The sequence below is a fragment of the Nocardia flavorosea genome, from assembly GCF_015477805.1.
GTDB classification, from domain to species: domain Bacteria; phylum Actinomycetota; class Actinomycetes; order Mycobacteriales; family Mycobacteriaceae; genus Nocardia; species Nocardia flavorosea_A.
Genome location: NZ_JADLQL010000005.1, coordinates 227,155 through 284,825, shown reverse-complemented (window position 1 = coordinate 284,825; position 57,671 = coordinate 227,155). Strand labels below are relative to the sequence as shown.

General features: G+C 69.2%; 52 protein-coding genes and 1 pseudogene (2 of these 53 only partly in view). 22 read left to right on the top strand and 31 right to left on the bottom strand.

The genetic code is table 11. The annotated features are described in order from the left end of the window. The 4 genes from cobT to IU448_RS22875 form a co-directional block, all read right to left on the bottom strand. On the bottom strand, positions 1-983 hold the 5' portion of the coding sequence (cobT, locus tag IU448_RS22890) for a nicotinate-nucleotide--dimethylbenzimidazole phosphoribosyltransferase (RefSeq protein WP_195057717.1). The gene continues 127 nt to the left of window position 1, outside the view; the window shows 983 of its 1,110 coding nt (coding positions 1-983); its start codon is at positions 981-983; the stop codon falls past the left edge of the window. Between the two features lie 597 nt (positions 984-1,580). Beyond that, positions 1,581-2,222, bottom strand: coding sequence for a maleylpyruvate isomerase family mycothiol-dependent enzyme (locus IU448_RS22885; protein ID WP_195057944.1), 642 nt, complete (start codon positions 2,220-2,222; stop codon positions 1,581-1,583). A 140-nt stretch (positions 2,223-2,362) separates the two neighbouring features. After that, the gene (locus tag IU448_RS22880; protein ID WP_416383042.1) at positions 2,363-2,926 is read right to left on the bottom strand and encodes a bifunctional adenosylcobinamide kinase/adenosylcobinamide-phosphate guanylyltransferase; all 564 of its coding nucleotides are present in this window, start codon (positions 2,924-2,926) and stop codon (positions 2,363-2,365) included. Then, entirely contained in the window at positions 2,926-3,606 is a 681-nt protein-coding gene (locus tag IU448_RS22875; protein ID WP_195057715.1) for a DUF3043 domain-containing protein, read from the bottom strand. The genes IU448_RS22880 and IU448_RS22875 overlap by 1 nt, the downstream gene beginning before the upstream one ends. Before the next feature lie 249 nt (positions 3,607-3,855). Here IU448_RS22875 and IU448_RS22870 point away from each other — a divergent pair, with 249 nt between their 5' ends. Continuing rightward, entirely contained in the window at positions 3,856-4,212 is a 357-nt protein-coding gene (locus tag IU448_RS22870) for a HesB/IscA family protein (RefSeq protein ID WP_195057714.1), read from the top strand. Between the two features lie 477 nt (positions 4,213-4,689). Beyond that, a complete protein-coding gene (locus IU448_RS22865; protein WP_195057713.1) occupies positions 4,690-5,661 on the top strand; it encodes a carbohydrate kinase family protein in 972 nt (323 codons plus the stop codon). Between the two features lie 382 nt (positions 5,662-6,043). Here the strand turns inward: IU448_RS22865 and asnB are convergent, their stop codons facing one another. Further along, positions 6,044-7,987 carry an asparagine synthase (glutamine-hydrolyzing) gene (asnB, locus tag IU448_RS22860; RefSeq protein ID WP_195057712.1) on the bottom strand — a complete coding sequence of 648 codons (1,944 nt, stop codon included), beginning with the start codon at positions 7,985-7,987 and terminating at the stop codon, positions 6,044-6,046. A 442-nt stretch (positions 7,988-8,429) separates the two neighbouring features. Here asnB and IU448_RS22855 point away from each other — a divergent pair, with 442 nt between their 5' ends. Both IU448_RS22855 and IU448_RS22850 read left to right on the top strand, forming a co-directional pair. Then, complete coding sequence (locus tag IU448_RS22855; protein WP_416383041.1) at positions 8,430-9,416, top strand: cytochrome c oxidase subunit II; 987 nt, start codon at positions 8,430-8,432, stop codon at positions 9,414-9,416. Positions 9,417-9,429: 13 nt separating this feature from the next. Beyond that, complete coding sequence (locus tag IU448_RS22850; RefSeq protein WP_195057710.1) at positions 9,430-9,846, top strand: cytochrome c oxidase subunit 4; 417 nt, start codon at positions 9,430-9,432, stop codon at positions 9,844-9,846. Positions 9,847-10,049: 203 nt separating this feature from the next. Here the strand turns inward: IU448_RS22850 and IU448_RS22845 are convergent, their stop codons facing one another. Together IU448_RS22845 and IU448_RS22840 are read right to left on the bottom strand one after the other, a co-directional pair. After that, the gene (locus IU448_RS22845) at positions 10,050-11,327 is read right to left on the bottom strand and encodes an FAD-binding oxidoreductase (RefSeq protein ID WP_195057709.1); all 1,278 of its coding nucleotides are present in this window, start codon (positions 11,325-11,327) and stop codon (positions 10,050-10,052) included. Between the two features lie 274 nt (positions 11,328-11,601). Further along, positions 11,602-12,366 (bottom strand): sporulation protein, encoded by a 765-nt coding sequence (locus IU448_RS22840; RefSeq protein ID WP_195057708.1) that lies wholly within the window; start codon positions 12,364-12,366, stop codon positions 11,602-11,604. Positions 12,367-12,534: 168 nt separating this feature from the next. Between IU448_RS22840 and IU448_RS22835 the strand changes: the two genes are divergently transcribed. Together IU448_RS22835 and IU448_RS22830 are read left to right on the top strand one after the other, a co-directional pair. Continuing rightward, entirely contained in the window at positions 12,535-13,848 is a 1,314-nt protein-coding gene (locus IU448_RS22835; RefSeq protein WP_195057707.1) for a hypothetical protein, read from the top strand. Further along, positions 13,845-14,729, top strand: a complete 885-nt coding sequence (locus IU448_RS22830) for a hypothetical protein (RefSeq protein ID WP_195057706.1) — start codon at positions 13,845-13,847, stop codon at positions 14,727-14,729. The genes IU448_RS22835 and IU448_RS22830 overlap by 4 nt, the downstream gene beginning before the upstream one ends. Here IU448_RS22830 and IU448_RS22825 read toward each other — a convergent pair. From IU448_RS22825 to IU448_RS22780, 10 genes are all read right to left on the bottom strand, one after another. Next, the gene (locus IU448_RS22825; RefSeq protein ID WP_195057705.1) at positions 14,638-15,363 is read right to left on the bottom strand and encodes a phosphoribosylanthranilate isomerase; all 726 of its coding nucleotides are present in this window, start codon (positions 15,361-15,363) and stop codon (positions 14,638-14,640) included. The genes IU448_RS22830 and IU448_RS22825 overlap by 92 nt on opposite strands. A 21-nt stretch (positions 15,364-15,384) precedes the next feature. Next, entirely contained in the window at positions 15,385-16,110 is a 726-nt protein-coding gene (locus IU448_RS22820; protein WP_195057943.1) for a lysophospholipid acyltransferase family protein, read from the bottom strand. A 316-nt stretch (positions 16,111-16,426) separates the two neighbouring features. Then, positions 16,427-17,401: an ROK family protein gene (locus IU448_RS22815; protein WP_195057704.1), complete on the bottom strand. Its 975-nt coding sequence runs from the start codon at positions 17,399-17,401 to the stop codon at positions 16,427-16,429. Then, positions 17,398-17,895, bottom strand: coding sequence for a hypothetical protein (locus IU448_RS29135; RefSeq protein WP_228813932.1), 498 nt, complete (start codon positions 17,893-17,895; stop codon positions 17,398-17,400). The genes IU448_RS22815 and IU448_RS29135 overlap by 4 nt, the downstream gene beginning before the upstream one ends. Then, the gene (locus IU448_RS22805) at positions 17,892-19,226 is read right to left on the bottom strand and encodes an ArsA family ATPase (protein WP_195057703.1); all 1,335 of its coding nucleotides are present in this window, start codon (positions 19,224-19,226) and stop codon (positions 17,892-17,894) included. Before IU448_RS22805 ends, IU448_RS29135 begins: the two co-directional genes overlap by 4 nt. A gap of 80 nt (positions 19,227-19,306) precedes the next feature. Then, on the bottom strand, positions 19,307-19,744 hold the full coding sequence (locus IU448_RS22800) for an SRPBCC family protein (RefSeq protein WP_195057702.1): 438 nt from the start codon (positions 19,742-19,744) through the stop codon (positions 19,307-19,309). A 42-nt stretch (positions 19,745-19,786) separates the two neighbouring features. Next, complete coding sequence (locus IU448_RS22795; protein ID WP_195057701.1) at positions 19,787-20,164, bottom strand: polyketide cyclase / dehydrase and lipid transport; 378 nt, start codon at positions 20,162-20,164, stop codon at positions 19,787-19,789. Positions 20,165-20,190: 26 nt separating this feature from the next. After that, a complete protein-coding gene (locus IU448_RS22790; RefSeq protein ID WP_195057700.1) occupies positions 20,191-21,315 on the bottom strand; it encodes a glycosyltransferase family 4 protein in 1,125 nt (374 codons plus the stop codon). Between the two features lie 45 nt (positions 21,316-21,360). After that, positions 21,361-22,443, bottom strand: coding sequence for an NlpC/P60 family protein (locus IU448_RS22785; RefSeq protein WP_195057699.1), 1,083 nt, complete (start codon positions 22,441-22,443; stop codon positions 21,361-21,363). Between the two features lie 163 nt (positions 22,444-22,606). Then, a complete protein-coding gene (locus IU448_RS22780) occupies positions 22,607-23,185 on the bottom strand; it encodes a C40 family peptidase (RefSeq protein WP_195057698.1) in 579 nt (192 codons plus the stop codon). 555 nt (positions 23,186-23,740) lie between these two features. On the opposite strand from IU448_RS22780, the gene IU448_RS22775 reads away from it, so the two are divergent. Together IU448_RS22775 and IU448_RS22770 are read left to right on the top strand one after the other, a co-directional pair. Continuing rightward, a complete protein-coding gene (locus IU448_RS22775) occupies positions 23,741-25,516 on the top strand; it encodes a DEDD exonuclease domain-containing protein (protein WP_195057942.1) in 1,776 nt (591 codons plus the stop codon). Between the two features lie 48 nt (positions 25,517-25,564). Further along, the gene (locus tag IU448_RS22770) at positions 25,565-25,840 is read left to right on the top strand and encodes an Lrp/AsnC family transcriptional regulator (RefSeq protein ID WP_195057697.1); all 276 of its coding nucleotides are present in this window, start codon (positions 25,565-25,567) and stop codon (positions 25,838-25,840) included. Positions 25,841-26,041: 201 nt separating this feature from the next. Here the strand turns inward: IU448_RS22770 and trpD are convergent, their stop codons facing one another. Then, a complete protein-coding gene (gene trpD, locus IU448_RS22765; protein ID WP_195057696.1) occupies positions 26,042-27,100 on the bottom strand; it encodes an anthranilate phosphoribosyltransferase in 1,059 nt (352 codons plus the stop codon). A 536-nt stretch (positions 27,101-27,636) separates the two neighbouring features. Here trpD and IU448_RS22760 point away from each other — a divergent pair. The 4 genes from IU448_RS22760 (at position 27,637) to IU448_RS22745 (ending at position 32,041) form a co-directional block, all read left to right on the top strand. Next, the gene (locus IU448_RS22760) at positions 27,637-28,245 is read left to right on the top strand and encodes a cytochrome c oxidase subunit 3 (RefSeq protein ID WP_195057695.1); all 609 of its coding nucleotides are present in this window, start codon (positions 27,637-27,639) and stop codon (positions 28,243-28,245) included. Between the two features lie 44 nt (positions 28,246-28,289). Beyond that, on the top strand, positions 28,290-29,153 hold the full coding sequence (locus IU448_RS22755) for a c-type cytochrome (RefSeq protein WP_195057694.1): 864 nt from the start codon (positions 28,290-28,292) through the stop codon (positions 29,151-29,153). A gap of 102 nt (positions 29,154-29,255) precedes the next feature. After that, complete coding sequence (locus IU448_RS22750; protein ID WP_228814079.1) at positions 29,256-30,404, top strand: ubiquinol-cytochrome c reductase iron-sulfur subunit; 1,149 nt, start codon at positions 29,256-29,258, stop codon at positions 30,402-30,404. After that, positions 30,401-32,041: a cytochrome b gene (locus IU448_RS22745; RefSeq protein WP_195057692.1), complete on the top strand. Its 1,641-nt coding sequence runs from the start codon at positions 30,401-30,403 to the stop codon at positions 32,039-32,041. The genes IU448_RS22750 and IU448_RS22745 overlap by 4 nt, the downstream gene beginning before the upstream one ends. A gap of 64 nt (positions 32,042-32,105) precedes the next feature. On the opposite strand, the gene IU448_RS22740 is transcribed toward IU448_RS22745, so the two are convergent. Then, a complete protein-coding gene (locus tag IU448_RS22740; protein ID WP_195057691.1) occupies positions 32,106-32,600 on the bottom strand; it encodes a polyadenylate-specific 3'-exoribonuclease AS in 495 nt (164 codons plus the stop codon). A 126-nt stretch (positions 32,601-32,726) separates the two neighbouring features. Here IU448_RS22740 and IU448_RS22735 point away from each other — a divergent pair, with 126 nt between their 5' ends. Beyond that, complete coding sequence (locus IU448_RS22735; RefSeq protein ID WP_195057690.1) at positions 32,727-34,112, top strand: class II 3-deoxy-7-phosphoheptulonate synthase; 1,386 nt, start codon at positions 32,727-32,729, stop codon at positions 34,110-34,112. Between the two features lie 593 nt (positions 34,113-34,705). Here the strand turns inward: IU448_RS22735 and pknB are convergent. Further along, complete coding sequence (gene pknB, locus IU448_RS22730) at positions 34,706-36,640, bottom strand: Stk1 family PASTA domain-containing Ser/Thr kinase (RefSeq protein WP_280456605.1); 1,935 nt, start codon at positions 36,638-36,640, stop codon at positions 34,706-34,708. A 122-nt stretch (positions 36,641-36,762) separates the two neighbouring features. Here pknB and IU448_RS22725 point away from each other — a divergent pair, with 122 nt between their 5' ends. Further along, the gene (locus IU448_RS22725; RefSeq protein WP_195057689.1) at positions 36,763-37,131 is read left to right on the top strand and encodes an Rv2175c family DNA-binding protein; all 369 of its coding nucleotides are present in this window, start codon (positions 36,763-36,765) and stop codon (positions 37,129-37,131) included. 59 nt (positions 37,132-37,190) lie between these two features. On the opposite strand, the gene IU448_RS29130 is transcribed toward IU448_RS22725, so the two are convergent. The 5 genes and pseudogenes from IU448_RS29130 to IU448_RS22705 form a co-directional block, all read right to left on the bottom strand. Further along, on the bottom strand, positions 37,191-38,108 hold the full coding sequence (locus IU448_RS29130) for a squalene/phytoene synthase family protein (RefSeq protein ID WP_416383040.1): 918 nt from the start codon (positions 38,106-38,108) through the stop codon (positions 37,191-37,193). 144 nt (positions 38,109-38,252) lie between these two features. Next, positions 38,253-38,552 (bottom strand): annotated as a pseudogene (locus IU448_RS29125) (squalene/phytoene synthase family protein); the annotation flags it as partial. 143 nt (positions 38,553-38,695) lie between these two features. After that, positions 38,696-40,378, bottom strand: coding sequence for an alpha-(1->6)-mannopyranosyltransferase A (locus IU448_RS22715; RefSeq protein ID WP_195057688.1), 1,683 nt, complete (start codon positions 40,376-40,378; stop codon positions 38,696-38,698). 58 nt (positions 40,379-40,436) lie between these two features. After that, positions 40,437-42,023, bottom strand: coding sequence for a phytoene desaturase family protein (gene crtI / locus IU448_RS22710; protein WP_195057687.1), 1,587 nt, complete (start codon positions 42,021-42,023; stop codon positions 40,437-40,439). 184 nt (positions 42,024-42,207) lie between these two features. Further along, positions 42,208-43,338, bottom strand: coding sequence for a polyprenyl synthetase family protein (locus tag IU448_RS22705; protein WP_416383039.1), 1,131 nt, complete (start codon positions 43,336-43,338; stop codon positions 42,208-42,210). 280 nt (positions 43,339-43,618) lie between these two features. Between IU448_RS22705 and IU448_RS22700 the strand changes: the two genes are divergently transcribed. Beyond that, entirely contained in the window at positions 43,619-44,689 is a 1,071-nt protein-coding gene (locus IU448_RS22700) for a methylenetetrahydrofolate reductase (RefSeq protein WP_280459010.1), read from the top strand. A gap of 414 nt (positions 44,690-45,103) precedes the next feature. Here IU448_RS22700 and IU448_RS22695 read toward each other — a convergent pair whose 3' ends face one another. The 6 genes from IU448_RS22695 to IU448_RS22670 form a co-directional block, all read right to left on the bottom strand. Then, the gene (locus IU448_RS22695; RefSeq protein ID WP_195057686.1) at positions 45,104-45,463 is read right to left on the bottom strand and encodes a hypothetical protein; all 360 of its coding nucleotides are present in this window, start codon (positions 45,461-45,463) and stop codon (positions 45,104-45,106) included. A gap of 101 nt (positions 45,464-45,564) precedes the next feature. After that, positions 45,565-46,803, bottom strand: coding sequence for a glycosyltransferase (locus IU448_RS22690; protein ID WP_195057685.1), 1,239 nt, complete (start codon positions 46,801-46,803; stop codon positions 45,565-45,567). After that, a complete protein-coding gene (locus IU448_RS22685) occupies positions 46,800-47,576 on the bottom strand; it encodes an LppM family (lipo)protein (protein ID WP_195057684.1) in 777 nt (258 codons plus the stop codon). Before IU448_RS22685 ends, IU448_RS22690 begins: the two co-directional genes overlap by 4 nt. Before the next feature lie 16 nt (positions 47,577-47,592). Next, positions 47,593-48,435: a carotenoid biosynthesis protein gene (locus IU448_RS22680; RefSeq protein WP_195057683.1), complete on the bottom strand. Its 843-nt coding sequence runs from the start codon at positions 48,433-48,435 to the stop codon at positions 47,593-47,595. After that, positions 48,432-49,997 carry a phytoene desaturase family protein gene (locus IU448_RS22675; RefSeq protein ID WP_195057682.1) on the bottom strand — a complete coding sequence of 522 codons (1,566 nt, stop codon included), beginning with the start codon at positions 49,995-49,997 and terminating at the stop codon, positions 48,432-48,434. The genes IU448_RS22680 and IU448_RS22675 overlap by 4 nt, the downstream gene beginning before the upstream one ends. After that, positions 49,994-50,608 (bottom strand): GNAT family N-acetyltransferase, encoded by a 615-nt coding sequence (locus IU448_RS22670; RefSeq protein WP_195057681.1) that lies wholly within the window; start codon positions 50,606-50,608, stop codon positions 49,994-49,996. Before IU448_RS22670 ends, IU448_RS22675 begins: the two co-directional genes overlap by 4 nt. 198 nt (positions 50,609-50,806) lie before the next feature. Between IU448_RS22670 and IU448_RS22665 the strand changes: the two genes are divergently transcribed. The 7 genes from IU448_RS22665 to IU448_RS22635 all read left to right on the top strand — a co-directional run. Continuing rightward, on the top strand, positions 50,807-51,250 hold the full coding sequence (locus IU448_RS22665) for an SAV_6107 family HEPN domain-containing protein (RefSeq protein WP_228813930.1): 444 nt from the start codon (positions 50,807-50,809) through the stop codon (positions 51,248-51,250). Positions 51,251-51,443: 193 nt separating this feature from the next. Further along, positions 51,444-51,878, top strand: a complete 435-nt coding sequence (locus tag IU448_RS22660) for a DUF3040 domain-containing protein (protein WP_195057680.1) — start codon at positions 51,444-51,446, stop codon at positions 51,876-51,878. A 473-nt stretch (positions 51,879-52,351) separates the two neighbouring features. Further along, positions 52,352-52,783 (top strand): division/cell wall cluster transcriptional repressor MraZ, encoded by a 432-nt coding sequence (gene mraZ, locus IU448_RS22655; protein WP_033245100.1) that lies wholly within the window; start codon positions 52,352-52,354, stop codon positions 52,781-52,783. Between the two features lie 273 nt (positions 52,784-53,056). Further along, a complete protein-coding gene (gene rsmH / locus IU448_RS22650; protein WP_195057679.1) occupies positions 53,057-54,034 on the top strand; it encodes a 16S rRNA (cytosine(1402)-N(4))-methyltransferase RsmH in 978 nt (325 codons plus the stop codon). Positions 54,035-54,266: 232 nt separating this feature from the next. Then, positions 54,267-55,253, top strand: coding sequence for a hypothetical protein (locus IU448_RS22645; protein ID WP_195057678.1), 987 nt, complete (start codon positions 54,267-54,269; stop codon positions 55,251-55,253). Between the two features lie 50 nt (positions 55,254-55,303). Continuing rightward, positions 55,304-57,181 carry a peptidoglycan D,D-transpeptidase FtsI family protein gene (locus IU448_RS22640; RefSeq protein ID WP_416383037.1) on the top strand — a complete coding sequence of 626 codons (1,878 nt, stop codon included), beginning with the start codon at positions 55,304-55,306 and terminating at the stop codon, positions 57,179-57,181. A gap of 91 nt (positions 57,182-57,272) precedes the next feature. After that, positions 57,273-57,671 carry the start of a UDP-N-acetylmuramoyl-L-alanyl-D-glutamate--2,6-diaminopimelate ligase gene (locus IU448_RS22635; RefSeq protein WP_195057677.1) on the top strand. Its footprint extends 1,197 nt past the window's final position, so the window shows 399 of its 1,596 coding nt (coding positions 1-399); it begins with the start codon at positions 57,273-57,275; the stop codon falls past the right edge of the window.

Sequence of the window (57,671 nt, the reverse complement as noted above, 5' to 3'; positions counted from 1 at the left end):
GCCGCCCGCAGTACGGGCAGCGCGGTGAGTGCGCCGGACCCCTCACCGAGCCGCATCTCGAGGCCCAGGACCGGATCGAGTTTCAGTTTCGTCAGCGCGGCGGTATGCGCGGGTTCGGTGGAGCGGTGCGCGGCCAGCCACCAGTCCGAGGCGCCCGCCGCCAGATCCTCGGCCACCAGGGCCGCGGCGGTTACGATCACTCCGTCGAGCAGAACCGGTGTGCGCCGGGCCGCCGCCTGGGCGAGGAAACCGGTCATCGCGGCGATATCGGCGCCGCCGGCCACCCGCAGCAATTCGACCCCGTCCCGAGCGACCGGGCGGGCCCGCCACATGGCGTCCCGGACCGCCGCCACCTTGCGCATCCAGCCGTGATCGTCGACACCGGTGCCGCGGCCGACCGCCTTGACCGGCTCGGTGCCGGTGAGGGTCGCGATCAGCACGGTGGCCGGTGTGGTGTTGCCGATACCCATATCCCCGGCGATGAGCAGATCGGCGCCCGCGTCGATCTCCTCGTCCGCGACGGCCCGGCCCGCGGCGAGCGCGGCCGCGACCTCCGCGGTCGTCAGCGCATCGGCCCGGTCGATGGGGCCACTGGACCGGCGGACCTTGTGCGCGCTCACCGCCGGGTCGGTATCGGCGGCGACCGCGATATCCACCACCCGCACGGTGGCGTCGGCCACCCGGGCCAGTGCGTTGACCGCCGCCCCACCGGCCTGGAAATTGGCGACCATCTGCGCGGTCACCTCGGTCGGAAACGCCGAGACACCGTGCGCGGCCACACCGTGGTCGCCCGCGAACACCACCACCCGCGCCCGCTCGAACTGCTGCGGTGGGCACACTCCCTGGCACGCGGCGACCCAGTTGCCCAGCTCTTCCAGCCGTCCCAGCGACCCCGGCGGTTTGGTCAGCGACGCCTGCCGCTGCTCGGCCGCCGCGCGGGCGTCGGCATCCGGCGGAGCAACGGGGGCGAATCCCTCTGACACTGGTGGAGCCTTCCGGTCGGGTAGCTGTCACGCCGGGCCGCCGCGCCGGGACCCGGTGAGCGGTCCCCGGCCGCGATGGCCGGCCTTCCGACAATATTGCCCGCCCGCCCTGGGAACAGCGTCAGGCACCCGCTCGCGCAATTGTCTCGGCCGGTCTTCGGGCGTAGCGGTCGCGGACTCCGGCCGGCGGATTTCGCCTCTGCCGTTGTAGCGTCGTCGGCGGGACGGATGGCATCGAGTTCACCTCGTTGCTTCGCGCGATGACACGGTGCGCCCGCACACGGCTACTTCTGTGTTGCCGTCCCACCGGCTCGGGCTTCCCGGTTCGGTACGTCGTCGACCGCGGTGCGTCCGATAGACCGCGGTGCCGGACGGACCAGGAACCTCCGCGGTCCCGGGCCGGAAGGCGGACGTGGGAACTTCGCGACCTGCCGTAGGTCGCTGCGGCGCTGCCGACGCCGGTCGTCTGCTCGACGCCGGTCGCCTTGCGCACCTGGCACGGGAGGCACCGTCACGACGTCGTGCCGCACGACCGCGGCGCGCCGGAGCAGGACCCGCCGCATGGTTGCGCCATAACGGGTGAGCCCGGCCGGATGATCACCGGTGTCGGCCGGCGATCCGGGCCCGCAGCGTGGCCGCGCCCGGACCGGTGAGTTCGTCGCAGTAGCCGGCGCGGCCGGCCATCGCCATGACCAGCGCCAGTGTGCTGCCCCGGGCCTCCGGACCCGTGCCGATTTCGAAGGGGCCGTCGGTGGCGACGAGGTGCACGCCCGCGCGAACCGTGCGACCGGCCACGGTGAAATCGCGTCCGGCGAAGAACCGGGCCACCTCGGTGACCGCGGTGAGCTCCGGGACCCCGGACAGCCCGAGGGGGCGCCGGATGTCCTGACCGTGCACCACCACCTCGCCGAGCCATGCCGGGATATGGCCGGAAGGAGCGGTTGTACTCGTGACCACCGCCCGGAACCGGGCCAGCGTATCGGCCGGTCCGCTACCGCGATACTCCATCATCCGGCGCTGATTGTGCCGGTCGGGATCGAAACGCGCCCCGGCCATACTGCGTATCCACCGCCACCGGCCGGTACTCGCCGCGGCGGTGAGATGAGCGACGACCTCCTCGACGGTCCAGCGCCCGCACAGGGACGGGACTGCCCACTGATCAGGTGTCAGCTCGGCGAGTTCGTCGGCCAGTACGGCCCTTTCCCGATGGATTGCGGCCCAGACATCGGCACGCGGCATTTTCTGCACGCCGGATAGGGAAACATAGGCGTGTGACATATCGGCCCGGGCGGGACGACCCGGGCCGCCGCCCCGCGCGAGCGTGCGACACCGGATTTCGCCCCGAGGGCAGGCTGGTTCACCGCGTGCTCTGCCGGGGCTTATTTCAGGCGCATCGGGAGTCCGGCGACGACGAAATAGACGTCGTCGCAGGCTCGCGCCAGGCGTTGGTTGAGGGTGCCGATCTCGTCGCGGAAGAGACGGCCGGAGCGGGTCGCCGGGATGACGCCGAGCCCGACCTCCGGGGTGACCAGCACCAATCGACCCGGGTACTGCCCAACGGCCGAGACCAGTGCGTCCATCTCCGGGGTGATCGTGCCCCGGGGCGCGTCCCAGGCATCGTGGGCGTCGAGGCGGGCAGTGAGCCAGGTGCCGATATCGTCGACGAGGGTGGGGCCGGTGTGGGCGTCACGTAGTGCCGTGGCCGGGTCGGCACCGTCGAGAACTGTCCAGCCGGCGGGGCGGCGGGCGCGATGCGCGGCGATCCGGGCGGCGAAATCGGTGTCCGCTGGATCGGGGATCGCGGTCGCGATATAGCGGGTAGGAGCCGCTCCCACCAGGGATTCCGCGTACGCGGATTTCCCGGACCGGGCCCCGCCCAGCACCAGCGTGCGCCACCGGCCGCCGGACGGCGTCGCGGGATCGGGTTGCGGCACCGGCCGGATCAGATCGCGTCGCCGGGGCCGACACGCGGTTTCGGCGCGCGCATCTTGCGCATCTGGGAGGCGCGCACGAACGCGTACCAACCCAGCCGGAACCCGGTATCGGTGTTCTTGGGGAAACGCTCCCGGACCCGCCGGTTCACGATCCGGCTGAGCAGGAACCCCTCGGCGATCATGAACACCATCATCACGAGCATTGCCAGGGTGACGATGGACTGCCACTCCGGGGCGGCGAACATGGACAGGATCAGCAGCAGCGCCATCGGCATGAACAGCCCGACCAGATTGCGGCGGGCATCGACGATATCGCGGACGAAGGCGCGCACCGGGCCCTGGTCGCGTGGGAGGAGGTACTTGTCCTCGCCGGCGAGCATCCGGGCGCGGCGATCCTGCGCGGCGGCGCGGCGATCGGCGGCGGCGGCCTTGCGGTCCGCTTTGGTGCCGCGCGACTCCTTACGGCGGGCGCGGGCTTCCTTCGCGGTCATCGGTGGCGGCGCGACGGGCCCGCGGCGGCGGCCCTCGGCTTCGCGCCGGCTCGGCGTGGGCCGGCCCTTACCCGCGGTGGGGGCGGCTTTCGCCGGTACCGCATCGGCCTCGGTGGTATTCGCGGTGGCGGTCGCGGCCCGCGAACTGTCGGCGGGCACGTCGGTACCGCTGGACTCACCGCGTCGGAACAACTTCACGGTAACCAGGCTAATCGGTCCGCTGACCGGCCCGGAAGCCGGGCGGTTGCCGGGTGGGAACGGTCACCACCGCGGCCCGGCGTGACGACTCGCACGTGCGGCATGTCCGGTTAGGTTTCCCGGACGGGAACGGTGCTGTGGCACGCGCGGCCGGAGATGGCAAGATGGGGAATAGCAGCCCGTCCGAGGGTGTTGACCCCTGAACCGTGCGCTGTTCACGGACCGACCACGCTGTCCATAGGAGAGTTCATGACTGTGCAGAACGAGACCGCCACCGAAACCCACGGTGTGAAGCTGACCGATGCGGCCGCGGGTAAGGCCAAGGCGCTGCTCGATCAGGAGGGCCGCGACGATCTCGCGCTGCGGATCGCGGTGCAGCCGGGCGGCTGTGCCGGGCTGCGCTACCAGCTCTTCTTCGACGACCGGACCCTCGACGGCGATCTGACCGCCGATTTCGGCGGCGTCACCCTGACCGTCGACCGGATGAGCGCTCCCTATGTGCAGGGTGCCGCCATCGATTTCGTCGACACGATCGAGAAGCAGGGTTTCACCATCGACAACCCGAACGCCACCGGCTCCTGCGCCTGCGGCGACTCCTTCAACTGAGTTCTGCGCCGCCTGCGCGGCGCGGGATTTCGGGCCCGCTTCTGTTCCATTCGTTCAGCCCGCGATACTCACGGCTACGGCGCATCGTCTCGCGGCCTGAACGCATGGAGGGGCCGGAACCGTTCAAGGCCTCCGGCGGATGCCCGCTGGGCACGTTCGGGAAACGCACTGACTCCGTGCGCTGTCCCTACCTGGCTCCCTTCCGACGTGGATCTGCCGGTCAGCGGCGCATCCTTGCCGGTCATTGCTGTATCCGGCGGTAGCAGATGGCATTCTCTGCCGACCGTGCGGCTACTTTCTCGTCCCGAACTCGTCAACCCCGGTTACCGGCCGAAATCGGCTGCTGCCCGCCGGCGAGCCGAGATAAACACTGTTTACGACACATAGTCGTAGGCCCATCCAGTTGATACGGTGATCCGGCGGGGGCAAGGCCCCGTTCACCATCTGTTCGCGCTGATTCCGAAGGGGCCTACCTACGTGTCCATAGCTGTATCCGCGTCCGTCGCGACCGACCATCTCATGCGGTTCCCCGGCCGCTTCGCCGACGCACTGCTGCCCGATCAGCTCGAGCATGTCTCGCTGAGTTTCCTCGTCGACGATCTGGTGGTCCGGCGCGGCGGGGTCGGCGGCAATATCGCCTACGCGATGGGCCTGCTCGGCCGTACCCCGCTGCTGATCGGCTCGGTGGGCCGCGATTTCGACGACTATCGGGCGTGGCTGGAGGGCAGCGGCGTCGACTGTTCGGCGGTCCGGGTTTCCGAAACCGCGCATACCGCGCGTTTCGTATGCACCACCGACGAGGATATGGCCCAGATCGCCTCCTTCTATCCCGGGGCGATGAGTGAGGCCGGCGATATCTCGCTGACCGCGCTCGCCGAACAGCGCACCCTCGATCTGGTGCTGATCGGCGCGAACGATCCCGAGGCCATGCTGCGGCATACCGCCGAATGCCGGGAACTGCACATTCCGTTCGCCGCCGACCCGTCCCAGCAGCTCGCCCGACTCGACGGCGACCAGGCCGTGCAGCTCATCGAGGGCTGCAGCTATCTGTTCACCAACGAATACGAGTGGGGCCTGCTCAAACAGAAGACCGGCCTCACCGAGGACGAAATCGCCACCCGGGCCGGGGTGCGGGTCACCACACTCGGCAAGGACGGCGTGCTGGTGGTCGACACCGACGGCACCGAGGTGCGGGTCGAGGCGGTACCGGAAACCGCCAAGGTGGATCCCACCGGCGTCGGCGATGCGTTCCGCGCGGGTTTCCTCACCGGCCACACCTCCGGCCTGAGCCTGCAGCGCTCGGCCCAGCTCGGTTCGCTGATCGCCGTGCTGGTCCTGGAAACCGTCGGAACCCAGGAATGGACACTGGATCCCGAAGCCGCCCTCAAACGGCTCGGCGAAGCGTACGGCGCCGAGGCCGCCGCGGAAATCGAACCGCTGCTGCGCTGAGCCGAACTGCCGCCGCGCCAGGTCCTGCGAGAGTCCGGAGGGCCGGCGGCGCCGATATCCCGCCCGGCCCAAGCACGGGTGCACGGCAGCTGATCCATCGGCCCGTTCGGCAGTGCGGTAAATCCGCTGCCGTACCCGGGGCAGTTTCGAGCGTGCCGGACCGGGGTGTCTGCGGAGGTGTCTGCGCTTGTGAGGTCTGTTCGACCGGCACCTGACGGCCGGGAAGCCGGTGCCGAAGGCGTGGCGGGGTACCGGACGTTTGCTTTCCCCGGCGGCTGTGCACGCGCTGATGCTCAGGTCCCGGTACTGCGAGGGCCCCGCTCGTTCATCGAGCGGGGCCCGTCGGCTGCCGGCCGGGTGGCGTGTCGAGGCGGGCCGTTCGCTAGACCTGCACCGGATAGACCGGTTCGGCGATCTCCGGTTTGATGCGGTCCTCGACGAAGATCCCGTGCCAGATCATGAACACCAGCAGCGTCCACAACCGGCGGCTGTGATCGCCGTCCCCGGCGCGATGCGCGTCGAGCATCGCCGTGACGGCGGCCTTGTCGAGCAGGTGGTCGGTCTGCGATTCGATGATCTGCTGCCGGGCCCAGTCGTAGAGTTCGGTACCGCGCAGCCAATGCCGCAGGGGCACCGGGAATCCGAGTTTCGCCCGGTGCAGCACATGGCCGGGGACGATGCCCTCGAGCGCCTGTCGCAGCGCGTACTTCGTGGTCTCCTTGGTGATCTTCTGCTCCAGCGGGACCTGTTCGGCCACCCGGAACACTTCGGTGTCCAGGAATGGCACCCGCAGTTCCAGTGAGTTCGCCATGGTCATCTTGTCGGCCTTCACCAGAATGTCGCCGCGCAACCAGGTGAACAGGTCGAGGTGCTGCATCCTGGTCACCGGATCCAGGCCCGCCGACCGGGCGTAGATCGGGGCGGTGACGTCCTGATGGGTCCATTCCGGGCGGAACTCGCGCAACACCGAGCGCAGCTGGGCATCGCTGAAACTGCGGGCGTTACCGTAATAGCGCTGTTCCAGGGTGAGCGACCCACGATGCAGCAGGCTCTTACCGCGCGTGCCCTCCGGGATCAGATCGGAGACCTTACCGGCCAGCCGGCGCAGTCCGCCCGGCAGTTTGTCGAACGCGGCCAGCGACAGCGGCTCCCGGTAGATGGTGTAGCCGCCGAACAGTTCGTCGGCCCCTTCGCCGGAAAGCACCACCTTGACGTGCTTACGGGCCTCCTTGGCCACGAAGTACAGCGGTACCAGCGCCGGATCGGCCACCGGGTCGTCGAGATACCAGACGATCTCCGGGATCGCGGCCGCGAACTCGGCGGGGGAGACCACCTTGACGATATGCCGGGCCCCGATTGCGGCGGCGCTCTCCGCGGCCACATCGACCTCGGAATACCCCTCGCGCTCGAAACCGGTGGTGAAGGTGATGAGCTTCGGGTTGTGCCGCATGGCCAGCGCCGCAATGGCGGTGGAATCGATACCACCGGACAGGAACGAACCCACGGTGACATCGGCGCGCATATGTTTGGCGACCGAATCCTCGAGCGCGGCCGCGATCTCGCGATACCGGGCGGCCTCGCTGCCCGCGGCGAACGGGCGCACCCCGAACTCCGGCACGAAATAACGCGTAGTCACCGGCCGCTCGCCCGGCCGCACGACCGCGTAACTACCCGATTCCAGCCGCCGGATACCGGCGTGCAGGGTTTCCGGTTCCGGGACGTATTGCAGCACGGTGTAGTGCTCGAGTGCGCGATGGTCGAGCGATTCGTCGAGCCCGAGATCGGGCAACAGTTCCAGCAGGCTCTTCTTCTCGCTGCCGAACGCCGTACCACCGGGCCCGGTCGCCAGGAACAGCGGTTTGATACCGAACGGGTCGCGGGCGAGGAACAGTTCCCGGCTGCGGGTATCCCAGATCGCGAAGGCGAACATTCCACGCAACCGGCGCACCGCCGCGGGGCCCCAGTAGTGGAATGCCGCCACGATGGCCTCGCCGTCGCCCTCGGTGGCGAACATAGGCCGTTCACCGAACTCGTCCGCGTGGTCGCGGGCCAGTTCCTCGCGCAACTCCAGATAGTTGTAGATCTCGCCGTTGAAGGTGAGCGCGTAGCGTTCGGGATCGTCGGCCGGCCCCCAGCGCAGCGGCTGGTGCGAATGTTCGATATCGATGATCGAGAGCCGGTTGAAGCCGAAGATCAGCTGGTCGTCGTGCCAGGTGCCGCGTTCGTCCGGTCCGCGGTGCCGTACACAGTGGAGGGCGTCGTACACCCGCTCCACTGTTTCCGGCGCTGCGGTATCGGATGTCAGAAATCCGAGCAGTCCACACACTGCGACGCTGACCTCGTTTCCTCTGGTCGGGGGTCCGCGCCGGGGGATGCGGGCGCGGCGGGCGAAATCTAGTGTCCGAGTATGCCGCACGCCCGGTTCTTCCGTGCGATACGCCTGGCCTTCGGCGGCTAAGCTGGCGCGCGGAGTGTCGAAGCCGACCCGACGGCGTACCGGGCGCGTGTTTGGTCTACGCTGCGTAGTACTCGGACTGTTCCGGGTGGTGTCGCGCGGTGCGCGGAGCCGCCCGGGAAGCCCGATGAGCTGTTTGTCTGTATCACCGGAGGCGCCATGCCCCCGTGGATGCGATGTCGGAATGTGTGGCGACCAGGAAGGCGTGAGCGTGGCGCACAAGGCGAGCGACGAGATCGGGGCACGGCCTGCCCGGCGGCGGGCTAGTGTCCTGCGGCGGGCCGGACTGGCGGTATCCCTCGGGATCACCGCGATGCTCGTCTCCGGCTGCTCGATCGACAATGTGTGGTTGCGGTTCGGCTGGCCCTCGGGTGTCACCCCGCAGGCGCACCGGATGCGGGAGCTGTGGACGTGGTCGGTCGTGGCCGCCCTGATCATGGGTGTGCTGGTCTGGGGTCTGACCTTCTGGACCATCATCTTCCACCGTAAGAAGAAGAACTCGCCGGAGTTCCCGCGGCAGACCGGTTACAACGTGCCGCTCGAACTCACCTATACGGCGATCCCCTTCGTCATCATCGCGGTGCTGTTCTACTTCACCGTCGTCGTGCAGAACTACGTGCACGAAAAGGTCGACAACCCCGATGTGGTGGTCGACGTGACCGCCTTCCAGTGGAACTGGAAGTTCGGTTACCGCGAGATCGACCTGAAGAACGGCTTCACCTACGACGGTGTCGACACCGTGCGGGAGAACGCCAACCAGGAGCAGTTGCAAGGGTACGCCGAGCGGACGAACGAGGACGGGCACGAGCAGCCCGGCCCGGTGCACGGCCGCCCGGAGAACGACATCCTGTCGTTCCTGCACTACAACAAGATCGAAACGGTCGGCACCAGCACCGAGGTGCCCGTCCTGGTGCTGCCCACCGGCAAGGTGATCGAGTTCCAGCTCGCCGCCGCGGACGTCATCCACGCATTCTGGGTTCCGGAGTTCCTGTTCAAACGGGATGTGATGCCGAACCCGAAGGAGAACAACTCCGACAACGTCTTCCAGATCAGCGAGATCGATCGTGAAGGCGCGTTCGTGGGACGCTGCGCGGAGATGTGCGGCACCTTCCACTCGATGATGAACTTCGAGGTGCGGGCGGTGACCCCGGAGAAGTTCGAGGCCTACATCAAGGCCCGGGAATCCGGTATGACCAATGCCGCGGCACTGGAATCCATCGGCGAATCGCCGGTGGCCACCTCCACCAAGCCGTTCAACACCGATCGCACGGTCAAAACCGATACCACCGAGAGCAAGTGAGGACTGATCTCCGATGAGGATCGAAGCACGATTGTTCGAACTGCTCACGGTGTTCTTCATCATCGTGGGTATCATCTACGGCTTCTTCACCGCGCAATCGCGCACCGGTATCGAATGGGCCGGCACCACGGCGATCGTCCTGACCGCCGGCCTGTCCCTGATCATCGGCACCTATTTCCGTTTCGTGGCCCGCCGCCTCGACCTGCGGCCCGAGGACTACGAGGACGCGGAAATCGTCGACGGCGCGGGCGACCTCGGTTTCTTCTCGCCCGGTAGCCCCTGGCCGATCCTGCTCGCCGGTGCCGCCTCGGTCACCGCCGTGGGTTTCGCCTTCTTCGAGCCCTGGCTGTTCGGCGGCGGTGTGCTCCTGATCCTGACCGCCGCCGGTGGTCTGGTCTTCGAGTACTACATGGGCCCCGAAAAGCACTGAGTTCGGGCGCTTCCGGCGCCGGAGTGAACAGAACAAACCCCGCTGTCCCAGTGGACAGCGGGGTTTTGTGCTGGAGGGACGGATCTGCGCCGTACGGGTTGTGGCACACCGAGACTTCTCCCGTAGCCTTGGTCTGTAGTTGTGACCGGCCGGACTTTCGGTGTCCGGCCGGTCGGCCCCTCCCGGGTGGCCTACCTGGTGAATCAATCCACCGATTCGTACCGAATACTGTTCTCCGACCGGCAGATCTCGTCGATTCCGGTGACGATATCGCGCAGTTGTTCGGAGGGCAGCGCGTGCGGGCGCAGCCGGCAGGTGAAGGTGATCAGGCCGTGGTCGGCGGCGGGTAGGCTGTGGGCGGCGGATTCGGCGCGCAGGTAGTCCGAGCGCACTCCGTAGGTCATGGCGGAGATGACGGTGAAACAACCCGTGCGTTCCCGGTGCCCGCTGAACAGATCGTGCAGGCGGTAGAAGACCGACGTGTAGTTCGACAGCGGGGCGAAAACCCCGACCCGGTAGGCGGGGCCACGTTCCGACGAACTGATCACCGTATCGGCCAGGTATTCGGCATCGCGCAGCGTCAGCACCTTGGGGGTGAACATCACCGCGCCCGCCGCCGCGTTGCGTACCGGCATACCGGCCTTACCGCTGCTGGCCGAGGCGATGGCGCCGAGCGATTTCCGGGCGCGGCTGCCGACCTCGCGGCGGGCGCGCAAGGAGCGGGTGGGGGCGGTGGGGTAGAGGCTGGACCACTGACCGAACCGGACCGTGCCCAGCTGTACCTGTCCGGCGCCTACGGGGCGCGTCACCTTGAGCGGCGCCGTATCCACCCAGCGGCCCACCTGCAGGACCGCGTCGCGGGGGCTGGTGACCTCGGTGTAGGCATAGTCGACGAAACTGTCGAAATCCAGGAAGCGATGCGAATCGGCGGACAACCAGGTGTTGTCCTTGTCGACCTCGACGGCGTCCAGGGTGAGTGCGGTGATGATGCCCGCCCGGCCGCCCGCGCCCAGGATGCGATGGAAACGTTCGGTGTGATGGGTGCGCCCGCAGGTGCCGATCCGGCCGTCGGTGTCCACGTATTCCAGATCCACGATCCGGTCGATGAACAGCCCGTACCGGTGTGAGGCGGTGCTCACGCCGCCGACCGAGGCGAAACCGCCGGCGGTGATATCGCGGTGGTCGCCGACGACCGGTAGCCCGAGCCCGTGCGCGGCCAGGCGGCGGTCGATATCGGAGAGGCGGGCGCCCGCCTGGACCCGTACCGTCCGGCGGCCGAGGTTGAGATCGACAATGGCGTTCATCCGGCGCAGCGATACCACGCTCTGCTGGTCCGGCAGAGCGAGGCCGTCGGTGGCGGGATCGCCGCCGTGCACGGTGAGCGGCCTGGCGTGATTCCGGGAATTCCGCACGGTACGAACGACATCCGCGGTGTCGCGAGGCAGGTACTCGGCAGGGGAAACGATGTGCGGCGTGCTCATGGCAGGAAGCTAACCACAGCCCGGCGGTCGCGGCGATATCGAATCACAGATCTGCACCCACCGGCCGGTTGAATGGACTGTGACCTGTGGGTTTGCCCGGCTCGCGAGCGGGGCGGGGAAGACCGCGGCCGGTGCCGGGCCGCTCGTGCGGTGTCCAGGGGGATTTCACTGCCGGACCGGCCGAGACGGGGGTGGGCTCGCGCGCTCGGGCCGGCGGTGGGTGCGCGTCCACCGCCGGCCCGGACACTGCGCCTGTCCCAGCGTGGCGAATCCGTCAGCGGGCCAGCAGATGCAACCGCTGCCCGATCACATCGACCCAGTTCACCTGTTCGAAGGTCGCGAAATCGACGCGGATCGCATCCATTACATCGCGGCCCGGTGCGAACATCATGGCCCGTTTATCGGCCTCCAGGACGACGTACATACCCTGTGGGTCGGCCAGGAAGGTCACCTCCAGTTGATTCAGGCCCGGAAAACGCCGGGAGGGCGCGAATTCGATCTCCTGGAAGAACGGCAGCCGGTGCGGGATCCGATCCACCCGGCCCGCCTCCACATCGGCGTGCCGAAGTCCGAAACCCCAGGATTCGACGGCCGCGAGGACAACATGCTGCGGCGGCAGTGCGCCCACTCCGATGGGATCGGTATCGGCGGCGTCGAATCCGCCGTCCACATCGACCCGAGTACGAACCGCGACCGCGGTTCCGGGCAGATGCCGGCCGTTGTAGAAGGTGATCGGCGTTTCCCAGGGCGTGAGCAGTTCGAACCGGCCCTCGAGCGGTTGCCCGGGCAGCAGTTCGAACGGGCCGAATACGGGTTGCTGCGCGAACGCTATATCGAGCAGTCGCTCCCCGTCGTCGTATTCGCGTTCGGCCCGGGTGATCAGCTCCACCGCGACCCCGTTGATCCGCACCGTACGGTCCCGGCAGCGCATCCGGATCACCCCCTGTACCGGCTGTCCCGGCTGCACACCCGGTGTGAAGAGTTCGGTCTCCACTTCGGCGGAATCGGTGCCGAGCGCGCCCAGCAGAGTCTTGAACATCCGATCGTCTCCCTTCGCCCCCCGCCCGCGAATCCGTTCCTCGCCCCGGGGTTGTCGGATCAACAGCGTAGATCGGATCGCCTGTTCGTGTCGGAGGGTGCCGGTAGGGTTGTCAGCGGCCTTGGGCTCCTGGGGATTCCGGCCTCGGTGGGGTGGGATGGAGGTTCCGTGTCGAATATCGAGCAACGCATCGAGTGGGCGGTCGAATGGCTGCACCGCAGCCAGGCCAGTGTCCGTAACGGGGGCGCCGGCTGGGGATGGTTGTCCGATGTCCTGCCCAATCCGCAGAACACGGCGGAGGTAGTGGTGGCGCTGACAGCGGCCGGCCGGCCGATACCGCGGCTCGCCGAGGTACGCACTCTGGTGCGCCGCGATGTCGTGGATACCGACAGCGGGGAATGGGTGTTCCGGTCGCCGATCGACCTGTCCTGGCGCTTACGGGCACTGGGGTGTCTGGGCATACCGCCCACCGATCCCGCGGTCGAGCAGTGCCTGCGGGAGCTGTACGCCGCCCGGGATACCGATACCCGCGGCTGGCGGTTGTCCGAAACGGTCGGCCCCATCTCACTGACGGCCACCACGGCCGCACTGCACGCGCTGGCCGGCCTGGCCGATGCCGACGAAACCGCCGCCGAGGCGCTGCTGCAGGGCACCTCGCTGGTGGTTTCGATGATGCTCGACGACGATCCCCGCGCGCAGCCGATCCACGCGTGCGCGCACGTCGCGCGGCTGCTGGCCCGGCCGGAGATCGCGGCCGTGGGCGGGAAACGGGTCGAGAAGGTCCGCGAACTCACGGTGCGGCGGATGCTGTACGCCCTGCGGGACGGTACGGCGGGCGCCGAGGAAGAATCCTTCCGCGAGGGCCTGATGGCCTCCACCTGGCGTCATCTCGGCCTGCACCTCGCCGTCGGCGCCGTGGTCACCGCGGACGACCGCGCGGTATTCGATCCGGGCGTACGCCGGGGCCTGGTGGAACTGCTGGAACTACAGGAAACACAGGAACGGTCCGCGGTCTGCGGCGGGTTCCGGACCTCCACCGGTGGGTTCATCACCTCGTTCGCGACGGTGCAGGGGCTGGAGGCGATGCTCGCGGTACGCCGGGTGGTCAACGAACGGGTCAATCCGGCGGTGATCTTCGACCTGATCTGCCGGGAACAGGGCGCGCACCCGCGCGACGCGCAGCAGGTGGCCGGGCACCGCGGGCGGGCCGTGCTGATGAACAGCTACGCCGGTGGGCTCACGCTGGCCGCCGCGGCGCCCGCCGGGCTCACGATTGCCTTACTGGCCGTCTTCTTCGCTGCCGATCTCGGCGTGGTCGCGAGCCGCGCACTGGTCGTCTGGGGCACTTTCTTCATCGCGCTCGGCACATATACCGGAATCGCGACCCGGTTGCCCTCGGTGCCGAAAGGGCGGACGGCGGCCGCGGTGTTCGCGGCCTACACCGCGGTCATCCTGCCGGTCGTCACCTTCCTGCTCTCGTGAGGGCCTCCTGGCGCGGGCCGGTGCTGCTCGGCGTTGCCACGAGCCTGTGGGGCGCATCGAGTGCGGGTATCGCCGCGGTGGGCGCCCCGGGTATCGCGGCAGCCCCGGTGGCCGCCGGTGGGGCCGTGGCGCTCCTGGGGTTCGCGGTGGCCCGGGGCGCCGATCCGTGGCGGGACCTCCGTGCCGCACCGGGATTGTTTCTGCGGCTGGGCGTGCTCGAGGTGGTGAACCTGATGGCGTATATCGCGGCGCTGCATATCGGGCCGTTACCGGTGGTGGTCGCGCTTCACCTCACCTCTCCGGTACTGCTGATAGTCGTCCGGATAGTCCGGGGCCGACGGGCGCTCACCGTGGTGCTGGTAGCGGAGCTGGCCGCGATCGGCGCGGCGATCTGGCTGGTCGCCGGGAACCGGCCGGCGGATACGGCCCTCGGGCCGGCCCTGGTGGGCTGCGCTCTCGCACTGGTCAGCGCGGGCTGTGTGGCCCGGCTGATCACCCTGGTGGTCCGGGAATCGGCCGGCCGGCCCAGCGGATCGGCGGCGGGGCTGCAGCTATTGGCCGCCGCGGTACTGGCCGCGCCGCTGCTCGGTGTGGCGATACTCGCCGACGCCGCGCCCACGGCCGGGCAGACGATGATGCTCGCCGTACTCGGGGCCCTTCTGCTCGGGCCCGGTTTCGCCTGTTACTGGGTGGCGTTGCGGTATCTCGACGAGGTCACCACGGGACTGATCGGGCTCAATGAGGCCGTGGTGGCGACCATCGCCGGTGCGGTGCTGGTGGGCTCCGAGATCACCGTGGCGACGCTGTTGGCCGGAGTCCTCGTACTCGGGGCCGTGGGACTGGAACTGGGTAGCCCGGTTCGTGCTCATGCGCCGTCTTGACGAATGCGGCGCAGGCAGCGAAGTCTTTGTCGCCGCTCTCGGTTTCCACACCGCTGTTCACATCCACCCCGAACGGGCGCACCGCCTCGATCGCCTCGTCTACATTGTCGGCGGTCAAACCGCCGGCGAGAATCACCGGCCGGCCGATCGACGCCAGTTCCCGCACGATCCGGGCGCTGACCGACCAATCGTGGGTACGGCCGGTGCCGCCGAGCCGGTCGGCGGTGCGGGAGTCGAGCAGGACGGCATCGCAGTCCGCGGCGACGTCCAAGGCGTGGGCCACCGCATCGAACCCGGTGACATGGACGGCGCGAACGATCGTCCGGCCGCGCGCGGCGGCGTGCACCGCCCGCAACGTGCCGGAATCGACCAGACCGTGCACCTGGATGGTGTCGGCACCGATCCGGTCGGCCAATTCGAGCATGGCGTGCGCATCCTCGAGATGGGTGACCAGGACTCGGTTCACGAACGACGGTGTGCACTCCGACAGCCAGGCCGCGGCCTCCGCTGTCAGCGCATCCTCGCTGAAGTGGGTGGTTCCGGAGATGAATCCGACCGCGTCCGCGCCGGCACTCACCGCCGTCTCCAGATCGGCCGCGGACCGGATTCCGCAAACCTTCGCGCGAACCGTCACTCGTTCATCGTACGCGGCGGGTCAGCTCGCGGCGGATTCCGGAATTCGTGGCGTATGCGAGGACGGACCGGAAGGTATGTTTTTCTTCAGGCTGGCGGCGTACACATCGACGTACTCCTGCCCCGACATCCGCATCAGCTCGTACATGACCTCATCGGTCACCGCACGCTCCACGAACCGATTACCGGACATACCCTCGTACCGGGAGAAATCGATCGGCTTCCCGAACTTCACCGTGACCTTGCGGCGCCGCCAGCGGAACGGTCCGGGCGGGCTCACCTCACCGGTGCCGATCACAGCCACCGGGATCACCGGAACACCGGTTTCCAGCGCGAGCCGGGCCATACCCGTCTTGCCTTTGTACAGCCGGCCGTCGGGCGAGCGGGTGCCCTCCGGATACAAGCCCACCAGGCGACCCTCGTCCAGCAGTTTGCGGGCGGCATTGAGCGCATCCTCGGCCGCGTCCGCGCCGCTGCGATCGATCGGATACTGGCCGGAGGCGCTGAAGAAGAACTTCTGCAGCCGTCCCTTGAGACCGGGAGTGTGGAAGTACTCGGCTTTCGCCAGATAGTTGATCCGGCGCGGGCTCGTCAACGGTGCGAACAACCAATCCGCGATGGACAGATGGTTTCCCGCCATGATGGCCGCACCGTCGGCCGGGATGTTCTCCACACCTTCCACCTCGGGCCGGTTGTAGAGATGGATGAACGGACCCAGCAGCACGAACTTGAGCAGCCAGTAGAACATGACGTCCTTACTCCGGGAATCGGGATGGAAATGTGAAGAGCCTCGGCTGCCGACTCTACCGCCGGTCACAGAACTCCTCCAAGCCCAGCCATGTTAATTCTCGGGCTGTGTAATCGGAGACGCTCCGCGTCTCGAGGGTGGGGCCCTATCAACCCGGTTCTTCACTCCCGCCGGTCGGTCGCTGCGCTCCCTCCCGCTGGTCGCTCCAGAACCGGGCGGGCCCCACCCTGGGGGAGGTGAACCATTGGAGGAATGAGATGGGGTGGGCAGGATGTGCTGGTGATTCTGTGTTCGAGGGTGGGGGTAATGGCGAGGGTCAGCGGCCGGTGACGAGGGCGGTGCGGGCCAGTTCTGCGGCGCCGATCATTCCGGCGGCCTCGCCCAGCTGGGTGGTGCGGATGCGGGCCAGGGGGCGGTGTCCGTGTCCGGTGACCGAGGCCGCGTATTCCTCGCGGGCCTCGTCGAGGAACAGGGGGGCCGAACTGCTGACTCCGCCGGCGACGACGACCAGGTCCGGGTCGAAGATATCGCCGACGAACGCCAGGCCCAGGCCGAGCCAGCGGGCGAAATCGGCCATCACACGCAGGGCCAGCGGGTCGCCGTCCTGGGCGGCGCCGGCCACCCGGCGGCCGGTGAGGGCGCCGGGGTCGGCGATCACCTCCTTCGCCAGCAGGGACGGCGTGGAATCGGTGGCCACCAGTTCGATCGCCGACTCGGCCAAAGCCGTTCCGCTGCAATACCGTTCCCAGCAACCCTGTTTACCGCAGCCGCAATCGCGGCCGCCGGGGACAACCTGCAGATGGCCGAGTTCCGGTGCGACACCGTGGGTACCGCGATACAGCACACCGTCGATCAGCAGCGCGGCACCGATCCCGGTACCGATGGCCACCAGCACGACATTGTGGCCGCCCGCCGCGGCGCCGAACCGGTATTCCGCCCACATCGCGGCATTGGCGTCGTGCTCCAGCAGCACCGGCAGCCCGAGGCGATCGGTGAGACGTTTCGCCACCGGTGCGTCGCGCCAGGGCAGATGCGGGGCGAACCGGACAGTGCTGCGATCCGCCGAGACGAACCCGGCCACGGCCAGGCCGACGGCGTCGATACCGTGCCGGTCACCGAGTTCGCGGACCGCGCGCACCAGCGCGCCTTCCAGCGCCGGAGCCGAATGCGGGGTCGGGCACTGCACCGTATCGAGCACCTCGCCGGTTCCGTCGACCACCGAGGCGCGGATATTCGTCCCGCCGATATCGACCCCCACGGTCAGCGGAGCACCCGAAGCGGAACCGTTCATGGCTTGACGGTTACGGGAATACCGACGTACCGGGACTTTCCGGTCGTGCGTGTGCCCGCCTCGGCCGCGTCCGGGTGCGTGTCCCGGTCGGCCGCACCGGGTTCGGTGGCCGGCGCGGGCCCGCCCGAACCCGCCGTATCGTCCGGGGCCCGGTCCCGGGTACCGGATCGGCCGTGTGCGGCACCGGAGCCGGCGCTGTGACCGTGCGGCATCACCGGATCGACCGGTTCCCCCGCCAGTGCTTCCCGCAGGATGGTGACGATCGCCGTACCGTGTGCCGCGACCGTCGCCAGTACTTCGTGCTGTTCCCCGCGCACCAGTGCGGCCGCGGCACACAGCGGGCACCAGGTGCAGTTTCCCCACTCCGGTTTGCCCTCCGCGGCGGCCTCGCGCAGTACCGGCTCCACCCGCTCGAGCACGGCCTCCGCGAGCAGGCGCAGTTCCTCGGCGAATTCGGCGATACCCTCCGGTTGCCGGTAATCGGTTCCGGTCATCGCGGCCACTCCTGCGGGTCGGGCCGGAAACGGATCACCAGGTATCCGTTGTCCAGTTCGGCGGTGCTGACGGTGCAGCGGCGCAGTACCGGCGCCAGGCGCAACCGCCGGCGCAGGCCGTCGGCTCCCACGATCAAATCGTCCTCCACTCGTCCCAGGCGCAACGTGGCCGGATCCGCTACCGGTAGCCGGATACGCAGCGCATATACCGAATGCACACCCGTGCCCGATTCCAGCCGGACGGCGGGAAGCGCAGTGCCGGCGTGCGGGGCGGCCACCGGCGAACCCGCATCGTCGCGCATCGGGGCGTCGGTGTCACGCCGAACAGGTCCGGCGTGGCCGGTATCGCTGCCGGGCCCGGTGCCGGCGGTACCGCCCCCGGACACCGGGTCGCCGGTGTCTTCGGCCGGGACGACGCAGGCCAGGCCGGCCAGCGGTCCGATACCTACCGGCTCGGCACCGGTATGACCGGCCACCAGCACCGGGATGTCCGGCATCGATGTTCGCAATCCGGCGATCACATCCCGCTGCTCGGCGTAGCGATGCGTATACCAGCGCACCGCCGGATGCTGTGGTTGCGGACCGGCCGGCGGGACCGGCGGCAGCACCTTGTTCACCACCACCGCCTGCAGACGCAGGCCGAGCAACGCGGTCGCCGAATACACGCGTGCCGACTCGGCGACCGCCACCCGTTCGGCCAGGGTGATCAGCCGGGCGCTGGTGCGTTCGGAGTCGGCGAGCAGATCGCGGACCTCGGTGACGGCAGCGACGATCCGCTGCATCGTCGCCGCCAGCACCGCCCGCCGCAGATCGGTGCCGATCGCGGCCATCATCCGGTGATGCGGGGGCCAGATCCGGTCCAGGTAGCCGAGCAGAGTTTCCGGCGCGGTGAGGATACGCAGCATATCGGCGGTGGGCGGACAATCGAGGACGATCACGTCCCATTCGCCGTCGGCGGCGTACTGGGTGACCTCCACCAGCATCAGCAGTTCCTGGACACCGGGCAGCCCGGTGAGCTCGGCCGGATCCAGCGCGCTCAGATCGAATCCGTGGTCGTGGCCGGTATCGGCCGCCAGTACACCGGCGATCTCCCGGAAACGATCCTCTAGCAGTGCCAGCGAATCGAGTTCGATCACCTCGAGACCAGGGATGACCCGGATCATTCCGGGGACCGCACCCGGATCGTGCGCGAACCGGAAACCCAGTGCGTCCCCGAGGGAATGCGCCTGGTCCAGCGAAGCCAGCAGAACCCGCTGCCCGGTCCGGGCATGTCCCATGGCTTGCGCGCAGGCCAGTGTCGTCTTACCGACACCGCCCTTGCCGACGAACAATTCGACCCGCGTCCGCGCGCGCCGGAGGCGGCCCGGCGCGCCGTCGGGCCCGGTCTGCGTCCCGGTGCTGCGCGGCCCGGTCAGCCTTCGACCCGTTTCTTCAGTTCCTTGAGCGCGGTATCGGTGATCACCTTCTCCGCCTTGCGTTTGAACATGCCGATCATCGGAATGGTCAGGTCCACGGTCAGTTCGTAGCGCACCTCGGTGCCGCCGTCCGGCTGCTCGACCAGTTCGTAACGGCCTTCCTGCGCTTTCTGCAGTTCACCGCGCACCAGCGTCCAGCTCACCGCAAGATCATCGGGGCGCCAGGTGTAGGACAGCACGTAGGTGTCCTTGACGACACCGGCGTCCAGCACGAAACGAGCGGTGCGCGCGCGACCGTCGGGTCCGGTTTCGAGTACCTCCACCGATTTGGCCGCCGATACCCATTCCGGGTAGGACGCCAGATCGGCGATAACGGACATCACCTGCGGGGCGGGCGCCGCGATGACGATCGATCTCTGGGTCCGGTCGGCCATAGGTGCTCAGTGGTTCCTTTCGGCGGTGCGGTATGGAATTCGTCAGTTGCAGGGAGAGACTCCGGCCGGCCGGTCGCCCTCGAGCCGGTCCTTGAGTTCGAACGACATCACCTTGCCCGCGATCCGCCGCTGCCGGTTGGCCGCGGCGAGTTTGCGCGGCGGCAACTGCCGCGGGGGCTCGGCGTGCAGGAAGTAGTGCAGGATCACCCCGTCCAGCGACGGTTCCAGCCACACCTCCATGGTGCCGGTCAGCGCACCCCGCACCGACCAGCGAATACCCTTCTCACCCCGGTCCTCCCGGACATCGAGTTCGAGATCGGGCCACCAGCTGCGCCACTTACCCGGAGCGGACAGCACAGCGGCCACCGCGGCGCCCGGCGCGGCGAGAAAGGTCTGGTCGGCGACCTGGATACTGCTCACCCGGCTGAGCGTAGTAGATGCCGTGTTTACAGGAACCCGCGGAGGCGGGCGCCCAGGGTGTCCCAGCGCCAGTGGCGGTCGACGAAGGCGCGGCCCGCGGCGCCCATGGCGGCGGCTGCCTCGCGGTCGGCGAGGATATCGGCGATCGCTTCGGCGACCAGGTCGGCGCGGCGGCCGTCGACGACCCGTCCGGTTTCGCCGTCCAGCACGGTTTCCGGTGCGCCGCCCGACATTCCGGCGACCACGGGCACACCACTGGCGGAGGCCTCCAGATAGACGATGCCGAGACCTTCGACGTCCAGGCCCGCGCCGCGGGTTCGGGCGGGCATAGCGAAAACATCGGCGATGGTGTGGTGTGCGGCGAGCTCGGCCGCGGGCACCCGGCCGGTGAACACGACATCGTCGCCGAGGTCGAGTGCGTCGGCGAACCCGCGTAGCCGGTCTTCGTACGGGCCGCTACCGGCGATCACCAGGACCGCGCCGGGAATACGCTCCCGGATCCAGCGCATGGCGATCAGCAAGATGTCCTGTCCCTTGCGCGGGACCAGCCGCGACAGGCACAGGATCGTGGGCCGATCGCCGAGATTGTACCGTTTGCGCAGTTCGGCGCGGGCGGCCGGGTCGGGGCGGAACTTCTCGGTGTCCACGCCCGGCGGCAGATGCTCGAGTGCGGCATCCGGCCCGAAGGCGGCCGCGAACCGGCGCCGAGTGTATTTGCTGACGTAGGTGACGATATCGGTGTTCTCGCCGATGACCCGCAGCGCCTGCCGTGCGGCCGGCAGCATCGACCAGCCCACTTCGTGCCCGTGTGTGCTGGCGATGATTCGTTCGGCACCGGCCCGGCGCAGCAACGGAGATAGCAGGGCCAGGGGGGCGGCGGCCCCGAACCAGACCGTTTCGCAGCCTTCGGAGCGCAGCAGTTTACGTGCCCGGCGCGCGACGGCGGGGGTGGGCAGCATGAGGGAGGTGGGATGGCGGACCACCTGGAACGGCTGCTGTGCGTCGAACCGGATATGACTGTCACCGCGCCAGCGGGGGGCGTAGACGACCAGATCGTCGGGCGGCAACTGACCGGTCAGCGCCTGCAGATAGGACTGGATACCTCCCGGACGCGGCGGGAAATCATTGGTAACCAGCAGAGTTCGAGCCATACGACTCACACTATTGGCGGACGCTGCCGGATGCCGCTCCGGGGCTCAGTAGCGGCGCGCCGAATGGTAGGGGGTGGAATCCATCGGGGCCACGGCCACGGGGACCCCGAAGGTGGAGGCGTGCAGCATGAGGCCGTTCCCGGCGTAGATGCCCACGTGCGAGATGTCGTCGTAGAAGAAAACGACATCGCCGGGCTGCAGATCCGCGCGATCCACCGGGGTGCCGTAGGCGGCCTGCGCCGAACTCGTGCGCGGAACCTGCTTGCCGACCTGCGCGAACGCCCACTGCACCAAGCCCGAACAGTCGAACTGGTCGGGGCCGGTGGCGCCCCAGACGTAGGGGTCGCCGACGCGGGTCAGCCCGGCGGCCAGCGCGCTGGTACCGCTGCCGGGGACGAGATCCGCCAGCAGGCTGTCCCGATCGAAACCCGGAGGGAAGGGGGAGCCGGCGAGAGCGGCCCGGTCTGCGGTGGACAGGGTGCCCCAGACCTCGATGACCTTGGCGACGGCGTTCTGGAGATCGGTTTGTTTACGGTCCACATCGGCGCGGACGGCATTGGCCTGATCGGCGGCGGCGCGAGCGGAATCGGCGGCGGTCCGGGCGGCCGATTGCGCGGCCGTGGCCGCGTCGGTGGCACGTTTGTACTGTTTGAGCTGGTCGGAGGTTTGGGTGGCGACCACGTCCAACGTCGACATCTGGTCGAGGAGTTGCTGCGGTGAATCGCTGACCAGTACGGAGAACAGCCGGTTGGTGCGCGCGCCCTGGTAGGCGGCGATGGCGGTGCGATCGATCATCGGGCGGTACTTGGCCACCTCGTTGCGGGCCGCGTCGACGGCCGCGGTCGCCGCTGCCAGTTTTGCCTCGGCATCGTGCTGGATCGCCAGTTTCGCGTCGAGGTCGGCCTGTGCGGTGAGGGCCTGCTGATTGAGCTGTTCGGCCTGTCGGGACAGGTCGATCATCTGCTGGACCGCTTCGGTCGCCGAGGCCGGCGCGGGCGCGGGGATCGGGTCGGCGCCGGCGGGCCCGCCACCGTAGAGCGCCGCCGCCAGCAGGCCCGCCGCGAGAACGGTGCGGGCGGGCCGGCGAGACGGCCCCGGATTGCAGTGACTCCGATGATGTGTTGCCACGGCCTGCCGTGCCCCGCTCTCCCTGTGACGCTGTGCGATGAACCGGTGAAGGTCTCGATTAGGTTACGGAACGGGCCCGCGGGGTGTCCAGTACGGCACGGAACAGTCATGTCGTCGGATGAATGGACCGCGCCGCGTGGAACCCCGCGGGACCGTGGCCGGCTCAGTAGCGGCGCGCTCCGGCGAACGGCATCGACGAGATGGGCGCCAGCTGAACCGGGGTACCGGAGGTGGCCGCGTGGACCACGTTGCCGTCGCCGGCGTACAGGCCCGAATGGCCGCCGCCGTAGAACGACACGACATCGCCGGGGCGGAGGTCGTTGAGTGAAATGGGGGCGCCGGCGGACAGTTGGGCGCCGCTGGTACGGGGTAGCTCGACCCCCGCCTGTCTATACGACCACTGCACCAGGCCGGAGCAGTCGAAGGCGTCCGGGCCGGCGGCGCCGTAGACGTACGGGGCGCCGACCTTCGACAGTGCCGCGTCCAGTGCCAGATCGCCGGCGGTCTTGCTGGGGGTCACGAAAGGCGGCGGCGTGGCGGGGGAGTTGGGGGCTTCGACGCCGGGAATGCCTGCCGGGATCGGGATCCCGTTGGGCACCTCGAAGGTGCCCACGCCGTGGATGGTCACCGGCTGGGCGGCTGCCGGGGCGGCGGGCAGCAGGAACGCGCCCAGGGTGGCAGCGCCGACGGCTCCGGTTGCGGCAGCCCGCCGCGCCTGTCGCTTGACGGTGTTGAACGCCATGATGCGGTCCTTCCGATTTCCCCGCCGGCGGCACCGGGGTGGTGCGCCGAACTCCGCGAGGTCTCGAAAAGATTACGAACAGATCACGGTGATTTGTAAAGCCTGAGACGGGGATAAGCGTGTATCGGACAGCTTCCTGCTGGCAAATTGTGCGAGATGGGTCACAGCGGTCTGTTCGATTGCGTCGCGGTTACGTCCCGGTCGGGCGCGGCGGCCGGATCGGTCGCGTTACAGCCGATGTGTTCCCGATTGTCGTGCAATTTCTCCAGCGCGAGCGGGTGGATGTCTCGGTGGTGACAATGGCGTGGATGGGGCGCGGCTGCTTATTTGCCCGGCGTGGTGGAACAAGTTTTGGGCCGGTCGACCATTTCGCGAATTTCCGGGCAATTGAATAGCAAATGGACATCGACTGTGAGCTGACGCACAGTTATGTGGTCATTGGGCTCTGGCCGGGGAACAGGGACAGGTTCCGGTGTCCGTCGATGCGATCGTCACGGTCCGGTATCGCTCTACTTGTCGGACCCACTCCGTACCCTGCTCGCCGTGTCCGAACCGATGCCGCTGCATGCCCGGCAGCTGGCATTCGATCAGCTCGACACCCCGCTCTACGACACCACGTTCGTGGTCGTCGATCTGGAAACCACCGGTACCAGCCCGGCCGAGGACGCCATCACCGAGATCGGCGCCGTAAAGGTGCGCGGCGGTGAGGTGCTCGGTGAATTCGCCACTCTCGTCGATCCGGGGCGGTCCATCCCGCCCGCGGTCGTCCAGGTCACCGGGATCACCACGGCGATGGTGCGGGCGGCACCGGCCATCGAAGCGGTGCTGCCCGGTTTCCTGGAGTTCGCGGCCGGGGCGGTGCTCGTCGCACACAATGCCCGCTTCGATATCGGCTTCCTGAAGGCCGCGGCGGCGCGCTGCGAAACGCCGTGGCCCCGGCCGCAGGTGGTGTGTACGGTGCGGCTCGCGCGGCGGGTACTCGGCCGCGACGAGGCGCCCTCGGTGCGGCTCGGCTACCTGGCGCAACTGCTCGGTGCGACTACCACCCCCACCCACCGCGCCCTCGACGATGCGCGCGCCACCGTGGACGTCCTGCACGCGCTCATCGGAAGAGTCGGCAACCAGGGCGTGCACAGCCTCCCCGAATTGATCGACTACCTCCCCGATGTCACCGCGGGCCAACGCGCCAAACGCGCCCTGGCCGTCGACCTGCCCGCCGCGCCCGGGGTCTACCTGTTCCGCGGGCCGTCGGACGAAGTCCTCTATATCGGGACCGCGGTGAACCTGCGGCGCCGGGTCCGCAGTTACTTCACCGGTTCGGAAACCCGCGGCCGGATCAAGGAGATGGTCCGGCTGGCCACCCGGGTCGACCATGTGGTGTGCGCGCACGGACTGGAGGCCGGAGTCCGGGAACTGCGCTTGCTGGCCGCGCACGCCCCGCGCTACAACCGCCGGTCCAAGTTCCCGAAACGTGCCTGGTGGGTCGCGTTGAGTGCGGAAGCCTTTCCCCGGCTCACCCTGGTGCGCGACCCGGCCGGGCCGGCGATCGGCCCCTTCCACGCGCGCGCCGCCGCCGCGGATATCGCCGCCACCCTCGCCGAATACTGCGGGCTGCGCACCTGCACCGCGAAACTGTCGCGGACGGCGCTGCACACGTGCACACCGGAAGCCGTCGGCGGCTGCCCCGCGGCGACCGCCACTGCGCGCACCGTCAGCGACTACGCCCCGGCACCCGTGGCCGCGCGAGCCCTCTTCGCAGGCACCGACGATACGGCAATCCGCCACATGCTGGCCCGGATCGAGGAATACGCGACCGCCGAACAATACGAATCCGCCGCCCGCCTGCGCGACCGCGCGGCCGCCGTCATCCGTGCCCTGCATCGCACCCAGCGGCTCACCGCGCTGGCCCGGCTGCCGGAGTTGATCACCGCCCACCCCGACGGCGCCGGCGGCTGGGAATTCGCGGTGATCCGCTACGGCCGGCTCGCGGGCGCCGGAACCGCGCCCCGCGGCACACCACCCATGCCGGTGGTCGAACAGATCGTGGCCGCCGCCCAGACCGTGCGCCCGGCCGGTGCCATCCCCGATCACACCGAACTACCGCTGGTCGAAACCCGGCCACAGCCCCCGCCGCTGCGCGGTGCCCCACCGGAGGAGGTCGCCGTGATCGCGCGCTGGCTGCAACGCCCCGGAGTCCGAATCGTGCGGACCGCCGAAGGCTACGCCGAACCCGCCCACGGTGCGGCGCGCTGGGTCACCTGGGCCGACGCCGCCGGCGCCGCGGCGGACGCGGCGCGCGGCGAACAGTCCTATACAGAGGAACGTGGTTAGCGGGCGCTGCCGCGCCCGGCGCGGGCCGGAGGTGCTTAGGCTGGTCCCATGATTACCGCGATCGTTCTGATCCAGGCCGACAACGGGCGCATCCCGGAGACCGCGCAGGCGGTGGCCGATACCGAAGGCGTCGCCGAGGTGTACTCGTGCGCGGGTGATGTCGACCTGATCGCGTTGGTGCGGGTCCGCGACCACGAACAGGTCGCCGAGGTGGTCACCGCGCGGATCGACAAGGTGCCCGGGGTGCAGCGCACCGTCACCCATATCGCGTTCAAATCCTATTCGAGCGCGGATGTCGAGGCCGGGTTCTCCATCGGGGAGTAGCTGTTTGTTCACGCCTGTGGCCACACCCGCGCCGACCACTGTCGTCCTCGGCTGCACCTGCGGAATCGGCGCGGATGGAGATGCGGTGGGACCACGGAGATGACTCGCCGGGCACGGTAGCCGGATGGCGTCGTTGCGACCCCCGGATACCGGACCGTCGTCGAGCACATGACCGGCCCGCCGTCGGCAGGTTCGGTCGGCTCAGTCCTCGCCGAGCGTTCTGGTGAGAGCGGCCCAGCGGTCGAGCAGGGTCGCGGCCGCGCCGTTGTCGATGGCGGTTGCGGCGCGTTCGATCCCGGCGACCAGCCGATCGTCGAGGTCACCGTCGAGTTCCGCGCCGCGGGACAGATCGTAGGCGGTGATCGCGGCCGCCGAGTTCACCAGAACGGCGTCACGTACCGCGCCCGCGTCTCCGGCGAAAACATCCCGGGCGACCTGTGCGTTCACCTGGGCGTCACCGCCGCGCAGCGCGTCCAGGTGAACGCGCGGGATACCCAGGCGCACCGGGTCGATCACCGTTTTCCGGACCCGGCCGCCAGCCACCACATAGGCGTCGGTGGCGTCGGAGGTGGTGATCTCGTCCAGGCCGTCGTGGCCGCGCACCACCAGCGCCCCGGCTCCCCGGTCGGCGAAAACGCCGGCGATGGTCTCCAACAGATCGGGGAACGCGCAGCCGACCAGTCCGGCGCGCGGCCGGGCCGGGTTCGTGAGCGGGCCCAGCACGTTGAAAACGGTCGGTATCCCGATCTCCTTGCGGGCCGGCCCGGCGAATCGCAGCCCCGAATGGAACAGTGAGGCGAAGCAGAAACCGATCCCGACCTCGCGCACGCACCGGGCCACCGATTCCGGCCCGAGCGCGAGTTTCACGCCGAGCGCCTCGAGCACGTCCGCGCCGCCGCTCTTGGAGGAGGCGGCCCGGTTACCGTGCTTGACCACCGGCACACCGGCCGCGGCGACAACGATCGCGGACATGGTGGAGATATTGACCGAACCCGACCGATCGCCGCCGGTGCCCACGATGTCCACCGCGTCGCCGTCGATCTTCACCAGCCGCGCGTGACCGAGCATCCCGCGCGCCATACCCGACAGTTCGGCGGGGGTGGGGCCTTTGATCTTCATGGCGACCCCGAACGCGGCGATCTGCGCGGCGGTGGAGTTGTCGGTGAAGATCTCGTCGATCACCCAGTTCGTATCGTCCGCGGTGAGGTCGTGTCCGTCGGCGAGCGCCCCGAGCATCTGGGGCCAGCTGCGCACGCTCATCTCAATCTCCTCGTCGCGCCGATTACCGGTGACCGAATGGTCATGCAACACCCTAATGCGCGCCGTGCTTGTCGGCGCAGTGCTGCCGGTCGGGTGGGGGCGACGGGATGTGTCGTGCTTGCCGGCGCAGTGCTGCCGGTCGGGCGGGTGGACCCGCCGTGCCCGTCGGCGGAGTGCTCGTGCGGGTGGCGAGCGGATCGGGCTCCGGGGGCATCAGGGCTCCGCGGGTCTCATCAGGGGGCCGGCGCACACCGCGGTGTGTGGTCTCGGACCGGTAGAGGCGGGCGTGCGCCGGGGCGGATAGGGACGACAGGCCGGCGTGGAACCGATCGCCGGCCGCGGTCGGCGCAGGGCGCCGCGCGCTCCGCGGCCTGCCGGACACTGCATCCGCGCAGGTTCGGCAGCCGGTCCGGTGCCGGGGAATCCGACACGCCGGGCCCGCGTGAGAGACGCGCTGAGCCGGTGAATCCCGACACAAAAGATCAAGATGGGAACCCGACTTCGACTGTCGTACTACGAAGAGTCATACTTACCCCGTGACGACCGCAGTAGGTACCTCAGGATCGGCCATAACCCAGCGTGTGCATTCGCTGAACCGGCCCAACATGGTCAGCGTCGGTACCATCATCTGGCTGTCCAGCGAGCTGATGTTCTTCGCCGGCCTCTTCGCGATGTACTTCGTCGCGCGCAGTCAGGCACCGGAGTGGCCGATGCCGCCGACCGAGCTGAACCTCGGTCTGGCCATACCGGTCACCGCCGTGCTGATCGCCTCGTCGTTCACCTGCCAGATGGGTGTGTTCGCGGCCGAGCGCGGTGATGTGTTCGGGCTGCGCCGCTGGTACACCCTGACCTTCTTCATGGGTCTGTTCTTCGTGCTCGGCCAGGGGTACGAGTACATCCACCTGGTGGAACACGGCACCTCGATCTCGAGCAGCTCCTATGGCTCGGTGTTCTACATCACCACCGGGTTCCACGGTCTGCACGTCATCGGTGGTCTGATCGCCTTCCTGTTCCTGCTCGCGCGCACCAAGATGAGCAAGTTCACTCCCGCGCAGGCCACCGCCGCGATCGTCGTCTCGTACTACTGGCACTTCGTCGACATCGTCTGGATCGGGCTGTTCGCCGTGATCTATTTCATCCAGTGACACCGGCTGCTTACCACGGTTCCGTCTACTCCAAAGGGACACAGATGAGTTCATCGCCCCCGACAGCGCCAGCGCCCGCCAGCGGTGGGCACGGCGAGGCCAGCAAGAAGCGCAGGCAGCGCCGCATCCGCCGACGGATCGCGGGTGGCCTCGCGCTCATGGTCGGTCTCGTCGGAGCCGGTTTCCTCGCCTCTGCGCTCACCCCCGAGCCGCAGGTCGCTACGGCGAACGAGGATTCGGTGGCGCTGATCCGCGAGGGTCAGCAGCTGTACGAGACCTCCTGCATCACCTGCCACGGCGCCAACTTGCAAGGTGTGCCCGACCGCGGTCCCAGCCTCATCGGCGTGGGCGAGGCGGCCGTGTACTTCCAGGTGTCCTCCGGGCGTATGCCGATGGTCCGCAACGAAGCGCAGGCCGAACGCAAACCCCCGAAGTTCGACGCCCACCAGACCGACGCGATCGGTGCCTATGTCGCCGCCAACGGCGGTGGCCCCACCGTGATCCGCGACGCCAACGGTGAGATCGCGCAGGAGTCGCTGCGCGGCGGCGATATCGGCCGCGGTAGCGAGCTGTTCCGGATGAACTGCGCCTCCTGCCACAACTTCACCGGTCGTGGCGGCGCGCTGTCCTCCGGTAAGTTCGCCCCGCCGCTGGACCCGGCCTCCGAGCAGCAGATCTACACCGCGATGCTCACCGGCCCGCAGAACATGCCGAAGTTCTCCGACCGCCAGCTCACGCCGGAGGAGAAGCGCGACATCATCGCCTACGTCAAGGACTCCGCCGAAGCGAAGAATCCCGGTGGCTGGGGTCTGGGCGGGTTCGGTCCCGCCACCGAGGGCCTGGCCATCTGGGCGATCGGCATCGTGGCCGTCGTCGGTGCCGCGATCTGGATCGGATCCCGGACATGATCGGGCCGGTGTCCGCAGCCGCCCGCGGTACCCGCGGCGGCCGGCCGGGCATGCCCCAGTGGAAGGGCCTCAGCCATGAGTGAAGAACAGGAGCGAAACGAGATGGGTCGCCTGGACAAAGATTCCGCGGCCGCGACCCCGGCGGAACCGACCGAGGCCGAACTGGACGCGATGTCGCGTGACGAGCTGGTCGAGCTCGGCACCGCGCGCGACGGCGTCGAGGTCGCCTACCGGCGGGAACGCTGGCCGGTGCCGGGTACCCGCGCGGAGAAACGCGCCGAACGGCAGGTCGCGCTGTGGTTCGCGTTCTCCGGTCTGGCCGCTGCCGCGCTGGTGGGCGTGTTCTTGTTCTGGCCCTGGGAGTACAAGAGCAAAGAGGAGTCCGGCCACGGCATCTACTCGCTCACCACACCGCTGTACGGCCTGACCTTCGGTCTCTCGGTCCTGGCCATCGGCATCGCGGTGGTGCTGATCCGCAAGAAGTTCATTCCCGCGGAACTGTCGGTGCAGGACCGGCACGACGGCAAGTCCAGTGAGGTCGACCGGCGCACGCTGGCCGCCGAGCTGACCGACGCGCTGGACACCTCCACTCTCGGCCGCCGCAAGCTGATCACCCGCACCGCCGGCGCCGGCGTCGGTGTGCTCGGTATCGGCGCTCTGCTGGTGTTCGTCGGCGGCATGGTGAAGAACCCGTGGGCCAAGGGCGATAAATCGCCACTGTGGGTGTCCGGCTGGACCCCCGACTACGACGGCGAAACCGTCTACATCCGCCGCGATACCGGCCGTCCGCAGGACATCGTGCTGGTGCGCCCCGAGGATCTGGACGCGGGTGCCATGGAAACCGTGTTCCCGTGGAAGGAATCCTGGCGCGGTGACGAGCACGCGACCCTGCAGTCGCTGCGCGGTATCCGCAATGCCGTGATGCTCATCCGCCTGCGGCCCGAGGATGCGAAGAACGCGATCAAACGTAAGGGTCAGGAGAGCTTCAACTTCGGCGACTACTTCGCCTACTCGAAGATCTGCACCCATCTCGGCTGCCCGACCTCGCTGTTCGAGCAGCAGACCAACCGGATTCTGTGCCCGTGCCATCAGTCGCAGTTCTCCGCGACCGAATGGGGCAAGCCGATCTTCGGTCCGGCCGCCCGGGCGCTGCCGCAGCTGCCGATCACCGTAAACTCAGAGGGGTACCTGGTCGCCAACGGTGACTTCATCGAACCCCTCGGCCCGGCCTTCTGGGAGCGTCGATCATGAGTGCTGGAACGGCTACCGGCCGCAAGCTCGCGGCACAAGCCAACGAAATCGACGAGCGCTACCGCGCCGCCGCCTTCATGAAGCGATCGATCAACAAGGTGTTCCCCACCCATTGGTCGTTCCTGCTGGGTGAGATCGCGCTGTACGCGTTCATCATCCTGCTGCTGTCGGGTGTGTACCTGACGCTGTACTTCGACCCGTCGATGGCGCATGTCACCTACGACGGCGCCTACCAGCCGCTGCGCGGTGTCGGTATGTCGCGGGCCTATGAGACCGCGCTCAACATCTCCTTCGAGGTGCGCGGCGGTCTGTTCGTCCGGCAGGTGCACCACTGGGCGGCGCTGCTGTTCGCGGCCTCGATCATCATCCACCTGTTCCGTATCTTCTTCACCGGTGCGTTCCGCAAACCGCGTGAAGCGAACTGGGTGATCGGGTCGCTGCTGCTGATCCTGGCCATGTTCGAGGGCTTCTTCGGCTACTCCCTGCCCGACGATCTGCTCTCCGGTACCGGTCTGCGCGCCGCGTTCTCCGGTATCACCATCGGTGTTCCGGTGGTGGGCACCTGGTTGCACTGGCTGATGTTCGGCGGCGACTTCCCCGGCGACATCATCATCCCGCGCCTCTACATCGCGCATGTGCTGCTGTTCCCGGGCATCATGCTGGCGCTCATCGCCGCGCACGTCGCCATCGTCTGGTATCAGAAGCACACCCAGTTCCCCGGCCCCGGCCGTACCGAGAACAATGTGGTGGGCGCCCGGATCGTCCCGGTGTTCGCCGCCGACCAGGGCGCGTTCTTCGCGTTCACCCTCGGCTTCGTCGCCCTCATGGGCGGGTTGCTGCAGATCAACCCGATCTGGAATCTCGGGCCGTACAACCCCTCACAGGTTTCGGCCGGTTCCCAGCCCGACTTCTACATGATGTGGACCGACGGTCTGGCCCGGCTGATGCCGCCGTGGGAGCTGTACCTCGGGCGCTACACCGTGCCCGCGGTGTTCTGGGTCGCGCTGACCATGGGGCTGGTGTTCGCCGTGCTGATCGCCTACCCGTGGATCGAGAAGAAGCTGACCGGCGATACCGCCCGGCACAACCTGCTGCAGCGGCCCCGCGATGTCCCGGTCCGTACCGCGATCGGCGCCATGGCGATCACGTTCTACGTGATTCTCACGTTGTCCTGCGTCAACGACATCATCGCGCTCAAATTCGATATCTCGCTGAACGCGACCACCTGGATCGGCCGTATCGGCCTGCTGGTCGGACCGCCGCTGGCCTACTTCCTGGCCTACCGGTTCTGCCTCGGCCTGCAGCGCAGCGACCGGGCGGTGCTCGAGCACGGTATCGAAACCGGTGTGATCAAGCGCTTGCCGCACGGTGAGTACATCGAGGTGCACCAGCCGCTGGGCCCGGTCGACGACCACGGCCACCCGCTGCCGCTGGAATACCAGGGTGCGGTCGTGCCCAAGAAGATGAACAAGCTGGGTTCGGCCGGTCAGCCGGGTACCGGTAGCTTCCTGCGCCCCGACCCCCGTTCGGAGAGCGACGAACATTTCGCGAACGAACTGGAGGAGGAGCACAAGCAGCTCGCGGTTCTGCAACGAGTGCAGGACGAAGCGCGCTCGAACAGCCGGCACGGGCACTGACCCGTCCGCAGCGCAAGAAGCAGGCCCACTGGAAATCCAGGGGGCCTGCTCGCGTATCGGGCCCTCAGCGCGCGCGCCGGCGCGCCGCCTCGATGGCCTCGAACTTGGCGAGATTGTGCCGTGCGTCGGCCAGCGCGTCATGGGCGTCGCGGGGCGGCGGCGGCAACTCCGGACGGCCGTGCGCCTCCCAGTGCTGCCGCAGCTCGTTCGTGTAGCGGGGCAACTCGGGTGGTAGATCCACCATCGAGCCCCACAGCTGGCACAGCACCACATGGTCGTAGGCACCCACCCATGCCCACATCTCGGGCTGTACGGTCGGGCGCGGCACCAGGAACCGGTGCAGCTCGTCGCGGATCTGCGCCCGGGTGCGCCACAGTGGCGATGTCTGCGGAGGCAGTTTCGGCAGTACGTGTTTGCTCACCCAGGGCCCGGCCCGACCGGCGTCGAACTCCGTGGAGACGGCGTAGAACTCACGTCCGTCCTCACAGACGACACCGATCGATACGAGGTCGATCACCCGACCGTCCTCGATGAATTCCGAATCGTAGAAATACCTCAAACCGGTGGGTCCCCTCGGTGGCTGACAGAACGCACCGAGCTTAGTTGTGCGCAGCGACAGGCCCGGGGTGCGCCCGCAAACACCTCCGGCAGACGCCCCGGATCGGGCACCACTTATCCTGAACTGGTGAATTGGACCGTCGACGTGCCCATCGACCGTTTGCCCGAGCTGCCGCCGTTGCCCGCCGAACTGCGTAAACGGCTCGACGACGCGTTGACGCGGCCGGCCCTGCAGCAACCGTCCTGGGACGCCGAACAGGCGGCGAATATGCGGACGGTGCTGGAGAGCGTGCCGCCGATCTGCCTGCCGGCCGAGGTGGACGAACTGCGTGAACAGCTCGCCGAGGTCGCGCGCGGTGAAGCCTTCCTGATGCAGGGCGGCGACTGTGCGGAAACCTTCGCCGACAACACCGAACCGCATATCCGCGGCAATATCCGGACCCTGCTGCAGATGGCGGTCGTGCTCACCTACGGCGCCAGCCTGCCGGTGGTGAAGGTCGCGCGGATCGCCGGCCAGTACGCCAAACCCCGGTCCTCCGATACCGACGCGCTCGGCCTGAAGTCCTATCGCGGCGATATGGTCAATTCCCTGGTCGCCGAGGCCGGGGTGCGCGAACACGATCCGTCCCGGCTGGTGCGGGCCTACGCCAACGCCAGCGCGGCCATGAACCTGGTGCGGGCACTCACCAACGCCGGTATGGCCGATCTGCACCGGGTGCACGACTGGAACCGGGATTTCGTGGCCCAGTCGCCGGCCGGTGCCCGCTACGAGGCGCTGGCCGAGGAGATCGACCGCGGCCTGCGGTTCATGACCGCCTGCCGGGTGAACGACCCGAGCCTGAAATCGGCCCGGATCTACGCATCGCACGAGGCGCTGGTACTCGATTACGAGCGCGCCATGCTGCGCCTGGCCGAGAACTCCGCCGGCGACCCGGTCCTTTACGACCTGTCCGCGCATTTCCTGTGGATCGGGGAACGCACCCGTCAGCTCGACGGCGCGCATATCGCGTTCGCCGAACTCCTCGCCAACCCGATCGGCCTGAAGATCGGCCCGAAGACCACCCCGGCGCAGGCGGTGGAGTACGTGGAACGGCTCGACCCGAACAACGAGCCCGGCCGGTTGACGCTGGTCTCCCGGATGGGCAATACGAACGTCCGCGAAGTGCTGCCCGCGATCGTGGAGAAGGTGCAAGCCACCGGCCACCAGGTGATCTGGCAGTGCGATCCGATGCACGGCAACACCCACGAATCCTCCACCGGATTCAAAACCCGCCACTTCGACCGGATCGTCGACGAGGTACAGGGTTTCTTCGAGGTGCATCACGCGCTCGGCACCCACCCGGGCGGTCTGCATATCGAATTGACCGGCGAAGACGTCACCGAATGCCTCGGCGGAGCCCAGGACATTTCCGACCTGGACCTCTCCGGTCGCTACGAGACGGCCTGCGATCCGCGCCTGAACACCCAGCAGTCGCTGGAATTGTCCTTCCTCGTCGCCGAGATGCTGCGGTAGGCAGTTCGCGCGCCGCCTTCGGCGTCGAGGCCGAGAGTTCGCTCGACGCCTCCCCGGGCAGGCGCGGGGCCCCGACGCCCGCCCGGCAGGCGACGCAGGGCAGGCGCTGTAGGGCCCTCGGCGGACCTTGCTGAGCTCGGCACCGAGTCGCCGGCTCGCCCGTGGGTGTGCGATCCGTGCGGCCACAGCATGGCGGCGGGCGCGCCGGGGTGCACCGCCGCGATGTCAGGGCCACCGGCGGGCCCGGCCGAGCGGCATCAGGACACCGCCTCGCGATCGTGAAAGTGTGCTTGCCCCTGCGTTACGGCCGGCGCAGCCCCTCGGCCGGAGGCCCCGGCCCTATATCGGCGCCCGCACTCGCCGGCGTGCTCATTGCCGGACTGTGCCGCGCACCATCGGATTTGCGGGACGGCACGCCCGGCGACGACGTTGCTTCTCGCCGGCCCCGGGGACAGGGTGGCGTAGCCGGGACCAACGCGGGAACCGGAGAACCGGGGGCCGTTCGCCCGTGCCCGAACACGGCCTATTCGCGATCCGCGCCTGTCTCGCCTTTCGCGAACGGGCGCACTCGCCGGTCGGACGAGCGGGGGAGACTACGGTATCGCGACCACGGAGACCGACGCGCCGGCTTCGACGTTGGCGTTGGCGGCCGGTCGCTGCGAGACCACGACCGAGGAATCGAGCGGCGCGAACTGGCGGACCTCGACCTGCAGGCCCAGCCCCTCCAAGGTCTGCCGCGCCTCACTGACCGATTTGCCGACGACCGACGGCATGGTCACCGCTTCGCAGATCACCAGGGTGACCGCGGAGCCGGCGTCGACGGTGGTGCCTACCCCGGGTTCGGTGCCGATGACCCGGCCGACCTCCACCAGTTCGTCGTAGGCGGGGCGTTCCCCGGCGACGGTGAGACCCAGATCCTCGAGCTTCTTCCGGGCCTGCTCGGGAGTATCCGCACGCAGATCGGGAAGCTGGACGGGTTTCGACCCGTTGCTCTTCCAGACCTGAACGTGGGCACCCGCGGGGAGTACGGTCCCGGGCGCGGGGTCGATCCGGGCCAGCGTGCCCTCCGGCGCGGTGCTGGCGACCTCACCGGCATCGACCGGCTGCAATCCTTGATCGCGGATCAGCTGCTGGACCTCGTCCCAGTCGGCACCGGGCGAGACGGCGGGTACTTCCGGTTTACCGCTGGACACCAGGATATCGACGGCCGAGCCCTTGGTTTCCCGGGCGCCCGGCCCGGGATCGGTACCCACCACACCGCCGACGGGCACGGTATCGGAGGCCTTGTCGCGGGTTCCGGTTTCGAAACCGGCCTCCCGCAACTCCGCGGTGGCCTGTTCGACCGTCATCCCGGCGACCGAGGGCACCGTGTTGTAGCGGCCCGCGCCGAGCCACCAGCCGCCGATGCCGACCAGCAGCGTCAGGACCACCACCGCGGCGGTCCATAGCAGGCCGTTGCGGCGTTTGGCGGCGTGGCTGTCCTGATAGGAGCTGTACTGGGCGGGACGCTGCGGCGGGATATAGGCCGGAGGCGGCGGTTCGGTCCGCGGCTGGTGCGTGGTCACCATCCGGGTCGGTTGCGGACCCTGCGGTGCCGCGACGGGTTCGGGCGCCGGCCGGGCGACGGGATGGCGGGCGCTGGTGTGTTCCGCCGATTCCTGCGGCGCGGGCACCCGGTAGTCGGGCAGGTTCAAGCGCGCGGCGATGGAGCGTAGTTCGGCCACCATTTCGGTGGCGTCGGCGAACCGGTGCCCCGGTTCCCGGGCGGTGGCGCGGGCGACCAGCCGGTCGAATTCGGGTGGCACCCCCGCGATGAACTCGCTCGGGCTCGGCACATCGTTCTCCACCCGCTGATAGGCCACCGACAGCGAATTGTCGCCGGTGAACGGCACCTTCCCGGTGAGCAGTTCGAAGATCAGAATGCCGAAGGCGTACACATCGCTGCGGGCGTCGGCGCTACCGCTGGTGACCTGCTCGGGCGAGAGATAGGCGGCGGTACCCAGGATGACGCTGGCGGAGGTGGTGTTGGCGGCGGCAACGGCGCGGACCAACCCGAAATCGGCGATCTTGACATCGCCGCCGTCGGAGATCAGCACGTTCTCCGGTTTCACATCACGATGCACCAGACCGGCAGCATGCGCCACCCCGATCGCCGCCAGTACCGGTTCGGCGACCGCGCGCACGGCATGCGGCGGCATCGGCCCGCGTTCGCGCAGCAGTTCCCGCAGCGTCCCGCCCTGCACCAGCTCCATCACCAGGAACGGATACTCGCCGTCCACGCCCTGGTCGTACACCTCGACGAGAGAGGGATGCTTGAGCCCGGCGACGGCGCGGGCTTCGAACTCGAACCGGGTCAGGAACTGCGGATCACCGGCGAACTTGGGATCCATCACCTTGATGGCGACCTGCCGGCCCAGCCTGGTGTCCACACCCCGGAACACCATCGACATCCCGCCCCGGGCGATCGGCGCGTCGATCCGGTAGCGCCGATCCAGTACGGCGCCGATCAATTCTCCTCCGGCTGTCACGAACCTCTCCACCCTCGTACCGCGTCGCACGGTCGCCGCTGGCGCGGCTCCCACATGGTATCGGCCGAACCGGTGCGGGTGTCTCACCGCGTGCGGACGCCCAGCGTCTACGGTTATCTCCCGTGAGTGCCTTTCCTTGCAGCGCCGATGTCCTGCCCGCCTCGGTACCACTGCTCTCGTTACCCGACGTCGCGAAGAACCTGGGGGTCGTGGTGACCCGGGTGCACCAGATGCTGCGGGACAACCAACTGCTCGCGGTACGCCGCGACGGTGTGGCGGGGATCCCGGAGATCTTCTTCGACGACACGGGCGCGGTGCTGAAATCGCTACCGGGCCTGATCACGGTGATGCGTGACGCCAAGTACACCGACGAGGAGATTCTGGAATGGATCTTCACCGACGACGACACACTGCCCGGTAAACCGGTGGAAGCCCTGCACGGGCCGCTCGCCCGCGAGGTACTGCGCCGCGCCGCCGCCGACCCGTTCTGAGCTGTGTTTATTTTGCAGCGCCTGCGGCGCCGCGGTGGTCGCCTGCGAACATCCGCCGGTTACCGGCGTATCGCGGCTGTGGCCGCCAGCCACAGCCGCTGACGGTTCGGGACCACCGCGCGCCGGGCGAACACGTCGTAACCGCTCTCCTCTATGCGGCCGAGGATTGCCGCGTAGAGGGTTGCGGCGGTGCGGATACCTGGGCGTACGCGTGGGCTGAGCAGTTCGATGCCCGGGTGTGCGCGACGGTAGAGGTCGCGGTTGACGGCGATGAGGTGCGCGAGCGCGCGGCGCACCCGGCGGTCGGTGCTGCTCGTACGGCGGCAGTACCGCAGCAGTTCCTCGTCGACGCCGAATACGGCGAGTTCGTCGGCGGGCAGGTAGATCCGGTCGCGGTCGAGGTCTTCGCCGATATCGCGCAGGAAATTGGTGAGCTGGAAAGCATTGCCCAGCGCCGCCGCCGCGGGTTCGGCCGCGGCGCGGGGACCGGCCGTACCCAGTACCGGCAGCAACTGCAGGCCGATGGCGGCCGCGGAACCGCGCATGTATTCCTCCAGGGCGGCCATGGTGGGATAGCGATTCCGGAACAGTGGGGAACCGGGGGCATCCATGCGCATGGAGTCCAGGAAGCTCCAGAAATGCCGCGGGTCGATGGCGAACCGGGCGACGGTATCGGTGAGGGCGAGGAAGATCTCGCCGAAACCGGCGGGCAGCGCGCCGGGCCGGGTGGAATCGAGTAGCGGGGGCCAGCTGGGTTGGCCGGGGTCGAGTGGCTGGGTGTTGCTGGGTTGGCCGGGGTCGAGTGGCCGGGTGCTGCTGGGTAGACCGGGGTCGAGTGGTCGGGTGTCGCCGGACCGGGCCGGAGTGAGCGGCTGGGTCGTGCTGGGCTGAGTCGGGTCGAGTGACCGGGGCGCGGTGGGCTGGGCCTTGCGGAGCCGGGGTGTGCTGGACTGGGCTGAGTTCGACGGGGCGGTCACGCTGGGGCTCGGTGAGTCGAATGGTGCCGCCGCGCCTACGCCGGGGCGGGGCGAGTCGAGCGGCGAGGTCTGGCTGTACCGTCGCGACTCGGCCGAGTGGCCGTGTAGCCAGGGTGGGCACAGCGGTGACCACGCGGTGCGCAGGGCGAGCTCGACGGAGTCCAGCAGCGCAGCCGGGGCCCGGCGGGGTGCCGGAGTATCGACGATATCGTCCACCATTCGCGCGAAGGCGTAGAGGGCGTGGACGGCGGGACGCTGTTCGGCGGACAGCAGCCGGGTCGCCAGGTAGTAGGTACGTCCGTGGACAGCGGCCGTCCGGCGGCACCGGTCGTATGCTCGGCGCAAGGTTTCGCGGTCAGCGGTGGGAACGGTACCGGCGAATGCAGTGGCGGCTCGTTCGCGGGGCTCCGGACGGGCGGGGCGATCGCCTGCCTGTCCGCTCACCGTACGGTCGGGCGATGGTCCATGCTCGGCATCGGTGCCGGCCGTGGAGCCGTGGCCGGTGGTGGCTGCGCTCTGGTCGTGCGCGGCCCGGCCTGCGGCGGGGCGACCGAGCTCGCCGGCAACCTTTCGACCGCGCTCGGCGTTCACGGTCCAGTGGTGACGGTGGGCGTCGTGACCTGCCGGGGTGTTCCGCGCAAGCGCAGCGGATCCACCGTCCGCAGGGAGAGCGCGGCGACGATGGAGGCGAAGGTCGCGGCCGCGACATGCCAGAAGTTGTAGAGCCCGATCGAACCGTCCGGCTGGAATACCAGCATCAGCCAGGTGCATACGCCGACCAGCGTCATGAGCGTGGCGGTCGACAGCGCGAAGCCGGCGGCCAGCGCCAGCGGCCACGAGTAGTACCAGGGCAGCGCGGCCGGCGACAGGATGACGATCGCGACGAAGGCGATCAGGATCCCGAGCACCGCATCGCGTTCGGTGAGTTTGAACCGCCACCAGGTCCACACCAGCAGACCCAACAGTGCGACCATGCACAACAGCCGGGTCACCTCGAGGATCGAGCCGAGCTCGAAAGGCGTGATCCAGGTGGTGATATGCGCCAGAACCGTCGGCAGCGACAACCAGTTGATGATCTTCTGCGACCCGGACAGCGCGGTGAGCCAGCCGATCCCGACCCCGGCGATCGCCGAGGCCGCCACGAACACCACCGCGAAGACCGCCAGCCCGAGGGAGGCGATCTTGACGAACATCTTCCAGTGGTGCGCCAGGAATTCCCGGCTACTGGTCGCGAGCGCCGCGCGCTGGCCGTCCTCGGCGCGCCGGTCGCGTTCGTGCAGCATCCAGATCCACACCAGGAACGGCAGCGCGACACCGGCTGTCGCCTTGATCGCGACCCCGATGGCCACCACCACGATCCCCGCCACATGATGGCGTTCCAGGACCAGCGCGATCCCCGCGCACATCAGGCCCACCATCAGCATCTCGTTGTGCACGCCGCCGATCAGATGGATCAGAACCAGCGGATTGAGCACGGCTAGCCACAGCGCGACCGTGGGCCGGCCACCGAGGTGTTTGGTCAGGTACGGCACCGCCCACATCATCAGCACCAGGCCGGGCAGCATCACGAACCGCAGCGCGATGGTGCCCGCTACCACGCTGTCGCCGGTGACCGCGGTGATGGCGCGGCCCATCAGCAGGAAAACCGGGCCGTAGGGGGCGGTGGTGGTGGTCCAGACGGTGCTCACATTGTCGAGCAGGATGCCGGGGTTGGCGACGGGACCCACCTGGTACGGGTCGAAACCGTCCCGGAGCAGTGCCCCCTGCGCCAGGTAGGAGTAGGCGTCGCGACTGAACATCGGTACCGCGAACATCAGCGGCGTGATCCAGATACCGACGATGGCGCGTAATTCGTTGAGCCGCACATCGCCGGAATGACCGCCGAAGCCCAGCGTGATGCGGCCCAGGCGCACCCAGGCGGCCACCATCATCAGCACCCCGGCCCATACGCAGATCATCGACAGCGCATACCCGTGCCCGAACCGCAGCCAGGACAGGTGCACCGCTTCGAGTAACGGATCACGTTTGCGCACACTTCCGGCCCCGAACCCGCCGAAGGTGATCATGATCGCGCCGGTGAAGCCGAGCAGCGCCGCATGACCTTCCGGGCTGCGCAGGAAATCGGCGCAGAACCGCAACCAGCCCAGCAGACCGGGCGCGAAACCGGCCCGGCCGGGAGTGTGCGCGGCGGCGGGTGCGGCCGGTGCGGGGGCACCGGTGCCGGGGAGCTGGACGGCGGTGGCGGCGGTGTGCGTATGGGGGGCTGGCATCAGTTGTCGGTCCCCCCGGGTGGTCGGCGGTCGCAACCGCAGGCGAATAGGTCGGCGATCAGTTTACGGCTTCCCTCCGGGAAGACCGCCGGACGGTCGCGGGGGCACGTGTCCGGACTCCGCGATTCTCGCCCACAATGCGCTGTGCCGCGAGTTTTCCCGACAGCAGCGCGGTGGGCACGCCGACACCCGGTGTGGTCCCGCAACCTGCCAGGACCACGTTCTCGCTGCCGTGCGGGAAGTTACGCGAACGGAACGGACCGGTCTGACGGAACAGGTGCGCCGCCGAGAAAGGAGTCCCGGCCAGCATGCCCTGATCCCGCCACGTCGCGGGCGTGTCGAGACGGTCGACGAGGAAGTCGGTCGTGATCCGGTGGTACCCACGCCCTTCCAATACCGACAGCAGTTCGCGCAGATAGGCCGGGCCCAGCCGGGCCCAGTCCAAGGGCGCCGAATCCAGGTTCGGGCACGGGGCGAGGAGCGAGAACGGTTCGTAACGGACCCCGTCGCGGGCAACGTACAGGCCCGGGTCGGTGAGCGCGGGGCGGGTCAGCAGCAGCGAGGGATCGCTCATCGGCCGGCCGCCGCGCCGCGCGGTGATCTCCCGGAAGGTCTGCGCCCACGCGGCCCCGAAATCGATCGTGTGATGGGCCTGCACCGGCCACTGTTCGGCGATCGCGACCGGTACGAGCCCGTGCGCGACCACCGCCGACGGTGAAGCCCGCAGACCACGCCGGCGTCTCACCCCGAAGCGGTCCAGCGAGCCGAGATCCGCGGTGAGCACGACCGCATCGCACGGCAGGGTCCGGCCGCCGGCCAGCACCACCCGTCCGGCCCGGTGCCGGTGGTACTCGATGCCCGTCACCTCGGTGCCGAGCTCGAGCCGGCCGCCCGCTGCGGTGAACGCCCCGGCGAGAGTGTCGGCGACGGCGCGCATACCGCCGTCGGGGAAGTAGACACCCAGACCCGTATCCATATGCGGTATGGCGCCGTACACGCCCAGCGCCTGTGCGGGCGCCATACCGGCGTACAGGGCCTGGAAGGTGAACAGCCGGCCGAGCCGGGGGTCGCGCAGGGTACGGGCGACCCGCTTGCCCAGCCGGCCGAACGCCCCGAGCGCGACGAGGTCGAGCAGGGCCGCGCGTTTCGCCGGTATCCGGACCAGATCCAGCGGGGAGTCGAAATTCGCCGCCAGGAACTCGTCGTATTCGGCATCGAAGACCCGCCCCAGCCAGTCCCGCAGCCGGCGGTAGCGCACGGCTTCGTCCGGGCCGCAGACCCGCGTCACCTCCGCGCTCATCCGATCGGAGTCGGAGAAGACACGCAGGTCCGAACCGTCGGCGAAACGGGCGTGATACGCGGGGGCCAGCGGCCGGATCCGCAACGGCGGCATCGCGGTATCGATATCGAGACCGACGGCGGCCAGCGCGTCGTCCACGAGTTCGGGAAGGGTGAGAATGGTGGCGCCGGAGTCGATATCGTAGCCGTCGAACCGGTAGCGCCCCATTCGGCCGCCGGGGTGATCGGCACGTTCCACCACGGTCACGGAGCAGCCCGCGCCGGTCAGGTACAGCGCCGCGGATAAACCGGACAGTCCCGCACCGACCACGACGACCCGATCCACCGGGCCCCGCACAGACTTCATGAGCCCGGCCTTGCCGCCTGCGGGCCTGACCCGTTCATGCTGTGTTGCTGGGGCATGTGCGGGGGCCCTGCGTGGTGACGCTGCGCTGCCGCCTGCGGGCCTGACCCGCTCATGCTGTGTTGCTGGGGCATGTGCGGGGGCCCTGCGTGGTGACGCTGCGCTACCGCCTCCGGGCCTGACCCGCTCATGCCGCGCGCCGGGTGGCGGCCAGCGCCATTGCCTTCAGGCGGTCCTTGGCTTCGGGGGTCGCGGAGCTGGCTTCGATGGCGGCAAGGCCCTGGTCGGTGAGTTCGGCGATCCGGGTCTCCACGGCATCGACGGCGCCCAGGTCGATCAGCAGCTCGCGTAGTTCGCCCACCTGCTCCTCGGAGAGGTCGGTGCCGATTTCCGCGCGTATCCGGTCACCGGCGGCGGGATCGGCCGCCGCGGCCCGCTGTAGCGCCTCGGCGACCAGGACCGTGCGTTTGCCTTCGCGTAGATCGTCCCCGGAGGGTTTTCCGGTGACCTCCGGATTCCCGAAAACGCCGAGCAGATCGTCACGCAGCTGGAAGGCGATCCCGATATCGGTGCCGTACGTCCGGTAGGCGGCGACCAGATCCGCATCGGCGTCGGCGAGGGCCGCACCGAGATGCAGCGGGCGCTCGACCGTATAAGCCGCGGTCTTGTACCGGTTGATCCGCAGCGCCGCCGCCACGGATTCGTCGCCGCTGGCCTCACCGTGCACATCGAGCAGCTGGCCACCCAGTACCTCGGTGCGCATACCTGCCCAGACAGGGGCGAACCGGGCCAGCGCCGCCGGGTCCAAGCCGCTGCCGTGCACCATATCGTCGGCCCAGGCCAGGGCCAGATCGCCGAGCAGAATCGCCACCGATTCGCCGTAGTGTGCGGAATCGCCCGTCCAGCCCTGGTGGCGATGGCGTTGTTCGAAGTCGACGTGCACGGTGGGGAAGCGACGGCGGGTGCGGGAACAGTCGATGATGTCGTCGTGGATCAGCGCGCACGCCTGCACCAGCTCGAGCGCTGCGCAGGCCCGGAGTACGGCCGCAGCCCGGGGGCCGGCCGGGTCGCCTCCGGCGCCGAGCCAGCCCATCCAGGCGAAACCGGGCCGGGTGCGTTTACCGCCGCGCAGCACGAACGATTCGAGCGCGCCGACCGCATCGATGAATACCGGACCCAGTTCGGTGACAGCCTCCGCGCGAGTGGCGAAATAGCCGGCCAGGGCCTGTTCGACGGCCGTCGCGAAAGCCGCTGTTCCGGGGACGGCGGAGAGGGGACCCGAACGGGCGGAAGTTTCGGTTCCGGTTCCGGCGGACAGGATGACCTCCCAGTTCGTTCCTCGCCATGGGCGCCGGCCACCGAGATCGGCCGCGGGGATCCTTCCGAGGACGTCCCATGGTCGCCCGTCGCGGCGACGGGACCTGAACGCAGGATACGCGCGCGACGGCCCCGTGCGGCAACGGGCGGTGCGGTGTAGCAGGGAGAGGCTCGGGACGCCCGGTGTTACGGCTCTAGACTGGCCCGGTGACCGGAAAAAGTAGCGTGCAGGCTCGTCCGATCGGGACGGCGTCGGCCCAGGGCCGATCGGGCGGTCCGCTGTGACGGAGGAACCCACCGAGATTCCGCACAGCGGTATGGCCGGAGTTCCGGTCGGCAGCAGCCGGGAAGACGTCGATCTCGACACTGCGCGGGTCCCGGCCGCCGGCCGGCTGAATCCCACGGCAGCGAACCTCTCCACCACCCCTTCGGTCGTGCAGAGCCTGGAACGGCACGCCGGGGCCGGCGTGCCCTTCTCGGTGGAGTTCTCCCCGCCCCGCGACGAAGCCGGCGAGCAGCGCCTGTGGCGTGCGGTGCGCACCTTCGAGCGGATGCATCCGGCCTTCGTCTCGATGACCTACGGCGCCGGCGGCAGCACCCGCGATCGCACGGTGCGGGTCACCGGGCAGCTCGCCCAGGAAACAACTCTGCTACCGGTCGGGCATCTCACCGCGGTCGGGCACAGTGTCGCCGAGCTGCGGTCGATCGTCGGCGGCTACGCCGATTCGGGGATCAGTAATATCCTCGTCCTGCGGGGCGACCCGCCGGGCGATCCGCTGGGGGAATGGCATAAGCATCCCGACGGGGTCGAGTACGCCGAAGAGCTGGTGCGGATCGTGCGGGATCTCGGCGATTTCCATGTCGGGGTGGCATCGTTCCCGCAGGGGCACCACCGCTCACCCGATCTGGATTGCGATACCGCCTACCTCGCCGCGAAACTGCGCGCGGGCGCGGAGTATTCGATCACCCAGATGTTCTTCGACGTCGACGACTACCTGCGGTTACGCGACCGGATCGCAGCCCTGGACCCGGTCGAGGGCGCCAAACCGATCATTCCCGAGCTGATGCCGATCACCTCGCTGCGTACGGTCGAGCGCGCCGAACAGTTGTGCGGCCGCCCGCTTCCGGAGCGGGTACTGGAGCGGTTGCGCCGCGCCGCGGGGTCCGGCGCGGAGGAGGATCGCGCCGCGGTTCGCGCCGCCGGGATCGAGATCGCCACCGAAATGGGCGAACGGCTGATCGCCGAAGGCGCCCCGTGCCTGCATTTCATCACCTTGAATTTCGCCAAGGCCACCAGCGAGGTGCTGGCCAACCTCGGCTACGGAGTCACCGCGGCGCCCCTGAGCGCCTGATCTCCGGAACCGGATCGCGTCCCTCGGCACCGAAACGCACCGATACGCTGTGCCGCCGGTTCCGGGGTCCGCGGCCTGGACCGTGATGCGGCATCTCCTGGTGGCGGCCGGGTGACCCGGTGCCGGCGAGCAGGGGGCGGGGAGTCGACCGTCGGCCGAAACGCCGCAGCTTCCCGGCGAACCCGCCAGTTCGCAATGTGGGCAGATTCGCGGCGCCGGATGGCAGGTCAGCGAATCCGTCCTCGGCCATCCGCCGCGGTGCAGCACGGTGCCCAGTGCTACCGAGACCGGACTATCCGCGGCCGGCGGATCGGGTTACGCCACCCGGGACAGCTGTGACCCGAGTGCGCGGCACCGCGGCCGGCGGCACGCTCGAGGCGTCGAGAAAAGCCGGTCCCGGAATGGGTGGACGGGTCAGTCGATCGGGGCGTGGACGCGGATCGTTGTCCGTTCGCCCTGCCGGAGCACCTCGATCGCGTGGTTGTCGTGGCGCAGGAGCAGTCCGGGGGTGCCGTTCGCGGGATCGAGGATTTCGATTCCGGCGATCCGCGCGCCGTTGTGGTCCAGCCGGTCGCCCGGTTTGGCGGCGACGAACACCCGGCCGTCGACGACCCACCAGGTGCCCGGGACGCCGGGCAGTTGCGCGGGAGATTCGCCGAGGCTGTGCTGCGCGAGCGGCACGAGTTCACGGTGGGCGCTGTGCAGACGGGTCGAGTAGCGGCGGTGCCAGTGTGCCCAGTCGGTATCGACACTGGGATGGATGGCGATGGTCATACGAGCCTCCTCGAACCCGGCCGGAAAGGGCCTGTTGCCCGCCGATCGGTCCGGGCCGGTTCATCATCCGGCCGCGGGAACACCGGGCACAAGACCGGGAATCAGCGAGAGTCCAACCCTTTTCCGGCCTCGAGCGGGCGTCCCTTCCAGGTCAGAGCGTTACGGCGGCGATCGCGGTGTGAGCGTGCCCACAGGAAGAAATACGCGGTTATTGCCACTGGGTGGGATGCCGCGGCCGCGAGGTCGCCCGGTCGCGGCCGCTGCCCGGTCTCCAGCCCGCGCGAGAACAGCCGTCCGGCGCAGGCCGCGGCGTACCCGAACAGCCCCCACCGGCGCACCGGGCCGCGGCCGAACACGGCGGCAAGGGGCGGCAACCAGTACGCCCAGGCGGCGACCGCCGCGACCACGAGCCCAGCGGGCACCGAACCGCCGTACGCCGACCACAGCCAGCGCCGGTACCCGGCCGCGAGTTCGCCTCCGCCCCGGTACATTCGGGTCCGCGCCAGGACACCGGCGGCTACGAGCCGGGTGCGGTATCCGGCGCGGCGCAGCGCGCGGGCGATATCGAGGTCCTCGGTGGCACTGTCGGCGACCGCCGCGTGACCGCCGATCGCCCGGTAGGCATCCGCGTCGAATACCAGGAACTGCCCGCACGCGACCACGGTCGAGGTTCGGATCCCGCGATCCGTACACGCCACCGGCAGCGTCGACGACCACGACCAGCACAGCAGCGGTTGCACGAGGCGCTCGGGGAGAGTCCGCGCCTGCTGCTGCGGCCACGGCGACACCAGCGCGGTATCCCGGCGGCGCAGTTCGGTCACCGCCGCGGCGAGGGCGTCCGGCGCGAGCCTGATATCGGCATCCAGGAACACCAGCACGGTGTTGTCCGCCGACTGCTCCGCGGCATCGGCGAGCGCCCGGCAGGCCGCGGCCTTACCGGTCCAGCCCGGCGGCGGGCCGCCCGTCCCGTACAGCAATGCGCAGCGGGGGTCGCCGTCGATCGACTCGAGCACGCGCCGGACGGTGCCGTCGGTGGAGGCGTCGTCGAAAACGAGTACACGCAGCCGCGGGATACCGGTCTGGGCGCGTAGATCGCCGATCAGTGCCGGTATCCGGGCGGCTTCGTTGCGGGCGGGTACGCAGACCGTCACCGCCTCGGTGACCGGCGTGTAACCGGGTGACAGCCGGGGCACGGTGAGCCGGTTCCAGGCCGTCGATACCGCACAGCTCGCGGCCAGCCCGGCTCCCGCGGCTACCAGCGATGCCGAGGGCCGCAGGACCGGCCTGGCGGGTGCGGCCGCTCGGAACGAGTCCGGCCGTCGCCGTGCGGTGAACCTCATGCGCCGTTCTTGACCTGATCCCACCAGCGGCGCAACGAGAAACCGGCCGGGGCGCCGGGGGCCGGCGGGTTGCGGTGCAGGTAGGCCAGGGCCGCGACGACGGCCGCGACCGCCAGCGTGATCCCGCCGACGATGCCGGCCCAGCCGGCGAACGATCGGGTGTTCGGATCGGCGTAGCCGACCTCGGCGCGGACCGTGCTCACCTCGCCGGCGGGCAGCTTCCAGGAGACCACCGCGTCGCCTTCCCGGGTGCCGTTGGTCTTGGCGACCCGGGCCGGGAATGCCACACTCAACTGCACATCCGAACCGTGCGGGGCCAGCGTTTCCAGGTCGACGCGGCCGTTGAGGCTCACCAGATCGCCGTTGCGCTGGAACTTCAGGTCGAACAGGCCCTGTGCCTGTTCCGACAGCTGGCCGAGCTGTTCGACCTCACCGAAATTCAGGTCGTCGAAGTAGATTTCGCTGCCGACGTAACCGTCCTGATCGTACGGTTCGATCCGCACTTTGGTGGCCAGCGCCTCCGGAGCGGTGAACTGCGGCCCCTTGTCTTCACTGTTCTCCGGTACGACCGCGGCCACGATCCGGCCCGATACCCGGTCGTTGGACGAGAGCCCCATCGATGCCTGGACCCGCAGGCAACCGGCCAGGGCGGGGACCAGCAGGGCGGCCAGCACGAGGGCCGCTGTCACCCGCGTCCGCAGGCGGCGCGAGCGCAGAACAGGGACCGGGGAGCCGGGTTTCGCGGTAACGGGACTCGAAGGCACGGATGACATGGTGCCAGGCCGCGACTCACCGACGCCATGCGACGGGCCCGGCCGCGCCGCGGCCGGCCGCGCGGTCGTGCCGGGTTCCGGTGCGGACCGTCCGGACCAGGAGCGGAACGCCGAGCAGGCCCAGCCCGACCGCGCCGTAGGCGGCCGAATACGGCAGCCCGAGGAACACGGCGTGTGCCAGTGCGGAGCCCAGCCATGTCCACAGGAACATCAGCACCGGTATGCCCAACCGGCGGGTGGGCGCGGCGGTCCGTTCCCACCCGGTCAACGCGGCGGCGATGAGTCCCGCCACCAGGAACCAGCCGAGATAGTTCGTCCAGGGGATGGCTGCGAGCCCGGGAAGCCCGGAATCGGTATCCACCCACCGCCACTGCCCGTCGGCCACCATCTGCGGGTCCAGGAACAGATCCCAGCCCACCGCGCCTGCCGCGGTGGCGGCGATCCGCGCCGCGGGCGCCCGGCACAGTACTCCCGCGACCACCCAGATGGGGTAAATGCCCCCGGTCCACGCGAGCGGGACCACCAGGGGCACTTCGAACACCGCGGGACCGAGCCGGCCGACGGCGTAGTCGTAGGCGCCGAACGGGAACCCGGTGGCGGTGCCGATGGCCTCGGCGGCGAGACCGATACCGGAAACGAGCACGCCGAAACCCGCCGCGTACCGCAGCCCGCGCGTCGCTGTCGCATGCACCAGGGCGGTGCCGGCCGAGGCGAGTACCACCGCCACCGTGACGGCGTCGCGGGCGGATCCACCGGTCAGCGGATAGGCGATCTGCACCGCGATGAGCACGACCAGGCAACCGGCCGGCAGCAGCTCCCGCGGGTCGGTCGCGCGGAGGTTCGCAACCGTCGCACTCATCTGCGCAGCCACCGCCACCCGCGCCGGCTGTCGTGCAGGACCAGCCGCGCCGCCGTCCGCCCGCTCGCCCCGGACACGCCGCCGCCCGGATGGGTGGAGGCACCGGTCAGATAGAGGCCGGGCGCGCCGGGCACCCGCTGCCCGGACAGTTCCGGAAGGGGCCGCCACAGCAACATCTGATCGAGGCTCATCTCGATATGCATGACATTGCCGCCGCGTAACCCCAGCTCGGTTTCCAGATCGACCGGGGTCTGGATATGGCGGCGCAACACCGTCGCCGCCGCGCCGGGCGCGTACCGGTCCAGTTCGCCGATGATCCGGTCGGCCTCGGATTCGGCGTGCGCCGACCAGTGCCCGCCGTCGGCGAGCCGGTAGGGATGCCACTGCGACCACAGCGAGAGCTGATGCTCTCCGGCCGGTGCGATACCGGGGTCCAGGGCGCTGAAACTCATTCCCAGCACCACGGGCCGCGGTGGGAGCCGGCCGCCGAGGGCATTGCCGTGCGCGAGCCGCAACTCCCGGCGGTCGGTCACCAGCAATTGCAGACCGGTCGCGGATTCGGCGGCCGGCGCCCCCGGATACCGCGGTAGTGCGCTGGTCGCGGCGCGCACCACCATGCCGATACCGGGCCCGACGCGGATCCGCCGCCGCCAGCCGTCCAGTGTTTCCGGGTCGAAACCGCCGGCGCCCAGCAGGTCGAGTGTGGTGAGGATATGGGTTCCGGCGATCACGGTATCGGCGGTGTGCTCGCGTCCGGCGGCGGTGCGGACCCGCCACCGGTCGCCGCGCCGGGTGAGCGCGGTGACCGCGTCATCGGCCACGATCTCCCCGCCGTCGGCGCGCAGCCGGGCCACGAGCGCTTCGGTGAGCGCGCCGCTGCCACCGACCGCGCGTCCCGGTGGCAGCGTATGCATGAGCGCTGCGAACCCCACCATCGGCGCGGTCCCCGGTTCCGACATCGGCGGGCCCGATTGCGCACCGAACCAGGCCAGGGCGGCCTTGAGCCGCTCATTGTCGAACCAGCTGTCCAGCAGCGCGTCGCCGGTCTGCAGGAACTCCCGGGACAGGGCGCTACCGCCGGCACGGGCGTCCAGGCCCCAGAACGAGCGCAGGAGATGGCCCGGTGCGGGGGCGCCGCCGAACGAGCGCATCACCCGGCGTGCGCGCGGTTCCCAGACCGCCACGAAACGCCGGTAGGCGGCCGCGTCGCGGGCACCGCAGGCGGTGGTCACGGACGCGCAGGTGCGGTCGAGGTCGCGGTGGAAGACGATGGGGGCCGCCCCGGTATCGGGACAGGCGGGAACGAAGGCCCACGGGTCGCAGTCGAGATAGCGCAGACCGAACCGGTCCAGCTCCAATTCTTCGATGATGCCGGTATGCCGGATCATGAGGTGCGCCGACGATCCGCGGTCCACGCGATGGCCGGGGAAGCGCTCCACGGTCGATACCGCGCCACCCAGGACGCTGTCACGTTCCAGTACTCGCACCGGGCGACCCGCCCGGGCCAGATAACACGCGGCGACCAGCGCGTTGTGCCCGGAACCGACGACCACCACTGTCATGGCAGCGGAAGCGGCCGGCCGAGAATGCCGAAGCGGCGGCTGTCGCCGGCGAACACGAAATCGCGCAGTACGTCCTGGAAGCCCATCCGCCGGTAGAGCCGCCAGGCGCGGTTGTCCTCGGCCGATACCTCAGGGGTCGACAGCAGCACGGCGCGTTCGGTCCGGTCGCGCAGCAGTCTCCGGAGCAGGATCGCGCCGATACCGCGGCCCTGCGCGCTGGGGTGCACATGCAGTTCGGTGAGTTCGAAATAGTCGCCGAGCAGCTGCTGGGTCGCGGCTTCCGGCCAGCGGGCCCGGCGCATCCCCGCGTGCACCTGCTGCTGCCACCACTGGTGTGGTCCGCCGCGATAACCGTAGGCGACCGCCACGAGGGGCGAGGTCCGCACATCGAAGCCACCGTTGTCCTCGGGGACCACCGCCGCGACCGCCTGCCAGCCGGCGCGCTGGGTGTGCTCGGTCCACATCGGGGCACGATGGTGTTCGGTGCCGCGCGGATAGTCCATGGCCGCGACATACACCGACAGCGCATCGTGGAGCCGGGCGCGCAGGGCGGCTACCGAGAGGTCGACGACGACCGGGGCGGGGAGATGGTTGGGTTTGACGGCGGTCATTGCGGTATCGGTGGGTTCTTTCGCGGTCGGCCGGGGCGGAGCTGGACTTTCCGGCGGGCGAACATGTCGGTGGTCGTCTCTATATTCAAGCTCGAGCCAAACGTTCGAATACCTGTTCGGCCCCCCACGGTGCACGCTCAGCCTGCCATACCGGCGGACCGCCGCGGGGGTCGGCGGGGGAGATACGGAGGAACGGCCATGGCGGATCGAAACGTTCACCCGGGTCAATCGGGCCGGGCGGGGATGTTGCTGCAACGCGCCGACGGACTGTTGATGGAGGCGGCAGGGGAAAGCGACCCGCGGGAGCGATTCCGCGTCGCGTATCTGGCCGCGCTGCGCGGGGCGGGGGCGGTGCTGGCACTCACCGGCGCCGATACCGCGCCGCGGGCACGCTCGCGTAACGCCTGGGTGATGCTGCAGCGCGCCGCACCCGAATTCGTGATGTGGGCGGATTATTTCAGCGGCCATTCCGCGACCCGCGCCGCGCTGGAGGCCGGGCTTGCGCGCGAAATCGACGAGAGCCGGGCCGATGAGTTCTACGCACGGGTGGGCGCGTTCCTGCACGATGTGGAGGATCTGATCGCGCCGGCGGCGCGGCTGCGGGCCGCCGGCGACGGGAACGACACGCCACGCCAGGCATAACGCCGCGCGCACGTCGCCGACCACGGCTTTCGCCACCGGCCGGGCTCGCTGCGATCACGAAGTTCGTTCGGCTGTACCCATATGGTGGTACGGCTCTGGGGGAACTCGTATCATTGATGGCAGATAGCCGCCAAGGGGTTATCTGTCGCCTACCCGGAGGCGACAGCCACGTCCTAGTGCCGGGGGAGGTACCGTGCCACTCTCCGAGCACGAGCAGCGCATGCTCGAACAGATCGAGAGCGCTCTCTATGCTGAGGATCCGAAGTTTGCGTCGTCCGTCCGCGGTGGACGCTTCCGTACGCCGTCGAGTCGCCGCCGGCTCCAGGCCGCGGCCCTGTTCGTACTCGGTCTCGTCCTGCTGATCGCCGGTATCGCCTTACCGGTGCGGCCCGGTGGTTTCCCGATCATCAGTCTGATCGGATTCATCGTGATGTTCGGTGCGGGAGTGCTGGTCCTGCTCGGCGGAACGAAGGGGGGGCCGGTCGGTGGGGGCGGTACGTCCCCGAACGATCCGCCGGCCGCGTCGGGATCGTCGTCGCGGCCCGGCGGCCGCGGCCGGCAACGCCGCTCCGGTGGGTTCACCGAGCGGATGGAAGACCGGTTCCGTAGAAGGTTCGAACAGGAGTAGTCCGCCGCCGGGCGAACTTCTCACATATTGCGCGTACAGCGATGCCGCACCGGAGCCGGTGCGGCATCGCTGCACGCGCATGTCCGGCTTCGGTCCGGCCGGCCGCTGCGGCGCCTCCGTCGCGGGTCGCGACCACCTCTTCCCACTTCCCCCCACCGGTGCCCTCCACCACGCCCCACCGATCGCCGCCACGGCGCGTGAACAGGGGGTTTGCTGGAAGTTGACGGGCGCTGTCCGGCTCATGGCACGCGGACGCGCGCAAGGAGGCAGAACGCGCGAAAAGTTCGCTCGGCCGGTGATAGCTGGGGTGACCTGCGAAATCCGCAGACCGGGGAGCCACATCACCCCGTGTTTCGATTGAAAGTGGGGGAAAGTGGGGTAATGTGGAGCGCGCACTACAGGAGAGGCCGTAAGGCGCTCGGCCGGCCCAGCCGGCCAACACCATTCGAGGTGGTCCGGTAGGAGGTATCGGGTTGTTTCTCGGTACTTACACACCTCGGCTGGACGACAAGGGGCGACTCACGTTGCCCGCAAAGTTTCGAGACGATCTGGCGGGAGGGTTGATGGTCACCAAAGGGCAGGACCACAGCCTGGCCGTCTATCCGAAGGAAGAGTTCAGTGCGCTCGCCCGGCGAGCTGCTTCGGCATCCCGGAGCAATCCCCAGGCGCGGGCCTTCATCCGGGCGTTGGCGGCGGGAACCGACGAACAGCGGCTGGATACGCAGGGCCGAATCGTATTGTCGGCCGAGCATCGCCGGTACGCCAACCTCACCCGCGACTGCACGGTCATCGGTTCGGTGGACTTCCTGGAGATTTGGGACAAGCAGGCGTGGGAGACCTACCTCGCCGAACACGAGGAGGACTACGCGCAAGCGAGAGACGAGGCACTGGGCGGAATCTTCTAGCCCGCGGCGAGTGCCACGCGGCCTCTGCCCGGATGCGGACCCTGACGTACTTCCCCGACGCCAGGTGCCGCTTCGGTCAGAGACCCCGCGGCATTCGTTCGGTCACCGATTTCCTTCTGTCGCAGATTCTGTGGCTGCCCCCGTCGCGGTGGCGGCGCCGCATCTCACGCATATTTCCGCACCGGTTCGGCGACGGCGTCCACGTCGGCGCCACGGTCCGATACGACCCGAAGCCGGTCGTTCCGCCGGCAAGGCACAATTCCGGGAGGTCAGGTGAACCGTGAGCAGCACGGCACGCGACACGTCCCTGTTCTGCTCACACGCGCGGCAGAGTTGCTCGACCCGGTACTCGACCGGCCCGATGCGGTATACCTCGACGCCACTCTCGGTCTGGGGGGCCATGCCGAATACTTTCTGCGGACCCATCCGGCACTGCGCCTGGTAGGGCTGGACCGGGATACCGAGGCGCTGGCGCACGCCGCCGAACGGTTACGGCCTTTCCAGGACCGGATCACCTTGGTGCACACCCGCTACGACGGGATAGCCGAGGCGCTCGCCGAGGCGGGGCTGCCTGCCAGCGGGTCGGTGCACGGCCTGCTCATGGATCTCGGTGTCTCGTCCATGCAATTGGACGAAGCCGAGCGCGGTTTCGCCTATTCGGTGGACGCTCCGCTGGATATGCGGATGGATCCCACCACCGGTCCCACTGCCGCCGATGTGCTCAACACATACAGTCACGGTGAACTCGCCAGGGTGCTGAAAACCTATGGCGAGGAACGTTTCGCGAGCCGGATCGCGGCGGAGGTCGTCCGTCGCCGCGCCCGGCAGCCGTTCCGCACCAGCGCCGAACTGGTGAGCCTGCTCTACGACAGTATCCCTGCGGCCGCCCGGCGGACCGGCGGGCATCCGGCCAAACGCACGTTCCAGGCGCTGCGGGTGGAGGTGAACGCCGAACTGGAGTCGTTGCGGGCCGCGCTGCCCGCCGCGCTGGAGGCGTTGTGCCCCGGCGGGCGGATCGTCGTCATGTCGTATCAATCGCTCGAGGACCGGGTGGTCAAACACGAGTTGGCGGAGCGGGCGAAATCACGCACACCCGTGGATCTTCCGGTCGAGCTGCCCGGCATGGGCCCGCTGTTCCGGATCCTGACCCGTGGCGCCGAGCAGGCGAGTGCCGCGGAGATCGAGGACAACCCGCGCGCGGCGCCAGTACGGATGCGGGCCGCGGAGAAGATCGTGCAGGAGGCGGGATGAGCCGGTGTCTCCGACCGCCCCTGCATGCCGTGCCTTGTCCGGCGGCGGCGAAACCGATTGTCCGCGAACGGTATTTCGGGTACTACAAGGTGTATGCGATACGGGCGTATCGCAACGTGAGCGAATACCCGGCGGTATCGGAGGAGCAGCGGTCGGGCACAACGGACGGATACAGCACAGGGGCTCGCGCCAGGAGGTCGCGAGCCATCACACCGATACGGGGGTGTCTGGTATGAGTGTGGGAACACGTACCGAAATCGGGCGGCCGGCCCGGCGTGCACACAGCGCCGAGCGGGTGAAATCCGGTGCGGCGCAGCGGGCCTACGAGCGACGGCGGCAACGGGCCACGATACCGGCCGCACCGGCCGGTTCGGAACTGACCGGGCGGGTACCGTTCGTCGCCGCGATCCTGGCCATGTTCGGCTGCGGACTCGCGCTGACTCTGGTGCTGACGACACGCGCCGCCGAAGACAGCTACCAGCTCAGCGACGCCCGTGAGGCCAACCGAGTGCTCTCCGACGAACGTGCGGCGTTGCAGCGGGAAGTGGCCGCGGCCGATTCCGCCCCCGAACTCGCCGCCCGCGCCCGGGAACTCGGCATGATCCCCGCCGACGACCCCGCCCGCCTGGTGGTGGCGCCGGACGGAACGATCACGGTGATCGGTGAGCCCGCCCCCGCGCAGGGCCCGCCCGCACCGCCGCTGAACACGCCGCCGCGGGCGGTCCCCCCCAACGGTGCCGACCCGGGGGAGCGGGTGGTTCCGGTACCGGTCCCGCCGCCCGCACCTGCCGCGAATCCCGGCCAGGGCGATGTGCTGGCTGCCCCGGGCGTGGATCCGCAGCCGGTGCCGGCCCCGGGGGGCGCGCCGGTACCGGGACACTCGCCCGTAGACGCGGCCCCCGCGCCGGAGAACACCGGTGCGCCGGTTGCTCCGGGCACGGGAGACGAGCCGGAATTGCCCGCTGTTCCGGGTCCGGGAGCACCCGCTCCGGTGGACGACGCCGCGGCACCGGTCGAACCGGGCCCGGCCGGCGTACCGGCGCCGGGCACGGTGAGTGCGAACCAAACCTCGGCCCCGGCCGTACCGCCGCCCCCGGGCGCGTCGGTCACCGGGGAAGGTCCGGCTGCCGGTGACGGCGGCGCGGCCGTACCGCCACCGGCTCCGGCCGGGGCGCCCGCGGGAGCCCCGGGAGCGGTTGCCGGGGAGGAGATGCGGTGAATCGGCGCGGGTCGGGACGCGGGCGCGGCGCGCCGAAGTCCCGTACCGCGGTGAACCGAGATGCGGCGAAGGCCCGTCCGGCCCCCGCCGCCCGCCGGCCCGTCCGTTCGCGCGGGTCGAAGAAGGACGGACCGGTACGGATCCGGCTGGGCGTGGGCCGGGTGATCATGCTCGTCGCGCTGACCGTGGTGGCGTTGCAGCTGTTGTGGATCCAGACCATTTCCGCACCCGCGCTTTCCGCGCAGGCCGCCGGGCAGCGGACCACGTACCAGGATCTGCCCGCTACGCGCGGGACCATCACCGATCGGCACGGGAAATCGCTGGCGCTCACGGTGATCGCCCAGGCGTTGAGCTTCCAGCCGGTGCGGGTGCGCAAGGATCTCGCCGATGCCCGGGCCGCCGACGATACGGCTCCCGAGCCCGATGAACGCCTTCAGGAGATCGCGCGCACAGTGCACGACGTGCTCGGCCCGGAGGGGCCGGACGAGGACGAGCTCCTGGCGAAACTGCGGAGTGACGAACCGTTCGTATATCTGGCCCGCAATGTCGATCCACGCAAAGCCGATACCATCACCGCGAAGTTCCCCGAGGTCGGGTCGGAACGGCAGGACCTGCGTGAATATCCCGGCGGCTCGCTCGCGGCGAATATCGTCGGCGCCACCGGATGGGACGGGCACGGCCGGGTCGGGCTCGAGGGCGCCCTCGATTCGGTACTGGCCGGCACCGACGGTTCCTACACCTACGATCGCGGCTCGGACGGCGCGGTCATCCCGGGGAGCTGGCGTGACCGCCAGCCCGCGGTGGACGGCAACGATATCGAACTCACCATCGACTCGTACCTGCAGTACTACGTGCAGCAGCAGATTCAGCAGGCCAAGGACCGATCGGGCGCGAAATCGGCGTCCGCGGTGGTACTGGACGCCAAAACCGGCCAGGTCCTCGCGATGGCCAACGACAATACGTTCAACCCCGCCCTGGGCCCCGAGCACTGGGATCCGGCCGGACTGGACAACCCTTCGGTGACCCGGCCGTTCGAACCCGGTTCGGTGAACAAGGTGGTGACCGCGGCGGCCGCCATCGAATACGGCCTGACCGATCCACACGAAGTGCATCAGGTTCCCGGCGAAATCCAGATGTCCGGGGTGACCGTCGGTGATGCCTGGGAGCACGGCGTCGAGCCCTACACCACCACCGGGATCTTCGGGAAATCCTCCAATGTCGGCACCTTGATGCTGGCGCAGCGCATCGGGGAGGACCGGTTCGCCGATATGCTCGACCGATTCGGCCTGGGCCAGCGGACCGGGGTCGGCTTGCCCGCGGAGAGCCCGGGCCTGCTGCCCGCCCGCGATCAGTGGTCGGGCGGCACTTTCGCGAACCTGCCCATCGGGCAGGGGCTTTCGATGACGACATTGCAGATGACGAGTATGTACCAGGCCATTGCGAACGACGGGGTGCGAGTGCCGCCCCGGATCGTCCGCGCGACGGTCGCACCGGACGATTCGCGTACCGAAGAGCCGGCGCCCGAAGGGGTGCGGGTGGTGAGTCCGGAGACGGCCCGCACTGTGCGGACGATGTTCCAGTCGGTGGTTCAGAACGACCCGACCGGTATCCAGATGGGTACCGGCGCCGCGGCGGCGGTGGAGGGATACCGGATCGCCGGCAAGACGGGAACCGCACAGCAGGTGGACCCGGACTGCGGCTGCTATTCCAGCGATTCGTACTGGATAACCTTCGCCGGTATCGCACCCGCGGACGATCCCCGGTACGTGATCGGATTGATGCTGGACGCTCCGCAACGCAGCTCCGACGGTGGCGGTGGACAGTCGGCGGCGCCGCTGTTCCACGATATCGCCTCCTGGGCGTTGCAGCGCGATCGGATACCGCCGTCGCGGCAACCGGAACAACAGTTCGTCCTGCAGGCGTCGTGATTCGGCGAACCGGCTTGCTCGGTCCGGACGCGGCGTCGGTAACCTGACTCGTCGTCGTATCCGCGCGCTTCATCATGCAGAGAGGAACCCCGTGCCCGCGCAGTCCAGCCAGCACGTGCTGCGGCCCGCCCGGCCGCCGTCGACACCGCTGTCCGATCTGCTCGAAACGATCGTCGCCGACCCCCGGCCGGCGATACCCGCCGACCTGCGGATCACCGGTATCGAGCAGCGCTCCGACGCTGTCCTACCCGGTGATCTCTTCGCCGCACTACCCGGTTCGCGGGCGCACGGCGCCCGGTTCGCCGCGGACGCGGTAGCGCGCGGCGCGGTCGCGGTGCTGACCGATCCCGCCGGCGCCGAGGTGGCGGGTGATCTCGGGGTGCCGGTGGTGGTGCGGGAGAACCCGCGCGCCGTGCTGGGCGAGCTGTCGGCGGCGATCTACGGCCATCCGTCGGAACGGCTGACCATCGTCGGGATCACCGGCACCTCG

What these genes read in the sequence shown, in the direction of transcription:
- IU448_RS22885 (WP_195057944.1), bottom strand. Translation starts at nt 2,222, where the DNA reads ATGCCGCGTGCCGATGTCTGGGCCGCAATCCATCGGGAAAGGGCCGTA.
- IU448_RS22870 (WP_195057714.1), top strand. Translation starts at nt 3,856, where the DNA reads ATGACTGTGCAGAACGAGACCGCCACCGAAACCCACGGTGTGAAGCTG.
- IU448_RS22855 (WP_416383041.1), top strand. Translation starts at nt 8,430, where the DNA reads ATGCTCGTCTCCGGCTGCTCGATCGACAATGTGTGGTTGCGGTTCGGC.
- IU448_RS22850 (WP_195057710.1), top strand. Translation starts at nt 9,430, where the DNA reads ATGAGGATCGAAGCACGATTGTTCGAACTGCTCACGGTGTTCTTCATC.
- IU448_RS22845 (WP_195057709.1), bottom strand. Translation starts at nt 11,327, where the DNA reads ATGAGCACGCCGCACATCGTTTCCCCTGCCGAGTACCTGCCTCGCGAC.
- IU448_RS22840 (WP_195057708.1), bottom strand. Translation starts at nt 12,366, where the DNA reads ATGTTCAAGACTCTGCTGGGCGCGCTCGGCACCGATTCCGCCGAAGTG.
- IU448_RS22820 (WP_195057943.1), bottom strand. Translation starts at nt 16,110, where the DNA reads ATGTTCTACTGGCTGCTCAAGTTCGTGCTGCTGGGTCCGTTCATCCAT.
- IU448_RS22815 (WP_195057704.1), bottom strand. Translation starts at nt 17,401, where the DNA reads ATGAACGGTTCCGCTTCGGGTGCTCCGCTGACCGTGGGGGTCGATATC.
- IU448_RS29135 (WP_228813932.1), bottom strand. Translation starts at nt 17,895, where the DNA reads ATGACCGGAACCGATTACCGGCAACCGGAGGGTATCGCCGAATTCGCC.
- IU448_RS22800 (WP_195057702.1), bottom strand. Translation starts at nt 19,744, where the DNA reads ATGGCCGACCGGACCCAGAGATCGATCGTCATCGCGGCGCCCGCCCCG.
- IU448_RS22790 (WP_195057700.1), bottom strand. Translation starts at nt 21,315, where the DNA reads ATGGCTCGAACTCTGCTGGTTACCAATGATTTCCCGCCGCGTCCGGGA.
- IU448_RS22780 (WP_195057698.1), bottom strand. Translation starts at nt 23,185, where the DNA reads ATGGCGTTCAACACCGTCAAGCGACAGGCGCGGCGGGCTGCCGCAACC.
- IU448_RS22775 (WP_195057942.1), top strand. Translation starts at nt 23,741, where the DNA reads ATGCCGCTGCATGCCCGGCAGCTGGCATTCGATCAGCTCGACACCCCG.
- IU448_RS22770 (WP_195057697.1), top strand. Translation starts at nt 25,565, where the DNA reads ATGATTACCGCGATCGTTCTGATCCAGGCCGACAACGGGCGCATCCCG.
- trpD (WP_195057696.1), bottom strand. Translation starts at nt 27,100, where the DNA reads ATGAGCGTGCGCAGCTGGCCCCAGATGCTCGGGGCGCTCGCCGACGGA.
- IU448_RS22755 (WP_195057694.1), top strand. Translation starts at nt 28,290, where the DNA reads ATGAGTTCATCGCCCCCGACAGCGCCAGCGCCCGCCAGCGGTGGGCAC.
- IU448_RS22750 (WP_228814079.1), top strand. Translation starts at nt 29,256, where the DNA reads ATGGGTCGCCTGGACAAAGATTCCGCGGCCGCGACCCCGGCGGAACCG.
- IU448_RS22745 (WP_195057692.1), top strand. Translation starts at nt 30,401, where the DNA reads ATGAGTGCTGGAACGGCTACCGGCCGCAAGCTCGCGGCACAAGCCAAC.
- IU448_RS22715 (WP_195057688.1), bottom strand. Translation starts at nt 40,378, where the DNA reads ATGCCAGCCCCCCATACGCACACCGCCGCCACCGCCGTCCAGCTCCCC.
- crtI (WP_195057687.1), bottom strand. Translation starts at nt 42,023, where the DNA reads ATGAAGTCTGTGCGGGGCCCGGTGGATCGGGTCGTCGTGGTCGGTGCG.
- IU448_RS22695 (WP_195057686.1), bottom strand. Translation starts at nt 45,463, where the DNA reads ATGACCATCGCCATCCATCCCAGTGTCGATACCGACTGGGCACACTGG.
- IU448_RS22690 (WP_195057685.1), bottom strand. Translation starts at nt 46,803, where the DNA reads ATGAGGTTCACCGCACGGCGACGGCCGGACTCGTTCCGAGCGGCCGCA.
- IU448_RS22685 (WP_195057684.1), bottom strand. Translation starts at nt 47,576, where the DNA reads ATGTCATCCGTGCCTTCGAGTCCCGTTACCGCGAAACCCGGCTCCCCG.
- IU448_RS22680 (WP_195057683.1), bottom strand. Translation starts at nt 48,435, where the DNA reads ATGAGTGCGACGGTTGCGAACCTCCGCGCGACCGACCCGCGGGAGCTG.
- IU448_RS22675 (WP_195057682.1), bottom strand. Translation starts at nt 49,997, where the DNA reads ATGACAGTGGTGGTCGTCGGTTCCGGGCACAACGCGCTGGTCGCCGCG.
- IU448_RS22670 (WP_195057681.1), bottom strand. Translation starts at nt 50,608, where the DNA reads ATGACCGCCGTCAAACCCAACCATCTCCCCGCCCCGGTCGTCGTCGAC.
- IU448_RS22665 (WP_228813930.1), top strand. Translation starts at nt 50,807, where the DNA reads ATGGCGGATCGAAACGTTCACCCGGGTCAATCGGGCCGGGCGGGGATG.
- IU448_RS22645 (WP_195057678.1), top strand. Translation starts at nt 54,267, where the DNA reads ATGAGTGTGGGAACACGTACCGAAATCGGGCGGCCGGCCCGGCGTGCA.